The sequence below is a fragment of the Micromonospora sp. LOL_014 genome, assembly GCF_048060245.1.
Taxonomy (GTDB): domain Bacteria; phylum Actinomycetota; class Actinomycetes; order Mycobacteriales; family Micromonosporaceae; genus Micromonospora_E.
Genome location: NZ_JBHMIP010000011.1, coordinates 111,911 through 168,762, shown reverse-complemented (window position 1 = coordinate 168,762; position 56,852 = coordinate 111,911). Strand labels below are relative to the sequence as shown.

Here is a 56,852-nt window from a genome sequence, read left to right as displayed (position 1 = left end):
GCCACGCTGGAACTGCGGGTGCCGGCGGAGCAGTTCGACCAGGTTGTCGAACGGCTGTCCCGCCTCGGCGAGGAGGTCAGCCGGGAGTTGACCACCCAGGACGTCACTGAGGAGGTGCTCGACCTGGACGCCCGGATCACCACCCAGCAGGCCCGGGTGCGCAGCGGGCGGGCCCTGCTGGCCGAGGCGGAGACCCTGGCCGATCTGGTGATGCTGGAGTCGGAGCTGGCTAAACGGGAGGCGGACCTGGCGTCGCTGGAGGCCCGCAAACGTGGCCTGGACGACCTGGTGACACTGTCGCGGATCACCGTCGAGCTGATCGGCCCGGACGCGACGCCACCGGTAGACGACGAGTCGGAGCTGGGTTTCCTGGCCGGACTGGGGGCCGGTTGGCGGGCGTTCGTCGGATCCATGCAGGTACTGGTCACCGTGCTCGGCGCGCTGCTGCCATGGCTGATCGCTCTCGGCGTACCCACGTTGGGGGTGTTCTGGCTGGTGCGGACAACGCGGGACCGGTCCCGGCCGGTTCCGGCCGCCACCGCGCCGGCCGGCGGCGCACCGGCGGCAGCGGCGGCCGGCGGCCCGGTGCCGGCACCGCGACGTGACGGCGACAGCCCGGACGGCAACGACGCGGACGGTGACCGCGCGGTCGGCGGCCGGGTCGGCGGCGACCCGCCGGCCGGCTGATTCGCCGGTCAGTCGGCCTCGGCCAGCTGCAGCACGGTGTGGACGAGCAGGCGGACGCCGACGGCGATCGCCCGCTCGTCCACGTCGAACGAGGCACGGTGCAGGTCGCTGCTAGCCTCGGCGCGGCCGACGCCGAGGCGGGCCAGCGCACCCGGCACGTACTCCAGGTACCAGGAGAAGTCCTCGCCGCCCATGCTCTGCGGGGTGTCGGCGACCGCGGCGGGGCCGAGGGCCGCTGCGGTGGCGGCGGTGAGTACGCCGATCGCGGCGGCGTCGTTGATCACCGGTGGTCGACCGCGCAGGTACTCGATGTCGACCGTCGCGCCGGTCGGGGCGACCACTTCCCGGATGATCTGGGTGACGATGTCCGGTGCGGCGTCCCAGGTCGGCCGGTCGAGCACCCGTAGGGTGCCGGCGGCGCTGGCCTCGTTGGGGATCACGTTGTACTGGGTGCCGGCGGACGCCTGACCGAAGACCAGCAGCAGGCCGGCGTTGGCCGGCACCCGCCGGTTGACCAGCGCGGGCACCTCGGTGACCAGCCGACCAAGGGCGTTGACCAGGTCGACGGTCAGGTGCGGGCGGGCGGTGTGACCGCCCGGGCCGGTCAGCCGCACGCTGATGTTGTCCGCCGCCGCGGTGATCGGGCCGACCCGCAGCCCGACCCGGCCGACCGGCAGGTTCGGGTCGCAGTGCAGCGCGAAGATCTGGGTGACGTCCTCCAGCCCGCCGGCGGCGATGACCTCCAGCGAGCCGCAGGGCAGGATCTCCTCCGCCGGTTGGAAGATCAACCGGACCCGCTGGCCCAGCTCGCCGCGGTCGGCGAGCTGGGCGAGCAGCATCGCCACGCCGAGCAGTACGGTCGTGTGCACGTCGTGCCCGCAGGCGTGGCAGGCGCCCGGCACGGTCGACCGGTACGGCACGTCCTTGACGTCGGCCAGCGGCAGCGCGTCGATGTCGGCACGCAGCGCGACCACCGGGCCGTCGGCGGGGCCGGCGTCGATGTCGCAGATGACGCCGTTGCCCTTGGGTAGCAGCCGGGCGGTGAGCCCCATCCTGGTGAGCTGGTTGGCGATGAACGCGGCGGTCTCGAACTCGTGGCCGGACAGCTCCGGGTGGGCGTGCAGGTGCCGCCGGATCGCGGTCAACTGCCGCCCGCGGACATCGAGCAACTGGTCCAGCCCGGCCGGCAGGGGTTGGGCACCTGGCAGTGGATCGGGCCAGGACGACGCCATCTCGCTGCCGGTGGGCAACGTCAACGCACTCGTCACGTCAGATTCTCGATCACTGTGGATGGGATGGGACTCCGACAGCCTAGACCGGAGACGGTAACGCTGCGCAACGTCATTCGGGTAGTGACCGCATCGCGTATTGTCATGGAATGCCTGGTAGAGGCGGTCGGACCGCTGCGGTCCGCCCCGAATGTCACCATCGTAGGCAGCCACGGGTCCCACACCTCCTACACCGAGTAACGAGCCACGCAGCGACCCGGCTGCCGGTTCGACCGAAAACTGACAGATATCTGACTGTCGCGACATCCCCCGGTCCGGGCATGCCGTCTGATAACGACACCGTGACGGGTTGCGCACCTAGAGTCCGATATGATGTACATTGAGCTACCACACGACGACACAGAGTCGACTTCTCACCAACCTCGGCGCGTAGCTTTCGTTCCGCCGAGCGACCCAGCAAGATAGAGGGGTTGGTTCCCCGGCCCCTCAATTTCTCTCGGCGGCATTTCCTGTGACTCAGATTCCGACGTGGAGTGGCGGACCAGTCAGCTCTACCAGCGCACGGGCGGCACCCGGCACCACCATCGGTGGCCGGTACTCGCTGCGTGCCGCGGTCGGGCACGGTGGCATGGGCACCGTCTGGCGCGCCACCGACACCCTGCTCCGACGCGACGTGGCGGTCAAGGAGGTCGTCCTCCCTCCAGGGCTGGCCCCCAGCGACCGCGACGCGATGTACGAACGCACCCTGCGGGAGGCCCGCGCGGCGGCCGCACTGCAGCACCCGGCCGTGGTCCAGGTCTACGACGTGGTCACCGAGGGTGGCCGACCGTGGATCGTGATGGAGCTGCTGGACGCCCGCAGCCTGGCCGACATGGTGATCGAGGACGGCCCGGTCGCCCAGCGCGCGGTCGCCAAGATCGGCATCGCGCTGCTCGGCGCGTTGGAGGTCGCCCACGCCATCGGCGTCCTGCACCGCGACGTCAAGCCGGCGAACGTGCTGATCTGCACCGACGGTCGCTGCGTACTCACCGACTTCGGTGTCGCCCGGATGCCCACCGATGTCCAGCTCACCACGCCCGGGATGGTGCTCGGCTCGCCGCACTTCATCTCCCCGGAGCGGGCCATGGGCCAGGACTTCGGGCCGCCGAGTGATTTGTTCTCCCTCGGCGTCACCCTCTACACGGCCGTCGAAGGACGCCCGCCCTTCGACAAGGGCGACCCGATCGAGACCATGCACGCCGTCGTTGAGGATCCGCCCGCCGTCCCAGTCCGGTCCGGCCCGCTCACCGAGGTGCTCTTCGGCCTGCTGGAGAAGGACCCGGCCCGACGCTTCGACGTGCCGACCGCCCGGAGCATGCTGCGCGAGCTGCTCGCCGGGCCGCTGGCCAGCAAGGCCCCGGCCAACCTGGTCACCGACCCGTACGCGGTGGTCTCGGTGCAGCGGCCGCCCAGCTGGCAGCAACAGGCTCCACCAGCACCGCCGGCGCAGCCCCAGCCGAGTGGCAAGATCGGCGGCCGGGCGATGATCGGCCCGGACGAGTCGCTCACCGACCGCCTCGCCGAGCTGCGCAAGGCCGGCCGGCAGATGCCGAGCGCGGCGCAGTGGTCCGCCGCTGGGCTGGACAACGCCAACCCGACCTCGCCAGCGGCCGGGGCGACCGCCGCGATGCCGATCAGCCAGACCGGCGTACCCGGTCCGCGTGGGCAGCAGCCGGGTCGACACGGCCACGGCCAGCAGGGCGACAACGGCCGGCAGAGCGGCCAGGGCGGTGCGCTACTCAGCCCGACCGGGGCGATGCCGGCGCCGAGCTGGGGCGACGGGCCGCCGGGCTGGGATCAACCACCGGCCGGTCGGCCGGCACCGGGAGGCGCCACCACCGCCGGAGCGATGCTGGACAAGGCGATAGCCGGGCTCCGGCAGGGCACCGGCAGCGCCGTCGAGAAGGTGAAGAGCTGGGACCGGAAGGTGCAGATCGGCGCGGCGGCCGGTGCCACGCTGCTGATCCTGCTGCTGTCCGTGACGCTGTTTAGTGGCGACGACGACGCGCCGCAGACCCCGTCTATCGTTGCGCCTGTCAACACTGAACCGCCAGGCCCATCATTCGAGACGCAAATCTACGTTGAGCGCGGCATTTCGGTTGCGGTACCCGACGGCTGGGCCAGGACAGAAGCTGGGGTCTGGGTCGATTACACCGACCCAGAGGAGAGTGGGCGTCGCGTTCGACTCCTTGTCGAGAACGCAGGTCCCTCCACTCAGCCGTTGTCTTTCCTCAGAGCCGCAGGCGACCGGTTGTCGAACAATCGCGGCAGTTGCCAGGAGCCGTATCAGGAGGTCAGACTGGATGAGTCCACGATTGCAGACCAGCCATCAGCTGAACTGGAGTACACCTGCGGCGAGGGACAGGAACGACGACACGGAATCTGGCACGCCGTGGTCGCCAACGGAAAGGCGTACTCGTTCTTCCTGACCACTCCAGACGCCCAGTTCGAGGAAAGTAAGCCGATCTTCGAAGAAATGGTACGAACTTTCTCTTTGACGAACAGCTAAAGCATGGACCTCCTGCCCGAGGACCGGCACCCCTTCCCCAGGGCGTACCGGTCCTCGGGCAGCGCAATTTACAAGAGCTCCACCTGACCACTCACCAGGCAGTCTCCAGAGTTCCGCAAGCAGTAGGCGCTTGACGTCGGCGACGAGGTCGAATGCAGAAGACGACCTGCCCCTGATCGTGGTAGTTGCATGCCGGGATACCACCGCCCCTGGGCAACGGCAGTTCGCAAGGGCACGCTGGGACACAAAGTCGCCCGACACGGTCATCCAACACCAACTCGCAGCGATCAGCATCCGGGAAGCCCTGAAACCTGCAACTCTTCGAGACTTGACAAAACTCCCTACTAAGATGATCCCGCTGGCGACACCAGACGAGGAAGTGCCATCAAGAAGACAGGACAGCACGCCAGAAATTCGACCACGATAAATATCCAGTATTATCAACAACTACTCAAGTATCATGCCGGATACACTAGCTCGGAAGTGGTTCATGTCACAGCCCGCAACCTCGCCAATTGACGGCAGCTCATCCGACTACGACGATCCAGGTCTCCAGACTCTGCGTATCCGGGTGGCGGCCTGGCTCGACGACGAGCCGGACCCGGCCGCCCGCGCCGAACTGCAGACGCTGCTGGACCAGCTGCCGGGCAGCGCCGCCGAGCTGGCCGACCGGTTCGCCGGGCCGTTGACGTTCGGCACCGCCGGGCTGCGCGGCCCGCTGCGGGCCGGCCCGAACGGCATGAACCTGCAGGTCGTCACCAGGGCCGCCGCCGGGCTGGTGAGCTGGTTGGCCGAGCAGGGCGGCACCGGACCGGTGGTGATCGGCTACGACGCGCGGCACGGGTCACGGGCCTTCGCGGTGCGCACCGCCGAGGTCGTCACCGCTGCCGGGCGGGACGCCTACCTGCTGCCCCGCCCGTTGCCCACCCCGGTGCTGGCGTACGCGATCCGCGCGCTCGACGCGGTGGCGGCGGTGATGGTCACCGCCAGCCACAACCCGCCACAGGACAACGGCTACAAGGTCTACCTCGGTGCCCAGCTCGGCGGACCGGCCGGTGCCGGCGCACAGATCGCGCCGCCCGCCGACCAACAAATCGAGGCGGCGATCCGGGCGGTCGGAAAGCTGGTCGACGTGCCGCTCGGCAGCCCCGGCAAGACGCTGGACGACGAGATCGTCGCCGGCTACCTGCGGACCGCCGTGGCGGTGGTGGACCCGGCCACCCCCCGGGCGCTGACCGTGGCGTACACGCCGCTGCACGGGGTCGGCGGGGCGGTGCTGCGGGAGGCGTTCGTCGGTGCCGGATTCCCGGCACCGCTGGTCGTCGCCGAGCAGGCCGAGCCGGATCCGCAGTTCCCCACCGTGGCGTTTCCCAACCCGGAGGAGCCGGGCGCGATGGACCGGGTCGTCGCGCTGGCCCGGGCACACGAAGCCGACCTGGCGATCGCCAACGACCCGGACGCCGACCGGTGTGCGGTCGCGGTGCCGCACGGCGGCGACGGGTGGCGGATGCTGCGCGGCGACGAGCTGGGGGTGCTGCTCGCCGATCAGCTGATCCGGCGGGGCCGGCACGGCCGCTACGCCACCACCATCGTCTCGTCGTCGCTGCTCGGCGCGCTGTGCACGGCGCGCGGCGAGCCGTACGCCGAGACCCTCACCGGCTTCAAGTGGATCGTCCGGGCCGGCAGCGACCTCGCGGACACCGCCGAGGTGCCGCTGGTCTACGGCTACGAGGAGGCACTCGGCTACTGTGTGGCGCCCGACCAGGTACGCGACAAGGACGGCATCACCGCCGCGCTGCTGCTCGCCGAGCTGGCCGCCGAGCTCAAGGCGGCCGGTCGGAGCCTGGCCGACCGGCTCGACGAACTGGCCTGCGAGTTCGGGGTGTACCAGACCGACCAGCTCGCCGTGCGGGTCGACGAGCTGAGTGAGATCGCCGCCGCGATGGCGTACCTGCGGGCGAACCTGCCGACGACGCTGCTCGGCGAGCCGGTCACCGCGACGCAGGATCTGCTGCCCGACGCCGACGTGGTGATCCTGCGTACCGGCACGGCCCGGGTCGTGGTCCGTCCTTCCGGGACGGAGCCGAAGCTGAAGGCGTACCTGGAGGTGGTCCAGCCGGTACGCGACGGCGACCCGGCCGCGGCCCGCGAACGGGCCGACCGGGCGTTGGCACGGCTGCGGACGGAGACATCGGCCGCCCTCAACATCAAATAATGTCCGGTTAGCCCTTTAGGCGCGACCAATTCATATTGCTGCTCGTTTAGCTGGTTATGCTGGCTAGCCGCTGCTTCGCCTACCTGACCGCCGCGACGCACCGGCGGTACGCGCTGCTTCCCTTCCACCGGCAGACCGCCCTGTTCCGGCTGGCCCGGCGGCCCGGCCAGGTCGCCCGATGCTGGCTGGCCCGACGCCTGCGGCCGGCCAGACCAACCGCCGCCGGGCTCCCCCGGCGATGGTCCGTACTGGACGGGCGCCCCGTCCTGGCCGTCGTCGACGATACGATCAGCCCGCTCAACGCCCACCGGCGCAACCTGCACCTCGTCACCGACGCACTGGCCCGGGCCGGGGTGGACCACTTCGTCATCCCGGCCGCATCCGGGCTCCGCAGCCGGGTCGGGGTGCCGGCCGGCGAGCGTACCGCCGCGCTGCGGGCGCTCGGCCGCGTCGGCGGCCTGGCCGTGGCGCGCGTCGGCCACCGGCACCGGCGACTGCCGGCCCGGCCCGGCTGGCGACTGCGCCGAAGCCCGGTGATCCGGGTCTTCCAGCCGGTGACCAGCGTCGACGGCGAGCTGACATACGGCGGGCAGGCCGCCTGCGAGATCGAGTTCTGGGCGGTCGACGGTGACCGGCTGCACGCGCCCCGCAGCAACGACGTCACCGCTGTGGTCCCGGCCCGGTCGGCCCCGGTACGGCTGACCGAGGCAGAGGCCTGCTGCTTCGCGCCGGAGGACCGGATCGCCCGGCACCTCACTCGTACCCCGTTCACCCGTCGGCCGGCGACCTGGCCCGACTTCCCGGTCGACCTGGTCTGCTGCTGGACCGACCCGACCGACCCGCGGTGGCGGTCCCGCCGGCAGCGGGCCATAGCCCGCACCGCCGGGCCGGTGCCACGAGCCCGGCGCGCCGACCGGCACCGCCGCAGCGGCGGTGCCCGCCCGATGGGCCACGCCGGCGACGGATGGGTCGGCTGGGACGGCACCGAAGAACTGCGTCACCTGCTCCGCTCGGTGCACCTGCACGCGCCCTGGATCCGGCGGATCTTCCTGATCACCGCAGACCAGGTGCCGGGCTGGCTCGACGTGGACGATCCACGGTTGACCATGGTCGACCACCGCGACCTGCTCGGTGGCCACACCGTGCTGCCCACCTTCAACCCGTACGCCGTCGAATCCGCGGTGCACGAAATCGACGGCCTGGCGGAACGGTTCCTCTACCTGCCCGGCAACGTCTTTCTCGGCCGGCCGGTCGACCGGACCACGTTCTTCGAGGCCAACGGGATCCCGAAGGTGCTGCTCGACCGGCCGCCCGGGCCGGGCCGGGGAGCCAGCCAACCGGCCGGCTCAGGAGACACCCCGGCGGTGGCCGCCGCGCGGCGTGTCTTCGCCGACCAGTTCGACCGCCTCGTCGACCCGGGCGCCCCGCTCGGCGTGCCGTTGCCGGTGCGCCGCTCCACACTGGCCGAGATCTGCGCCAGCAGTCCCGAGATGGTCGCCCGGATTCGTGGCCACCAGATCAGGCAACCGGACGACGTGTCACTGATCCGCTCGCTGCACCAGCACTGGTCGTACCTGCGGGGCACCGCGATCCCCGGGTCGCTGCGCCTGCACCGCGTCGACCCGGCCGCCCCCGAGGCCGCGCCGCGGCTACACCGACTACTCGACCGGCGTGACGTGGACACGTTCGGGCTGGACACCGAACTCACCGACGCGGTCGACTCCGTCGCCCGCCGGCTACGGGTCGAGTTCCTCAACCGCTACTTCCCGACCCCGTCACCGTTCGAGGTCGACGCGGAGACCGCAGCGGCCCGCGCTCCGTTCACCGCGACCGAGCTGGCGCAGCGCCTGCTGCGCCCGCCGGTCGGTCGGTTCCCGGCCGGACCGCAGCTACAGCTGGCCGACGCGCCGCGGCAGGCCCGCCACCGCGACACCGGGTATCCCGCACAGCCGGGCCCGCTGTCGGCGGCCGACCCGGTCCCGGTCACCGAGGTGCTGGTGGGACACCGCTGCGGCTGACCGGCCACCGGGTACCTATGGTGACCAGGTGCAGGCGATCATCGCGACCCTAGGCTACGTACTCTCCCCCGACGGACATCAGGTGCTGATGCTGCGCCGCGACACCCGGCCGGACGACATCCACTACGGCTACTACAACGGGTTGGGCGGCAAGCTGGAGCCGGGCGAAGATGTCATCGCCGGCATGCGCCGGGAGATCCGGGAGGAGGCCGGGTTGGAGTGCGGGCGGGTCGAGCTGGCCGGGACCATCTCCTGGCCAGGCTTCGGCCGGCACAGCGAGAACTGGTTCGGGTTCCTGTTCCGGGTGCCGACCTGGTCCGGCGAGCCCCGGCCAGACTGCCCGGAAGGCACCCTGGTCTGGACCGACCTGGCCGACGTCCTCGCCGGCCGGGTGCCGATGTGGCCCAGCGACCGGCACTTCCTGCCGCTGGTCTTCGCCGAGCAGCCGACCGTCTTCCACGGCGTGATGCCGTTCACCGACGGCGTGGCGACCAGCTGGAGCTGGACCGCCGCCAGCTGACCGGTACCGTCAGAAGCGCGGCATCCCGCCGAACTGGCGGTCACCGGCGTCACCGAGCCCCGGCACGATGAACATCTTTTCGTTGAGCCGTTCGTCGATCGACGCGGTCACCAGTCGCAACGGCAGCCCGGAGCGGTCCAGCCGGTCGATTCCGGCCGGCGCGGCGAGCACGCACAGCACGGTGATCTCGGTGGCGCCCCGGTCGGCGAGCAGCCGGCAGCAGTGCTCCAGCGAGCCGCCGGTGGCCAGCATCGGGTCGAGCACCAGCACCGGGATGCCGGCCAGGTCGACCGGCAGCGACTCCAGATAGGCCCGGGGCTCGTAGGTTTCCTCGTCGCGGGCCAGCCCGACGAAGCCCATCGACGACTCCGGCAGCAGCGCCAACGCCGAGTCGGCCATCCCGAGCCCGGCGCGCAGCACCGGCACCAGCAGCGGCGGGTTGGCCAGCCGGGTCCCGTCGGTCGGTGCCACCGGGGTGGTCACCGGGAAGGACTCCACCGGGAAGGATCGGGCCGCCTCGTACACCAGCATGGTGGTGAGTTCGTGCAGCGCGGCGCGGAACGCCGCCGAGTCGGTCCGGGCGTCGCGCATCGCGGTCAGCCGGGACTGGGCGAGAGGGTGATCAACGACGAGTACGTCCACGGTCGTTGAACCTACTCGCCAGCCCGGCGGCCGACGCATACACCTCACGGATCGCCTCGGCGTAGCGGGCCGGGGTGTGTTCGGCGCAGCGGGCGGCCGCCGCGGCCGCCCGCCGGCGGGCCGTGTCCGGGTCGAGCAGCAGCCGCAGCACCCCGCTGGCCAGCGCACCCGGCTGCGGCTGGGTGCGCAGCGCGGCACCGGCAAGCGCGCCGTGCGCGTGCAACGCCCGGTCGACCAGTACCACCGGCACCCCGGCCAGGCCGGCTTCCTGCAGGACCAATGCCTGGGTGTCGGTCTGCGAGGCGAACGCGAACACCTCGGCGGCCCCGTACGCCGCAGCCACCACGTCCGGGCCCTGCTGACCGGTGAGAGTGATCCGGGCGGCCACCCGAGGGTCGATGGTCCGCAGCAGCGCGGCCAGCCAGCGCGGCTCGTACAGGGCACCGACCAGCACCAGCCGGGCGGTCGGGCAGCCGACCAGCACCCGCTCGAACGCGGTGATCAGCAGGTCGATGCCCTTTTCCCGGTTGATCCGACCCACGTAGAGGACCACCCGGTCGCTGGGCGTGATGCCGTGGCCGTACCGGAAGGCGTTGATTTCGTCGGCGGTGGTGCGGCGGGCCGCGACCCCGGTCGGCACCAGGTGCACCCGGTTGGCGGGCACTGGAAGGTGGATCCGGTCCAGCACCGCCCGGGTCGGCACCACCACCGCGTCGGCGCCGCCGAGCAGCAGGGTGTTGGTGGCGTCCATCGCGGCCCGGCGACGGGCGACCGCACCGCTGGCCATCGGCCGATGGTCGCGGGCGTGGCCGGCCGGTGCCGCCGCCGGGCGGGGCACGCCGAGCCGGCGGGCGTACAGCCGGACGCCGGCGCTGAGCGCACGGGCCGGCACCCGGTACGCGTCGGCGTACGCGTGCAGGTCGGTGTGGTAGGTCTGGACCAGCGGCAGACCGAGCCGGCGGGCGGTGAGGACGCCGAGCAGCCCGACCGGTCCGGGGGTGTGCACGTGCACCACGTCCGGGGCGTGGGCGGCGATCTCGGCGATGGTGCCGGTGGCGGCGGCGCCGCGCAGCAGCCACGGCGACAACCGCAGGTCGGCGACTCCGCAGGGCAGCGCACGTAGCCGCAGCACGTCCGCCTCGGTCGGCTGGTCCGGATGCCGGGGCACCACGATCAGGCCGGGATGCCCGGCGGCGGCCGACGCCGCCGCGAGAGTCCGCAGCGAGGTGACCACCCCGTCGCGGCGGGGCAGGTACGTGTCGGTGAAGTGCACTGCTCGCACGTCAGGCACGGTGGGTCACCGGGGCCAACATGATGTAACGGTAGGCCAACGGCGCCGTTAAGTCTGCTCGTCCGATCGACCGACGGCCAAGATCGTGAACCCGCTGGCGACGTAGACTCGCGGGCATGACAGGACTCGCGGCATGACAGCGGTGAACACCCCGGCACCCGCGCGCCACGATCTAACCGAGGTGGGGCGGAACGCGGCAACCCTGCGTAGCTTCCTGCACGGGCTGCCCGGTGTCGACGAGGTCGGGGCGCGGCAGCGGGCCGCGACGCTCGGCACCCGGTCGATCAAGACGACCGCCAAGGCGTGGGCGATCGACCTGGCCGTCCGGATGGTCGATCTGACGACTCTGGAGGGCGCCGACACGCCAGGCAAGGTACGCGCGTTGTGCGCCAAGGCCCGCCGCCCCGACCCGACCGACCCCGGTTGCCCGCCGGTCGCCGCCGTCTGCGTCTACCCGTCGATGGTGCCGACCGCCGCCGCAGCGCTCACCGGTTCCGGCGTGCACCTGGCCAGCGTGGCCACCGCCTTCCCGTCCGGGCAGGCGCCGCTGGAGGTGAAGCTGGCCGACACCCGGGCGGCGGTCGCCGCCGGCGCCGACGAGATCGACATGGTGATCAACCGGGGGGCGTTCCTCGCCGGCCGCTACGAGCAGGTGTACGCCGAGATCCTTGCGGTCAAGCAGGCCTGCGGCGACGCCCATCTCAAGGTCATCCTGGAGACCGGGGAGCTGGCCACCTACGACAACGTGCGCCGCGCCTCCTGGCTGGCAATGCTGGCCGGCGGCGACTTCATCAAGACCTCCACCGGCAAGGTGCCGGTCGCCGCGACCCTGCCCGTCACCCTGATCATGCTGGAGGCGGTACGGGACTTCTACGCCGCCACCGGGCGCCGGATCGGCGTCAAACCGGCCGGCGGCATCCGCACCACCAAGGACGCGATCAAGTACCTGGTGCTGGTCAACGAGACCGCCGGCGACGAGTGGCTCACCCCCGACCTGTTCCGGTTCGGCGCTTCCACCCTGCTCAACGACCTACTGATGCAGCGGTCGAAGCTGCACACCGGGGTCTACTCCGGTCCCGACTACGTCACCCTGGACTGATCAGCGTGTTCGACTACGCACCGGCACCCGAGTCCCACTCGGTCGTCACCATCCGCGACTCGTACGGCCTGTTCATCGACGGCGAGTTCGTCGACCCGACCGACGGCGGGGCCCGCAAGACCGTCAACCCGGCCACCGAGGAGGTCCTCGCCGAAGTCGCCGAGGCCGGCCCCGGCGACGTGGACCGGGCGGTGGCCGCCGCGCGGTCCGCGTACCAGCGGGTCTGGGGTCCGATGCCCGGCCGCGACCGGGCCAAGTACCTGTTCCGGATCGCCCGGGCGCTCGCCGAACGCAGCCGCGAGTTGGCCGTGCTCGAGTCGCTCGACAACGGCAAACCGATCCGCGAGTCCCGCGACGTCGACCTGCCGTTGGCGTCGGCGCACTTCTTCTACTACGCCGGCTGGGCCGACAAGCTGCCGTACGCCGGTTTCGGCCCGGACCCGCGCCCGCTCGGCGTCGCCGGGCAGGTCATCCCGTGGAACTTCCCGCTGCTGATGCTGGCCTGGAAGATCGCCCCTGCGCTGGCCGCCGGCAACACGGTCGTGCTCAAACCGGCCGAGACGACCCCGCTGACCGCGCTGCTGTTCGCCGAGATCTGCCAACAGGCCGACCTGCCGCCGGGCGTGGTCAACATCGTCACCGGTGCCGGCGCCACCGGGCAGGCCGTCGTCGCCCACCCGGATGTCGACAAAATCGCCTTCACCGGCTCCACCGAGGTCGGTCGGCAGATCGCCCGCGCGGTCGCCGGCAGCCGCAAGAAGCTCACCCTGGAGCTGGGCGGCAAGGCCGCCAACATCGTCTTCGACGACGCCCCGATCGACCAGGCCGTCGAAGGCATCGTCAACGGCATCTTCTTCAACCAGGGCCACGTCTGCTGCGCCGGTTCCCGGCTACTGGTCCAGGAGTCGATCGCCGAGCCGCTACTGGAGTCGCTGAAGCGGCGGATGGCCCGGCTGCGCGTCGGCGACCCGCTGGACAAGAACACCGACGTCGGGGCGATCAACTCGGCCGCCCAGCTGGACCGGATCCGTACCCTGGCGGCCGCCGGCACCGACGAGGGCGCGCAGGCCTGGTCGCCGCCGTGTGACCTGCCGCAGCAGGGCTTCTGGTTCGCGCCGACCCTGTTCACCGGGGTCAGCCAGGCGCACCGGATCGCCCGCGAGGAGATCTTCGGCCCGGTGCTGTCCGTGCTGACCTTCCGCACCCCGGACGAGGCCATCGCCAAGGCCAACAACACACCGTACGGGCTGTCCGCCGGCATCTGGTCGGAGAAGGGTTCCCGGATCCTGTGGGCCGCCGACCGGCTGCGCGCCGGGGTGGTGTGGGCGAACACGTTCAACAAGTTCGACCCGACGTCGCCGTTCGGCGGCTACCAGGAGTCGGGCTACGGCCGCGAAGGCGGCCGGCACGGGCTGGAGGCGTACCTCGATGTCTGACAGTAGCGGCATCACTACCCGGGTGGCCGTACGCAAGACGTACAAGCTGTTCATCGGCGGGAAGTTTCCGCGCAGCGAGTCGGGACGGACGTACCAGGTGCAGGACTCCAACGTGGCGCTCGCCTCCCGCAAGGACCTCCGCGACGCCGTCGTCGCCGCCCGGGCGGCGGTTAAAGGCTGGTCGGGCGCAACCGCGTACAACCGGGGTCAGATCCTCTACCGGGTCGCCGAGATGCTGGAGGGCCGACGCGAGCAGTTCGTCGCGCTCGGCGAGCCGGCCGCCGAGGTCGACGCGGCGATCGACCGCTGGGTCTGGTACGCCGGCTGGTCCGACAAGCTCCCCCAGGTGTACGGCGGCGTCAACCCGGTCGCCGGCCCGTACTTCAACCTGTCGACACCGGAGCCGACCGGAGTGGTCGGGGTCGTCGCGCCGGCCGAGCCGTCGCTGCTCGGCCTGGTCAGCGTCGTCGCCCCGGTGATCGTCAGCGGCAACACGGCGGTGGCGCTGGCCTCGCCGACCCGCCCGCTGGCGGCGGTCACCCTGGCCGAGGTGCTGGCCACTAGTGACCTGCCCGCCGGAGTGGTCAACGTGCTGACCGGCAGGATCGCCGAGACGGCGCCGTGGTTGGCGTCGCATCTGGACGTCGACGCGCTCGACCTGACCGGGGTGGCCGATCCGCAGTTGGCCGTCGAGTTGGAGCAGTCCGCCGCCGGCAACCTCAAGCGGGTGCTGCGCCCGGCCGTCGGGTCGGTCGACTGGCTGGCCGACCCGGGCACCCGACGGATGACCACCTTCCTGGAGACCAAGACCGTCTGGCATCCCAAGGGCAGCTGACCGGGCCGGCCGGCACCGGCTCGGTCGGATCCATCGGCTGGTACGTCTCAGGAGCCGCAGGCTGCATCATGCTGTTGCCTTGCCCGATTCCGCCCATTGGTAATCGCCCTGCCTGGGGCGGACTGTCGGGCCGGTTGCGCGCCCTTGTCGCGTCGGCCGCCCCGCCCGGGCTCGAAGCTCCGCTCGATCGAGCGGAGCTTCGACCGGTCAGCAGAGGCTCAGAGGCAGGTCACTCCAGGGCGAAGGTGCCGGTCGCGATCTCGCCGACCGGTTCGTAGGTGCTCAGCACCACGCCGGTGGTGGAGACCGAGTTGGCGACCAGCTTCAGCGCGGTGGGCGTGATGCCATTGCCGAACAGCCGCTTGCCGCCCCCGACCAGCACCGGGAAGGTCCAGGTCCGGAACTGGTCGACCAGTCCGTGCCGCAGCAGGGTCTGCAGGAGATCGCTGCTGCCGTGCACCTGCAGTTCGGGGCCGTCGGCGCGCTTGAGCGCGGCGACACCCTCAGCCGCGTCGCCGTCGATCAGCACCGAGTTGCGCCAGCTCAACGTCGGCCGACTGCGGGAGGCCACGTACTTGGTCGCGTCGTTGAGCGGCTTGGCCTCCTCCTCCGGGGCGTTCGGCCAGTGAGCGGCGAAGATGTCGTACGTACGCCGGCCGAGCACCAGGTCGAACGGGACGCCCATGGTCTGGCCCATGGCCTGGCCCATCAGCTCGTCCCAGTAGTTCACCGACCAGCCGCCGTGGGCGAAGTCGCCGGTCTCGTCCTCACCCGGTCCGCCGGGGGCCTGCATGACCCCGTCTAGGGTGAGGAATGTGTTGACGATCAATTTGCGCATCTGGTGACAGCCTTTCGGATAGCTAGTTGCGGTCAGGAGATTGGCAGCTGGTCCAGCCACTGCTGCCAGGACGGCTCGGTGTCGACCGGTTCGGCGACGCTGTCGAAGATGTGGTGGCTGAGGAACAGCACGTTGTCCCGCTCCGCGCCGGAATGACTGAAACGGTAGAGCCCGCCGGCGGTGCGTACGCCGAGGAAAGCCGACGGCGTACTGAGGTCGACGACGCCGTCGATCGGCGCGGCGCCGGGCACGGTGAGCCGCACCGGCGCGCCCTCGGCTATCGGGTGGGTCACGCCGAGGGCCGCAGCGACCGCCGGCCAGATCTGCTCCGGGTCGCCGGCACCCGGTCGGACGACCGTGACCGGGGTCGCGGTCCGCCCCGGGAAGTGCCGCAGGTACGCGGCGAGCGTGCGCAGGTAGAGGTCCCAACCGACCTTCATCGCCTCGTACTCGGTCTCCCAGTTGTCGCCGAGCACGCCGCTCTGCACCATGCGCAGCACCGTGCTGCCATGGTCGCGGCCTTCGATGAGGTACTCGATCGCCATGAAGGATCCGTCGTCCGCAGTCGGGGTCCGGTCGGCGAAGCGCTTGCCCGGCTCCCAGCCGACGATGGTCGCCTCGTCGGTGTGCCCGGCGAGGGTGAGTCGCGTGGTGCCGCCCTCGCGTGGCTCGATCTCGCTGCGGCCCATGAACCAGGAGTCGAGTCCGGGGCCGGTGGCGATGGCGTCCCAGACCTGCTCCGGCGTTGCCGGCAGCTCGATCTCCTTGCATACCTCGAACTCGTGTCCCATCGCGGGTCAGCCTTCCTGCGGTTCGTCGGTGCTGGTGCTGGTGCTGGTGCTGGGGTGCAGAGCGACGACCAGCCGGTGCGGCCGGCCGCCGGGGGTCGTCTCATCGTGGTATCTGCCGACGAGCGCGGTGACCGTGTTGGCCAACTCCTCGGCGAACGCGGCCCGGTCGGCAGCCGAGGCGAAGCGGATCTCGCCGTCGATCGCGAAGGTGGCGACCCGCTTGTCCACCCGGTCCGCGCCGGTGATCAGGGATCCGACGTCGCGGACCAGGCGGGCGGCGACGGCGAGCAGCCAGCGGGCGGAGAGCCGGTCCGGTGCGCGGGCCGGATCCGGTGCGACGGTGGCGAGGGCGGCCGGTGAGATCACGTACGAACCGGCGGTGGCCTGCATGACCCGCTCGGTGACGTTGCCCTTGCGCCGCTGCTCGACGAGCTCGATGAGGCCGTGCTGCTCCAACGCCTTCAGGTGGTAGTTGACCTTCTGCCGGGCCAGCCCGACCCGGCCGGCGAGCATGGTCGCCGAGGCGGGTTCGGCCAGCTCGGCGAGGAGCCGTGCCCGGATCGGGTCGAGTGAGGCCTCGGCGGCGGCCGGGTCTTCGATCACCGCTACGTCCAACATGCCGATCAACATCTCACCGACGATTATTTTTGTCAAGACAGATCTTATGTTCGGGTGGCTGCCGGACGACCTGGCAGCGTTGGGCCCTTCCGAGCCCGACGATCCGCGCTCGCCGGTTACGCCGGGAGCTACGTCGGCTCCGCGACTCGGCCGGTCTGACCGCCGAGGAGGTCGCCCGCCGCTTGGGCTGGCACCGCACCAAGGTCATCCGGCTCGAACACGGCCACTCACGGATAACGCTCAAGGACACCGAGCAAATGCTGGGCCTTTACGAGGCGTCCGACGAGGACCGCGAGTCGTTGACCGCGCTCGCCAAGCAGGCCCGGCAGAAGGGCTGGTGGAGCGCGTACGGCGACGTACTGCCCGACGACTACGTCGGCTTCGAGGCGGAGGCCACCGCGATCAGCAGCTTCCAGAGCCTGTACGTGCCGGGACTGTTGCAGACCGAGGAGTACGCCCGCGCCATCATCCACGCCGGCCGCAGCACCGCCGACGCGGACGAGATCGACCGGCGGGTCGCCGCCCGGCTCGCCCGCAAGTCGCTGCTGTCGCGGGACGTGCCGCCGAGACTCTGGATCGTCCTCGACGAGGCGGCGATCCGCCGGGTCGTCGGTGGCCCGAAGGTGATGCGCACTCAGCTCACCCGGCTCATTGATGCCTGCGCCCAGCCGTCGATCGAGCTGCAGATCGTGCCGTTCGGGGCAGGCGCGCACGCCGCCATGGCCGGCCCGTTCACCATCCTCGGCTACGCCGACCCGATCCTCGACCCGCCCATCGTCTACATCGAGAACGATGCGAACACCCTGCTGCTGGAGGAGGACACCCACGTGGCGCGATATAAACTCATGTTCGATCATCTGTGCGCCAAGGCCATGGACCCGGACGAGTCCGGCAGGTTCCTGGCTCGGGCGGCAGAGGAGCTTCCCGACTGACCCCGACCGGCCAGAGGAGACGCGGGATGACCGCACCAGAACTGTCCCACGCTCACTGGCGCAAAAGCAGCCGCAGCAGCGCCAGCGGGTCAGACTGCGTCGAGGTGGCCACGCTGGCCGGCGGCACGATCGGCGTACGCGACTCCAAGGACCCACACGGCCCGGCGCTGCTCTTCCCGGCCGACGCATGGACGGCGTTCCTCACCACGGTGTCCAGCCGCTGACTCGGCCGGTCCGCCTTCCGCTACGACGCCCGTGCCCGCCGACCGCTCGTACGTCTTCCTCGACGTCGACGGAGTGCTGATTCCCTTCGCCGCCCGTGCCACTGGCCGGTCACCTTCGTCCCACCGTGCGGCTCATCTTGACGCCATCGGCAATCCGCTGCTGGAGCGGGTCGATCCGCAGGACGGACGCCGGCTGCTGGCACTCGACTGCCAACTGGTCTGGGCGACCACCTGGATGGCCGAGGCAAACGACGTCGTCGCGCCGCTGCTCGGCCTGCCGGAGCTGCCGGTCGTCCCATGGCCGGACTCCGACGACGAGCCCCCGCGCGGCGTGCACTGGAAGACGCCGTTCCTGACCGGGTGGGCGGCCGGACGCACCTTCGTCTGGCTCGACGACGAGATCACCGACCTGGACCGACACTGGGTGTCCGCGCACCACCCAGGCAAGGCCCTGTTGCACCGCGTCGACCCGCATCTCGGCCTCACCGACGCCGACTTCTCCACCGTCGGCCAGTGGCTCGCAGTCGACGGCGGCAAAGCCGCGTCGATGTGAGGCTGAGATACCTTACGACCGCGTCGTAAGGTATCTGAGCCTCACATCGCTGGGCAGCGGAACAAGGATGCCGGGAACGTCTCCGTCGGCGCGATCGTGGATCAACACGATCACCGGGTAGGCACGGCTGCAGGCGCTGGCGCTGGCGCTGACCACCCGAACACGAACTCGTCGGCTACTTAGGGTGTAGTCGACAACATCGCCGCGTGCAGGCGATCCTGCTGCAGCTACCGCGTGGCGTTGAACTCGGCGTACGCCGCAGCGTCCTCGCCGGCGAGGGTGGCGTGCCAGGCAGCAGCAGCATCGACGGCGCGCCGATCCAGGTACTCACGGATCGCCCATGCGATCGGAGCGAACCGGTTGCCCCCGGCAACAGCAGCGACCGGTCTCTCGCCGAGGTCATCGTCGGGCGTGATCGGAATGCTCACGGTCATGCCGCCGCCGCTATCAACGACCAAGGCCCGAGCACGGCCACACCGGCTACCGTAGGCGGATGAGCACTCGCCATCTGCCTGCCCAGATCGGTGACCTGCCGCCAATCGGACGACCCGCCAACAGTGCCCTGCTCGCGGCCGGCGTCACCACCCTCGCCCAGGTCGCCACCTACCGCCGCGACGACCTGCTGGCCATGCACGGCATCGGCCCGAAGGCCGTCGGCATCCTGGCCACCGCACTGGCCGAACGCGGCCTCACCTTCGCCGACTGACCAGAGGAGACACCGGATGACCTCGCCTGACGGTGTCGACCTTCCCCACCGCCAGCCCGCACCGGCCCACGTACGCAAGGCGACTCTCGCCGATGTCGATCAGCTGACCGAGGTGCACACGCTGGCCCGCACCGCCTACTACACGGCGGCAGGTGGGCTGGACCCGGCCGACCCGTCGCTGTCGTCGCCCGAGGCGTACGCCGAACGCCGTGCCGCCTGGGCGAACGCGGTCACCTCGCCGCAGCGGTTCACCGTCGCCGCTGTCCTCGATGGCCGGATCGTCGGCTGCGCCGCGATGGGACCCGCCGCCGCCGGTCACGTCAACCCGGCCCACATTGGCCAACTGCACCAGATCCACGTGCTCCCCGACTGCTGGAGCCGAGGAATCGGCGGGCTGCTGCACGACGCCTTCGTCACGTACCTGCGGCGGACCGGTCGGTCCGGCGGGGTGCTGGAGGCGTGGGAACGTAACGATCGTGGCCAGCGCTTCTACGCCGCTCGGGGCTGGCAGGCCGACGGCCACAGCCGCCCCGGCCCGGGCGACACCCGATACCGCTATTTTCAGCTCACGCTGTGACGGTTGACGATGAACTCGGCCCAGTACTCCGGCGTCTCGTGGTAGACGATGTCGGAGCCGACGATCCACACCCGTGGTGAACGCTCCCCGGGTTCGGCCTCGGACCACTGCCGGTTGACCACTGCCACCGCCGCGTCCCGCGTCGACCCGTACCGGGAAACGATCAGGTCCGCGATCTCCTCGCAGAAGGCAAGAGCCTGCGTGTCGCCGGCACACGGGTATTCCCCTTGCGGACGCAACACCGAATCGTGCACCAGATACTCGTCGTCGAATGTCTCGCCGTCGATCCAGGACCGCGCCGGACGAGTACGGAGCCGATCGCCCAGGCCTGCCTCAGTCAGCCCGTACTCGCGCAGGAAACGGTCGAGATCCGGCCGAGGGCCGACCGCCGCCCAGGACGAATCCACCACCGCCCCATCCTCGCCCGGTCGAGCAACCCGGGTCCGCCGGGACATCACACGGCCAGGAGTAACGTGCCCGGCGTGAACGAGCTCGTCGAGCGGCACACCGTCCTCGCCGTCGTCGTCGGCTCCCGGGCGTACGGGCTGCACGAACCGGACTCCGACTACGACCGGCGCGGCGTCTACGTGGCCCCGACCCGAGCGTTCTGGCGGCTGGACAAGCCGCCCACCCACCTCGACGGGCCGGCGCCGGAGCAGTTCTCCTGGGAGTTCGAACGCTTCTGCGCCCTGGCGCTGCAGGGCAATCCGACCGTCCTGGAGGTGCTCTGGTCCCCGCTGGTCGAGACGCTGCGCGAAGACGGCGAGCAGTTGCTGGCCGCCCGGCAGGCGTTCCTGTCGACCCGGCTGGCCCAGACCTACGGCGGCTACGCCCGGGACCAGCTCGACCGGGTGGCGGCCCGCCGGGAACGTACCGGTGAGACCAACCACAAGCAGGCGATGCACATGATCCGGCTGCTGACCGCCGGTACGCATGTGCTGCGTACCGGGGAGATCCTGGTCGACGTGGGGCAGCTGCGGGGCCGGCTGCTCGCCCTCCGGCGCGGCGAGCTGCCGTGGGCGGTGGTCACCGCCTGGGCGGCGGACCTGCTGGCCGAGCTCGACGACGCGGCGGCCGGCACCGTACTGCCGGATCAACCTGACCGGGCCGCCGTGGACCGGCTGCTCGTCGCCGTCCGGAAAAGGAACCTGCGGTGACCGGCGCGCGGAGTCGTTGAAGTTTCGTGGAGAAACCTCGCGCCGGCATGTCGAGAACCCGGGAGCGGCTCCGTCCCAGGTGCGAACACGACCACAATGGGGCCGTACCTCACCAAGGAGACATGATGGCCAAGTACCTGCTGCTCAAGCACTACCGGGGCGCGCCGGCGGCGGTCAACGACGTACCGATGGACAAGTGGGAGCCGGCGGAGGTCACGGCTCACATCCAGTACATGAATGACTTCGCCGCCCGGCTGGAGGGCACCGGCGAGTTCGTCGATGGTCAGGCGCTCTCCCCGGAGGGCACCTTCGTCCGCTACGACGGCGAGGGCAGGCCACCGGTCACCGACGGCCCGTTCGCCGAGACCAAGGACCTGATCGCCGGCTGGATGGTGATTGACGTGGAGAACTACGAGCGCGCGATCGAGCTCGCCGGTGAACTGTCCGCGGCTCCCGGCTCGGGTGGCAAGCCGATCCACGAGTGGATCGAGGTGCGGCCGTTCTACGGCGAGCAGCCCACGGCCGCCGAGTGAACGAGTCCCTGCTGCGGGAGCTGGTGCCCGCGGTGACCGGCTTCCTCGTCCGTCGCGGAGCTGACTTCGCGGCGGCCGAGGACGCCGTGCAGGACGCCCTGGTCGAGGCGGTACGTGCGTGGCCGGACGACCCACCGCGCGATCCCAAGGGCTGGCTGGTGACGGTGGCCTGGCGCAGGTTCCTCGACGCCGTGCGCGCCGACACCTCCCGGCGGCGGCGGGAGGAACTGGCCGAAGCCGAACCCGTACCCGAGCAGGGCGCGACGGCAGCAGACGACACGTTGGCGCTGTACTTCCTGTGCGCGCATCCGGCCCTGCCCCCCGCCTCGGCGGTCGCGCTCACGCTACGCGCGGTCGGCGGCCTGACCACGCGGCAGATCGCGCAGGCATACCTGGTGCCGGAGGCGACCATGGCCCAGCGGATCAGCAGGGCCAAACGGACCGTCGCCGGCGTCCGGTTCGACCAGCCCGGTGACGTCGCCACCGTGCTTCGCGTGCTCTACCTGGTCTTCAACGAGGGCTACTCCGGCGACGTCGACCTCGCCGCCGAGGCGATCCGGCTCACCCGCCAGCTGGTGACCATGATCGACCACGAGGAGGTCGCCGGCCTGCTGGCGCTCATGCTGCTGCACCACGCCCGGCGTCCGGCACGGACCGGCCCCGACGGCCGGCTCGTGCCGCTCGCCGAGCAGGACCGCAGCCGGTGGGACAGCGGACTCATCGCTGAGGGCATCGACGTGCTCCAGACCGCCCTCACCCGCGACCGGCTGGGCGAGTTCCAGGCCCAGGCCGCCATCGCCGCGCTGCACGCCGACGCCCGGACCGTCGAGGAGACCGACTGGGTGCAGATCGTCGGGTGGTACGACGAACTGGTGCGCCGCACCGGCAGCCCGGTGGCCCGGCTCAACCGCGCCGTCGCGCTCGGCGAGGCCGACGGTGCGCGAGCTGGTCTGGCCGCCCTGGCGGACCTCGACCCGGCCCTGCCCCGGTACGCCGCCGTCGCGGCGCACCTGCACGAGCGCGACGGTGACCCGGTGACCGCAGCGCGGCTCTACGCCCAGGCTGCCCGGTCAGCGCCCAACCTGCCCGAGCGCGACCATCTCATGCGGCAGGCCGCCCGACTCAACACGCAGCTGCGAAGTTGACGATGATCCACGGTGGCTCCGACCTTCCGAACCGCCGCCGCAACTGGCAGAGTCTGCCCCGACATGACGATGCTCGACCTCTGCTACGACAGTCTTGACGGGCTTTCCGTCGGTGATGCCCTCGGCGCCCAGTTCTTCGTCCCCGGCACCAGCCTTGCCGCGTTGCTCGACGGGGATCCGCCGGCCGGGCCGTGGCCGTGGACCGACGACACCGAGATGGCCTGCTCGATCGTCGCCGAGCTGCGCGAGCGCGACGGCGTCGATCAGGACTGCCTGGCGGCCCGGTTCGCCGGGCACTTCGAGGCGTACCGTGGCTACGGTGCCGGCGCGGTGGTCCTGCTACGCCAGATCCGGCAGGGCGTTCCCTGGCGGGACGCGGCCGGTGCGGCGTTCGACGGCCAGGGGTCGATGGGCAACGGCGCCGCGATGCGGGTCGCCCCGCTCGGCGCGTTCCACGCTGGCGATAACCGTACCGCCGCGCTACAGGCCTGGCGCTCGGCGGAGGTCACCCACGCCCACCCGGAAGCCATCCTGGGCGCGGTCGCCGTCGCCGTCGCGGCGGCGGAAGCCGGCTGGTCCCGGCTGACCCGGTCCCGGCCCGAGCCTGCCGAGCTGCTCGACGTGGTGCTGGCCCACCTGATCGACGGCCGACTACACGCGGGGATCGTCCGGTCCAGACGGTTGCTGGCAGTCGGCGTCGCCGAGGCGGCGTACGAGCTGGGCAACGGCTCGCAGGTGCTGGCCTTCGACACCGTCCCGTTCGCACTGTGGGTCGCCGCGACCCGGCTCGACGACTACCCGGCGGCCATCCACGCCTGTGTCGAGGCCGGCGGCGACGTCGACACGACCGCGGCGATCGTCGGCGGCATCGTGGCCGCGTACACCGGATCCGGACCGGGCGGGATCCCGGCGCGGTGGCTGGCCCGCCGCGAACCGCTCCCCGACCGCGTACGCCGGTGACGGGCCTGCCTGTCACACGGCGAGCAGCGGATCCGGCCGCCACGGCGGTCAACGATCTCGTCCTCGTCACCGGCGAGGAGGGTGCCGGCAGATCGACGCGGCCAGGGGCCGGGTCCGTTGCCGCCGTCGCGTACAGGTTCGGGCCGTCGGCGTAGCGCTGTGGTGTACGGTCCCGTCGGGTCGAACGGGCTGATCCGGGCGGCCATGCGCACCGCAGTCGCTGGGAGGGCGTGTGTCGGGCCGGTTCGTGTACTGGATGAACGTGTCCGTGGATATGAAGATCGAGCACGCCCCGGGTGAGAACGGCGGCGGCGACTGGATGCGTATCGGGGAGTCGCTGCACCGGGAGTTCAACGCGCGGGCGCGGGCGCTGTCCCAGATGGTGCAGGGGCGGAAGGTCTACGAGATCATGGAGGCGTTCTGGCCGGGCGCGCGCGACGACGCGTCGCTGCCGGGTTTCCTGCGCGAGTACGGCGAAATCTGGACGTCGACCCCGAAGGTGCTGGTGTCGCGTACCCGCGTCGACGCCGGACACGACACCCGTATCGTCGGCCGCGACGGTGACGCCGTGGCGGCGCTCGCCGAGCTACGGGCGCGGGCCGACGGTGACATCGGCGTCGGTGGGGCCACCGTCGCCACCCAGTTGCTGCGGGCCGGCCTGCTCGACGAGGTGATGATGTTCGTCCACCCGGTGGTCCTCGGCACCGGCCGGGCTCTGTTCGACGACCAGGATGCCCCGGTCGAACTCGACCTGCTGGAGAACCGTGCCTTCGAGCAGGGCGTCACCCTGCACCGGTACGCCGTTCGAGGCGCCCGCCAACTGGCATGACCTGCGGATTTACTGTCACAGCAGGTCGGCGACACCTCCGTGCCGAAACTTGAATGATTCCAGAAAACGGCCTATCGTGGCCCGGTGACATCCGACCTCGAGGCGCAGTTGAGGGCGGCCTCGTTGCGGGTGACCCGGCCGAGGCTGGCGGTCCTCGCGGCGCTACACGACCGCCCGCACGTCGACACCGACACGGTGCTCGACCTGGTGCGCGCCGACCACCCGACCGTGTCCCATCAGGCGGTCTACGATGTGCTGCGGGTCCTCACCGACGCCGGGCTGGTGCGGCGCATCCAGCCGGCCGGCGCGACCGCCCGCTACGAGCGGCGGGTCGGGGACAACCACCACCATGTCGTCTGCCGCTCCTGCGGTGTGATCGCCGACGTCGACTGCGCCACCGGATCCGCCCCCTGTCTCACCGCCTCCGATGACCACGGGTTCATGGTCGACGAGGCGGAGGTCGTCTACTGGGGCACCTGCCCCGGCTGCACGACCGACAACGCCACTACGTTATCGACCAATCCGGAAGGGAACAGATGAGCGACATGCAGGACAACGCTCCCACCAGCGCCCAGGGTGTGGAAAAGATGTCGGCGGCCGGCTGCCCGGTCGCCCACGACTCGGTCACCTCGCACGGCAGCGAGAGCGAGAACCCGGCGATCGACTCACCGACTCCCAAAACGGGCGGTCGACCGCGTACCAACCGGGACTGGTGGCCCAACCAACTCGACCTGTCGGTGCTGCACGCCCACTCACCCAAGGGCAACCCGCTGGGCGCGGACTTCAGCTACGCCAAGGAGTTCGCCAAGCTCGACGTCGAGGCCCTCAAGCAGGACATCGTCCAGGTGCTCACCACCTCGCAGGACTGGTGGCCGGCCGACTTCGGCCACTACGGCGGGCTGATGATCCGACTGAGCTGGCACGCCGCCGGCACGTACCGGATCGAGGACGGCCGGGGCGGCGCCGGCGACGGCGGGCAGCGCTTCGCCCCGCTGAACAGCTGGCCGGACAACGCCAACCTGGACAAGGCCCGGCGGTTGCTGTGGCCGGTCAAGGCCAAGTACGGCCAGAAGGTCTCCTGGGCCGATTTGCTGGTGCTGGCCGGCAACGTCGCCCTGGAGTCGATGGGCTTCAAGACCTTCGGCTTCGCCTTCGGCCGGGAGGACGTCTGGGAGCCGGAGGAGATCTTCTGGGGCCCGGAGGACACCTGGCTGGGTGACGCCCGCTACCTCTCCGAGAAGGAGATGTCGGCTGGAGTCGGCGCGACCGAGATGGGCCTGATCTACGTCAACCCGGAGGGCCCGCGCGGCAACGCGGACCCCCTCGCGGCGGCCCACTTCATCCGGGAGACGTTCGCCCGGATGGCGATGAACGACGAGGAGACCGTCGCCCTCATCGCCGGTGGCCACACCTTCGGCAAGACCCACGGGGCCGGTGACGCAGACGCTCACGTCGGCCCGGAACCGGAGGGCGCGCCGATTGAGGCGCAGGGCCTGGGCTGGCTGAGCACGCACGGCAGCGGCAAGGGCGGCGACACCATCACCAGCGGCTTGGAGGTCACCTGGACCGACAAGCCGACGCAGTGGAGCAACCGCTTCTTCGAGATCCTGTTCGGGTACGAGTGGGAGCTGACCACTAGCCCTGGTGGGGCCAAGCAGTGGGTGGCCAAGGACGCCGAGGCGATCATCCCGGACGCGCACGACCCGGCGAAGAAGCACAAGCCGACGATGCTCACCACCGACCTGTCGCTGCGCTTCGACCCGACGTACGAGCAGATCTCCCGCCGGTTCCTGGCCAACCCGGACGAGTTCGCACTGGCCTTCGCCAAGGCCTGGTACAAGCTGCTGCACCGCGACATGGGCCCGGTCAGCCGGTTCCTCGGTCCGTGGGTGCCCGAGGCCCAGCTGTGGCAGGACCCGGTGCCGGCCGTCGACCACGAACTGGTCAGCGACGCAGACGTGGCCGCGCTCAAGGCGAAGGTCCTCGATTCCGGGCTGAGCACCGCGCAGCTGGTCAGCACCGCCTGGGCGTCGGCGGCGAGCTTCCGCTCCACCGACAAGCGTGGCGGCGCCAACGGGGCCCGGATCCGGCTCGAGCCGCAGCGCAGCTGGGAGGTCAACCAGCCGGAGCAGCTGGCGACCGTGCTGAGCACCCTGGAGGGCATCCAACAGGAGTTCAACGCGGCCGGCGGCGCGCAGATCTCGCTCGCAGACCTGATCGTGCTGGCCGGCTCGGCCGCCGTCGAGAAGGCAGCGCACGACGCCGGGGTCAAGGTGACCGTGCCGTTCCACCCGGGCCGCACCGACGCCAGCCAGGAGCAGACCGACGTCGAGTCGTTCGCGGTGATGGAGCCGCGCGCCGACGGGTTCCGTAACTACCTGCGGCCGGGCGAGAAGACCCAACCGGAGGTCCTGCTGGTCGACCGGGCGTACATGCTCGACCTGTCCGCCCCGGAGATGACCGTGCTCATCGGTGGTCTGCGGGCGCTCGGGGCGAACGTCGGCGGCGCGCAGCACGGCGTGCTCACCGACCGGCCCGGCGTACTCACCAACGACTTCTTCACCAACCTGCTCTCCCCGGGCACCCGGTGGAAGGCGGCGGAGTCAGGCGAGCACATCTACGAGATCCGCGACCTTGCCACCGACGAGGTGAAGTGGACCGCGACCGCGGTCGACCTGATCTTCGGCTCGAACTCGCAGCTGCGCGCCCTCTCCGAGGTGTACGCCAGCAGCGACGCCGGCGAGAAGTTCGTCGCCGACTTCGTCGCCGCCTGGGTCAAGGTCATGGAGCTGGACCGGTTCGACCTGTCCTGAGCCGGCATTCGACAGACGTGGCCCCGCTGGCCGGTACCGGCCAGCGGGGCCACGTCGGGTTCCGGTCCCAGGTCAGCGGGGACACCACTGGTTGGCGTAGCCGTCGACGGCGCCGCAGGACCCGATGCCCTGCGGGTAGGTGAAGAAGTCGGTCGGGTCGTACTTGCGCTTGACCTCGACCAGCCGCGGGTAGTTCCCGCCGTAGTAGGCGTGTCGCCAGTCGGCCAGGTGGGGATCCGGGAAGTTCTGGTACGCCCCCGCCGGAGGGTAGCCGGCGAACACCTCGTCGAAAAATTCGGTCAGCCAGAGTTCGTTGGCGACGGCGACCTCCGGCGGATCGTCGTCTGCCCAGGTCGCCTCGGCGGCCATGATGAAGGTGACGTCGCGGTGCACGAACGCGGTGGCGTCCGGCTGTACCTCGTTCACCTGCCCACCCAGGCAGAACAACGCGATCCCGGCCCCGTCCGGGTTGCGGCTGCCCGGCCACCGGTGCAGGCCGTCGAGCACTGCCTGCAGTTGCCGCCGGTTCAACGACTCGGGCAGCGCCGCCGACTTGACCGCGAACTGCTGCGCCGGGGTGTTCGCCGACAGCAACACGCTCGCCTCGGCCGGCGACACCGCCCGGACGCCGTCCCGGTTGGCTTCACGTTCGGCCGGCGTCCCGACGCGCAGCACCGGCTCGAGGATCTCGGTCAGCTCGTCGACGGTGCCGTAGAACTGGCCGAGCGCGTCGGCGTACACCTGCTGCTCGCCGGCGGCCAGCGTGGTGCCGGCACCGATGCGGCAGTCCAGACGCCGATCGCCGCGGTAGGCGGTCGCGACGTCCTGCAAGGCCAGCATGGCCGGGGTGACGCTGGCCGCCGACCAGCGGAACCGAAAGAACGACACCAGACCCTGCAGCTGTACGTAGCGGAAGGTAAACGAGGTGTTGACGCCGAAGTTGTTGCCGGCGCCGCCCCGGCAGGCCCAGAACAGGTCCGGGTCGTTGGTCTCGTCGCAGGCCGTCACCGTGCCGTCGGCCAGCACCACCTCGGTCGATACCAGCCGGTCACAGGTCAGGCCGAACATCTTGTCGCTGAAGCCGATCCCGCCACCGAGCACCAGCCCGGCCACACCGACCGTCGGGCACCGTCCGGCGGGGACGAAGACACCCTGGTCACGCAGGAGCGGCAGCAGGTCGGCGTTGACCACGCCGGCCTGCACGGTGATGGTGCCGGCATCGTCGGTGACCTCGACCGACCCGTACCGCCGCGGCGGTGCCGGCCAACGGTTCGGCGTGACCTTGATCCCCCGCAGCCGGCTCATCACCATCAGCAGGCCGGTCGTGGTGGAGTAGCCGGCGTAGTTGTGGCCGAGGCTGGACCGGGGCACCAGCGGCATCCCGACATCATGTGCCCAGCTGACCGCCACCGCGACGTCGTCGGGTGTGCCGGGTGTCAGGATCGCGGCTGGTTGCACGTTGGCGTACCGGTGGTTGTACGGGATGCTGAGTGCCTCGTAGCTCGCCCCGCCGGGGCGGTACAGGGTGGCATCCGCCGACAGCTGCCCCTGCAGCTCCACCCACTGCCGGTCCGGCAGATCCCGCCACGGACGATCGTCCCGGCCAGCACCGGGCCCGATGTCCGGGTCCTGGGGCCTGACCTGCGTCGGTTGTTCGGCCGGGGTCCGGGTCGGCTCGTCGGCCGGCGTCGGTACGGCCGTGGCTGGTCGCCCGATCAGTCCGACCGCTGGGACCAGCCCGGCGACCGCGCCTGCCCGCAACGCCGTACGTCTGCTCACCATCGTCCGTGCTCCCCCGCTGGCACCGTCCGGATCAGCCGGTCGATTCCGCCCCGGCCACCGCACCGACCTTGCCACTGGTCAGGCGCCGCTCAGGTCCCTCAGGCACACGTCACCCGTCCGGCGTACACCGGTTCTGGATCATCGTGTCGGCGCGGCGGGCTGAGGGTGGTGCACCCTAGCTGGCGCGATAGGGTGCACCACCTTCGACCCGCCGCGTGACACGACGTCCCCGACGGACGACGACGCGGCGTCAGGCGTCCTCGCGGAGCACGAGTACGCCGTACCGGTCCAGGCGCAGCGGCGCACCGGCGGTGACCCGTTCCCCGGTCAGCAGGTCGACCCCGGCGGCGCAGGCCGGCAGCTCGACCGGCTCCTCACCGTGGTTGAGCAGGAACCGGATCCGGGTGCCGTCCGGCGCGACCCGTACCGCCGACTCCAGGTCCGGCACGTGCGCGTACGGGCCGAGCAGTCCGTGCCGGTCCAGGATCCGGCGTACCACCCAGGTCACACCCGCCTGGTCGAGCCCGGCGGCGACGTACCACCCTTCACCGGCGCCGAACCGGTTGCGGGTGACCGCCGGGGTCCCGGCGTAGAAGTCTGCCTGGTATGTGCCGATCACCTCGGCGCCCTGTGGGATGACCAGCTCGAACAGCAGCGTGGCGGCGGAAACGACCGACCGGGCACCGTCGAGGGTCATGGTGACCGGGTTGACCACGTCGGCGTCCCGGGCGTCCCACTCGTCGATCCGGATCCCCATCAGTGGGGCCAGCGGCCCCGGCACATCGGCCAGGAACGCCTGATCGTTGTCGTCGACCCGCCCGGACAGGTACGTTGCCAGCACGGTGCCGCCCCGCTGGGCGACCCCCTCCAAACGGGCCGCGAGGTCGTCCTTGACCATGTGCAGTGCCGGCGCGAGCACCACGTCGTAGCCGGTCAGGTCGGCGGTGACCGGGACGACGTCGACGTCGATCCCGGCGTCCCACAGTGCCCGGTGATAGGCGAGCACCACCTGCTGGTAACGGACCAGCCGGGACGGGCCGTCGGAGATCTCCAGCGCCCACCAGCTCTCCCAGTCGAACAGCACCGCCACCCGGGCCGGGGTGCGGGCGCCGAGCGTTACGCCGCCGAGCCGCGCCAGCTCCGCACCCAGCTCGGCGACCTCGGTGAAGACCCGAGTGTCGGATCGGCCCGCGTGGCCGATGACCGCCCCGTGGTACTTCTCGCTGGCTCCCCGACCGGCGCGCATCTGGAAGAACAGCACCGCGTCGGCGCCGTGCGCCACCGCCTGCCAGCTCCACAGCCGCAGGACGCCGGGCCGTTTCAGCGGGTTGACATCGCGGCAGGCGGTGACGCTCGGGGTCTGCTCCATCAGCCAGAACGGGTGGCCGCCTTTCAACCCGCGGATCAGGTCGTGGGTGAGCGCCATCCGGGCCGCCGACCGGTCGTCGGGTGGGTAGTTGTCCCAGGAGGCGAAGTCAAGATGCTCGGCCCAGCGGTGGTAGTCGATCGGCCGGTACATGCCCATGAAGTTGGTGGTCACCGGAGTGTCCGGGCTGGACTCGCGGATCGCCGCCTTCTCGTCAACGAAGTTGGCCAGCATCGCGTCCGACATGAACCGCAGGTAGTCGAGGGTGATGCCCTGAAACGCGGTGTGGTCGGGCCCGCGCCAGTGTTCGGTCAAAGCCGACGGCGGCTCGATCTGCCCCCACTCGGTGAAGGTGTGCGACCAGAAGGTGGTGTACCAGGCGGCGTTGAGCGCGTCGAGGCTGCCGTACCGCTCGCGCAGCCAGAGCCGGAAGTTGGCGGCACACAGCTCGCAGTAGCAGGCGCCGCCGTACTCGTTGTTGACGTGCCAGGCGACCAGGCCAGGGGTACGCGCGTAACGTTGCGCGACGCGCCGGGCCAGCTCCGTGGCGAGTCGGCGGTACGTCGACGAGTTGGGGCAGGAGTTGTGCCGTTGGCCGAACCGGTGCCGGCGGCCGGAGAAGTCGACGCGGGTCACGTCGGGGTGGGCGCGGGCCATCCAGGCCGGATGCGCGCCGGTACCGGTGGCCAGGCAGATCTGCCGGCCCTCGACGACTGCCCGCTCGACGATGCGGTCCAGGGTGGAGAAGTCGTAGACGCCGGGACCGGGCTGGGTCAGGCCCCAGGTGAAGACGCCGACGGTGACGGTGTCGATCCGCGCCGCGTCGAACAGCCGGTAGTCGTCCTTCCAGACGTCCTCGGGCCACTGCTCCGGGTTGTAGTCCCCGCCGTACGGAATCTTCGCGACGTCGGGCAGCGTCACCTGGTGAACTCCTTCTCGATCGCCGTGATCATCGGTCGGCTGGTGCGCAGCAGCAGCAACGCCAGCACCGAGCCGGTCAGCGCCAGCACTGCCTCCGAGGTGTACGCGGTGATCCCGGCCGCCACGACCCCGAGCGCCAGCACACCGAGGGAGGTGCCGGGCGTACGGGTCAGGAAGTGCGCGGCGAGCCGGGCCACGTCGCGGGCGCGGAACGCGAACAGCGAGGTGATCACCAACGCGGTGCCGCCCCAGACAGTCGCCGCGACCGCGACGAGGACCAGCAACGCTGCCCACCAGCGCGGCACCCCGGCCGCGTCGAAGTAGGCCAGGTTGACCGCGACAAGGGTCAGCCCGGCCAGCAGCGGCAGCCAGATCCGCAGCACCCCGCCGAGGTTGGCCCGGTAGCCGCGCCGGAAGTCGACGGCCGGGGTCAGGTCGGTGATGTCGGGGCGGTGCCAGGCGACGGCGTACAAAGCGGCGGACAGCGCCGGGCCGACCGGGACGGCGCAGGCGGCGTAGAGCGGGATGTTGCTGGCGTCGCGGGCCAGCAGCAGCGCCGGCACCAGACCGGGCAGTACGCCGGCGAGCAGCAGCAGCTCGACGACGGTCAGCCGGTAGACGATCGCCGCGACCCGCGACAGCGGCCCGGTGCCGAACTGCCGTTGCGCGGCGGCGAGGTCGTTCACGATGAACCGTTTCCGCCGAGCAGTCGCCGGTCGTCGCACCACGGCGGGGTCTCGTCGACCACCTGGGTGATCTCAACCAGAGTGACCTCGTGCCGCGCCAGGGTCAGGTCGATGTCTACCCGGCCATCGACGACCGGCAGCGCGCGGTGACTGCGGGCCGGTTCGGCGGCGGTACGCAGCGCGTCGAGTTGCGCCGGCCGGGGTGATCGAGGGCGGCCGAGCTCGCACCAGGCCCGCCAGGCGTTGCCGGCTTCGTCGCTGACCGACGAGCGCAGCAGGAACGCCGAGCCGGCCGGTGCGGTGACCGGGACCGACAGCGAGACGACGTGCCGGTCCGGGGAGGCCGCGACGTCGGTGACGTCGACCGGCGCCCAGGCCAGCACGGTGACCCGGCCGGTGTCGTCGTCGCGGGTGACCAGGTGGTCGGTGCCCCGGGCGAGCACCTGACGGCCCATCCGGGCCATGAACGCGTACAGATGGTAGGTGGGTTTCCTGATCTGCCGGTGGGTGAGCAGACCGAAGCCGCCGTGGAAGATCGCGGTCGGAATCCCGACCTCCTCGAAGACGTCGCTGAACGTCCAGTAGGAGAACGAGTCGACCAGGTCGCCACCGGCCGCGACGACCGGGGCCAGGTACGCGGCGTGGAACGCGGTGTCGTGGATCGGGTTGTCCGGCCGGTAGGAGGAGTTGAACTCGGTGATGTGCACCGGCAGGTCGGCCAACGCGGTGCCGGCCAGGTTCCTGCGCGGGCTGGCGAACTGTTCCAGCAGGTGGTCCGCTGGCCGCAGGGTCTGGTGGGTACCGAACGGCACGTGCTGGGCTGGCCCCGAGGTGTACGCGTGCCGGCTGACGAAGTCGACCGGCACGTCGCGGTCGGTGACGAATTCGGCGAACGGTGCCAGCCACTCGTCGGCGCCGGGGGAGATCGCCGGTCCGCCGACCTGCAGGCTGGCGTCGACGTCCTTGACCGCGTGGGCGGCCAGTTCGTACAGCCGGTGGTAGGCGGCCCGGTCGGCGCCACGCCAGAAGGAGGTCAGGTTGGGTTCGTTCCACACCTCGATCGGCCAGTTCCGCACCTGCTCCAGGCCGTACCGGTCGACCAGGTTACGCACGGTGGCGCGGACCAAGTCGGCCCAACCGGATTCGGAGCGGGGCGGGGTGACGTTGCCCCGCCACCAAAAGACGGTCTGGTCACCAGAGGCCAGCTCGGTGGGCATGAAGCCAAGTTCGACGAAGGGCGCCAGGCCGAGTTCCAGGTACGCATCGACGACCTGGTCGGCGTACGTGAACGAGTACCGTACCTCCTCTCGGCCGGCATGGGTGTACGGTCGGTAGATGCCCGTGCCGTCGCTCAGCAGCCCGTGCCCACGGATGTACCGGAAGCCGATGTCCCGCTGAAGCAGGGAAAGCGAGTTCTGATAGTCACGGTGCAGTGCGAGGTCGAACCGCCCGGTACCGATACACGCACGCCAGGCCTCCGAGAGCGCTCTGGTGGGCTGGTCGGGTACGATGATCCGGCTCATACCGTCTCCTTTGTCGAGCGTCGGCGCAGGTGGCGCCGGTCGACGCCGGCCAGGGCAAGGTGGATTTCGGGCCGGCGCCGGCCGTTGCCAGCCGCGTTCCTGCCACGAACGCGACCGTACCCGGTAGGTCAGCCGTACTTCTCCTGGTAACGTTCGTACGCTCCATTGACCATGTCGATGTACTGCTGGGCGTTCTTAGCGTTCAGCTCCTCGACGTAGGTGTCCCACTCGGCGAGATCGCGCTGGCCGAGGATGAACTGCAGGGTCTGCTGCTGGACGTAGTCCTTCAGCGGGGTCTCCCACAGGGTGGCCTGTTCCCGTTCCTCCTCGCTGAACGGCCGCGGCGGGGACACCGGCAAGGTTTCCTTTTGCCCCTGTGCCTGCTGGAACTCCAGCTCCTCAGCGGAGAACGTCGACTGCAGCAGTTCGGTCTTGCCGCCGTACGCGAAGACCCCGTTACTGAAGCCGAAGTTCTTCTGCAGGTGCTTGCTGGCATCCGGGTTGATGCCGACGAAGTCGATGTCGGGGTCGAGCACCCACCCACCGTCGGCGTCCTTGGTGTAGGTGACCCCTTCGACGCCCCACTTGGCGAACTCCTGGCCCTCGTCGGAGTACCAGAGCCAGTCGATGAACTGCATCATCGCGACGAAGTTCTCACTCTGCCGTGCCTCAGTGGAGATCATGATGCCGTTCTCCAGCCGGGTGCCGGCCTTGACCGAACCGGCCGGACCGGACGGTACCGGGATCTTGGCGATCGTCGCGCTCGGGTTGCTCTTTGCCAACGCCGGCCGGTAGTCGTTGACCAGTGTTTGCGCGTTGGTGCTGATGACGAACGACTTGCCGTTGGCGAGCTTCTGGATCGCCCTGTCGTCGTCCTGGGTCGGGCTCTCCGGGTCGAGCAGGCCGTCCTCGACCAAGGAGTGCAAGTACTCCAGCATGGCCCGGTACCCTGGCATGCTTCCGGTAAAGACGAACTCCTCAGCGTCGCGGTCCCAGGTCGCGTTCTGGTAGCCCCAGCCAGCCGCGGTCTCGTAGGCTTGGGCGAGAATGCTAAGCAGCGAGCCGAGTGGCGTGGGGATGTTGAACCGGTCCGACAGCGGGTAGCTGTCCGGGTATGCCTGCTTCATCGCGGCCAGCATGTCGCGCACCTCGTCCCAGGTGGACGGGGTCTCCAGGCCGAGTTCGGCGAGGATGTCGGTGCGTATCGCGATGGTGTAGTCGGTCCACACGTCCTCGTGCAGGCCCGGCAGGACGTAGAAGTTGCCGTCCTCCTGCCGCAGCGAGTCGATGTCACCCTGCAGATTCCACTTGGCGACCTTGTCCTGGAAGTGCGGCATCAGGTCGAGATAGTCGCTGACCGGTAGGATGGCACCGCTGGAGACGAATGCTGACTCCTGACCGGGGTACGTCTTCGGGATGATCATAGGGGCATCACCGGCGCCGATCAGCAGACTGCGTTTTTGCTCGTAGTCACTGAGCGGCACCTCGACGGCGTCGATGGTCACCCCGGTGCGTTCGGTCAGCTCATCCCAGAACAACCAGTCCTTGTCGATCGGGTAGTTGGGGTGATTGTTGTAGAGCATCGAGAACGTCAGGGGCTCGGTTGCCTTGAACTGGTCACCGACGTCGTAGCTCTCCATCGCGCCGACCCTGTTGCCATCCAGGTTCTCTGGATCGGTGTCGTCGTCGCTGCCACAGGCGACGACACCGAACGAAAGCGCGAGAACACCGGCAGCGACCGCCGCAAAGCGGTGCCGGGATCGATGAATCATCGGGTTTCCTCTCGTGTGCGGAAGGCATTCACTTGAATGGGGCGGACCTGACCGCAGCGCTACCCCTTGACCGCACCGAGCATGATGCCGGTCACAAAGTAGCGCTGAATGAACGGGTAAACCATAACGATCGGCAGTACGGTGAGGATGATGGTCACGGCCTGAATGTTCGCGGCCGCCTGGGCGAGGTTGTCGCTGCTACTCCCGGCCGAGGTCGCGGTAGTTGCGCCAGCAATCAGGTTGCGCAGGTAGACGGTCACCGGGAAAAGCTCGGAGCGGTCCATGTAGAGAAACGCGGAAAACCAGGAATTCCAGAACGAGACCGAGTAAAATAGCACCATCGTCGCCATGATCGCCTTGGACAGTGGGATCACGATGCGCCAGAGGATGCCGTACGTGCTGAGACCGTCGACGGCGGCGGCCTCCTCCAGGTCGGTTGGCAGACTCTCAAAGAAGGCCTTCATCACCAGCAGATTGAACACACTGATGGCATTTGGCAGCACGATCGCCCAAATGCTGTTCTTGAGCCCAAGGCTGGTGATCAACACATAGTTTGGAATCAAACCACCGGAAAAGAACATGGTGAAGACCGCGATGCCGACCAGCATGCCGCGACCCTTGAGATCCTTCTTCGACAGCACATAGGCGTAGCAGGTGGTGAGCACGATCGAAATGACCGTGGCGGTGACCGTGTAGACGACGGTGTTACGGTAGTTGATCCAGAACATCGAGTCGGATATGACCAGCCGGTAGGTGTCCAAGTTGAACCCACGCGGGATGATGTTGACCTGGCCGGACCGGATGTAACCCTCGTCGCTGAGCGAACGGGCGATGATGTTGACGAACGGGTAGAGCGTAACGATCACGACGCCGGTGAGGATGATCCCGTTGGCCGCTTGGAAGATCCGGTAGCCCCGGGTGTCGTCGGGTCGGCGGGGCCGACGGCGGATCGAGTGCAACAGCTTGCGGGGGGAGTCGATGGTCACCACAGGCTCGTTCCTACTGCGCGACGGGCGATCAGGTTCGCCGACAGCACCAGGGTCAGCCCAATCAACGCCTCGAACAGGCCGATAGCGGCGGCGTAGCTGAAGTTGCTGGAGACGACACCCATCCGGTAGAGATACGTCGATATGACGTCGGCGGTCGGGTAGGTCAGCGGATTGTACAGCAGCAGGATCTTCTCGAAGCCGACCGCCATGAAGGTACCGATGTTGAGGATCAACAAGGTGATCATGGTGGGTCGGATGCCGGGCAGCGTCACGTGCCAGGTCTGTCGCCACCGGTTCGCTCCGTCGATCCGGGCGGCCTCGTAGAGGTCCTCGTCGATCGTGGTGAGGGCGGCAAGGTAGAGGATCGTCCCCCAGCCGACCGTCTGCCACACCTCGGAGGAGACGTAGATGGTGCGGAACCAGCCCGGCTGCTGCAGGAACGGGATCGCGTCACCGCCGAACGCCCGGATCATCGAGTTGACCGTGCCGTCAACCGAAAGGATCTGCATCACCATCGCCGCGACGATCACGATCGACAGAAAGTGCGGCAGGTAGGACACCGACTGGACGAACCGCTTCATCCGGCGGGCGCGGACCTCGTTGAGCAGCAGGGCGAGCACGATCGGCAGCGGAAACACCACCACCAGAGTGAGCGTGCCGAGGATCAGGGTGTTGGTAAAGACCTGCCAGAACGTCGGATCGTCGAGAAACATCCGGACGTAGCGCAGGCCGACCCAATACTCACCGAAGATGCTGCCACCGGGCTGGAACCGGCGAAACGCGATGACGTTTCCCAGCATCGGCAGGTAGCGGAAGATCAAGAAGAACAACAGCGGCAGGACGACCAGCGAGTAGAGCTGCCAGTCGCGGCGCAGCGCCCGCCGCCAGGTACGTGACCGGGGCCGGCGTCGGCCGCGCCGCGGCAGGCCGTCGACCGGCGGCAAGGGCACCTGCGCCTGCGGCGACGCATCGACCGTGCTGGGGGTACTCATCCCAGTTGCCGCCCCTCACGTCCGGCCCGCCACCGGCCCCCTGCCGGCAGCAGGGAACGCCTCGCGGGACACAGCCCTCGAAACTTTCGGAAATATGTGCGTTACCTTGCGGGAAACCTAAACTCCCCGGCAAGGTGTGTCAAGGGTCACCGAACCAGGACTCCCAACTGCATAGCGCGCACTTGAAGCCGCACCGCCGCCGCCGCCGACCCGCGCACCACCACCCCTGCCACACGCTGACCCTGGCCTACTAGCAGGTTCAGCACCGAAAGTTCCGGTAACTGAACGTGAGATGTGGATGACAGAGATACCGTCGCCGCCCCAGCCGGGCCCCGTCGCTCCATCGACTCCCACAACCACCCCGGCCACCGATCCGCCAGCCCCGACAACCATCGCCAGCATCGCCGACGACGTCGGCGTGTCGATCACCACTGTATCCAAGGTTCTCAATGGTAGAACGGACGTGGCGCCACAGACCCGGGCCCGGGTGGAGGCCAGCCTGGCCCGGCACCAGTACCGCCGCCGGGCCCGGCGCCCGCCGATCCGCAACGACCAGATCGAGCTGGTCTTCCACGAGTTCGACTCGCTCTGGGCTATGGAGATCATCCAAGGAGTGGAGACCATCGCCAGCGCCGCCGGCATCGGCCTCAACCTGACTCAGCTGGGCGGCCGGCACAGCCCACCGGCGGAGTGGCTGGACAGCACGGTGGCCCGTCGTCCCCTCGGCGTTCTCTTCGTCCTGTGCCACCTCACCGAACGTCAACAGGAACTGCTCGCCCGCCAGCTCATCCCCTTCGTGGTGATCGACACCGACAGCGCCACGTCGGCGTCGGTGCCGACTGTCGGGTCCAACAACTGGAACGGCGGGCTCATCGCCACCCGGCACCTGCTGCAGCTCGGACACCGGCGGATCGCCATCATCTCCGGACCACGGGACGTGCTGTGCGCTCAGGCCCGTACCGCCGGATTCCGATCGGCACACGACGAAGCCGGCCTGCCAGTCGCGGCCGACCTCGTCAGGCACGGCGACTTCTATGTCGATGCCGGCTTCGCGCACGGGATGGCGCTGCTGGACCGCCCGGACCGGCCGTCCGCGATCTTCGCCGGATCGGACATGCAGGCGCTGGGCGTGCTGCGGGCCGCCCGCCAACTCGGCCTGGACGTCCCGCACGACCTGTCGGTGATCGGGTACGACAACGTGCCGGTCGCCGCCTGGACGGTACCCGCGCTGACCACCGTCAATCAGCCGCTGCGCGACATGGCCGGCACCGCCACGCAGATGCTGCTGGATCTGACCCGCGGTGCCGAGTTGTCGACCAGCCGCATCGACCTGGTCACCGAGTTGGTGATCCGGGAGAGCACCGCCCCGCCCTCGCCCGTCTGAACAACTGTCCACCGATTTTTGTCCACCTAGGAGATCTGATGCCCTCGGTTGATCTGCCGTTGCCGCAACTTCGGACGTACACCCCAGCTGTCGCCAAACCGGCCGACTTCGCGACGTTCTGGAAATCGACCCTGGACGACGCCGCCAGCCGCGAAGTGCTGATCAATGTCCGTCCGGAGCCGACCGACCTGCGTCTGCTGGACACCTGGCAGGTGACGCTGCGCGGTTTCGGCGGGGATCCGGTCAACGCCTGGTACACCCGCCCAGCCGGGGTACACACCCCACTGCCGGCGGTCGTCGAGTATCTCGGCTACGGGCGCGGCCGGGGCCTGCCGCACGAGCGGCTGACCTGGCCGGTCGCCGGTTACGCGCATCTACTGATGGATGCCCGTGGTCAGGGCGACCAGTACGGCAACGGCGGGGACACGCCGGATCCGCACCCCGCCGCCGCCGGTGGCCCAGGGCCGGTGACCCGCGGGATACTCGAGCCCGACGGCTACTACTACCGGCGACTGATCACCGACGCGGTCCGCGCGGTGACCGCAGTGCGCGCGCTACCCGGCGTCGACCCGGCCCGGGTGATCGCGGCCGGCAACAGCCAGGGCGGCGGGCTCGCCCTGGCCGTCGCCGGCCTGGTCGACGACCTGGCCGCGCTGATCTGCAGCGCGCCGTTCGGCTGTCACTGGCAGCGGGCGATCGAGATCACTGACAACGAGCCGTACGGTGATGTGGCCCGGTATCTCGCCGTGCACCGCGACGCCGAGCCGGCGGTACGCCGGACTCTGTCCTACTTCGATGGAGTGTCATTCGCCCGGACCGCTGTGGCTCCAGCGCATTTCGGCATCGGGCTGCGCGACACCACCTGCCCACCGAGCACGGTGTTCGCCGCGTACAACCAGTACGGAGCCGAAAATGGACGCCCGCAGCCGCCAAGTCGGGAGATTCATCCGTATCCGTTCAACGGCCATGAAGGCGGCGAGGCGGAGCAGGTCCGCCGACAGTTGCGCTGGCTGCGCGAACTGTTCCACTCGGCTACCTGATCAGCTTACCCGGACGCGGCAGGTGCCACGACCGTACGACGGCCGTGGCACCTGCCGGTCGTCCCGTAAAGATGGGACCGCTACGGGTGGCTCAACTCGCGGTGCAGGACGGGGTCATCCCGGAGCCGCTGCCGGTGCCCTGGAAGCCGAACTCGGTCGACTGCCCGGCACCGACCCGGCCGTTGTAACTGACGTTGCGGAACTGAACCGCACCGCTGTTGCCACTGCGGTCGGTGTTCCATGCGTTGGTGATCGTGGCACCGCCGGGCAGGGTCATCCCGACGGTCCAGCCGGTGAGTCCGGCCGAGCCGGCGGTGACCCGGACGGTCGCCACGAAACCGCCGTTCCACTGGTTGAGCGAGACAGTGGCGGTGCAGCCACCAACCGGTGGCGGAGTGGTCGCCGGGGGCGGGGTGGTCGGCGGGGGCGGGGTGGTCGGCGGCGGCGGGGTGGTCGCCGGGGGCGGAGTGGTCGGGCTCGGGCTCGGTCCGATGCCGGGGTTCAGGCTTCCAGGTACGGAGAGCAGTGCCTCGTACCATTTGGTAGCCATCTTGCTGTAACCGGTGGCGTTCGGATGCACGCCGTCGGCCAGATCGGCCGTGGTGAGCGCTGGATACATGTCGACGAGGTGCACTCGACGGCCAGCGTTCGCCCGACTCTGCACGATCTGCGGAATCGCCGCGTTGTATGCGCTGACCTGGGCGGCTTTGAAGCTGACCGGTACGATGGTGGCCACGAACAGGTGGGCGTCCGGTGCGGTACTGGTGATCTTGTCGATCAGCGCGGCGAGCCGGTTCGGCGCGTTTGGCAGGTCCCGGTTCTGCAGGACGTCGTTGGTGCCGATGTGCAGCAGGATCGTCTGCGGGTCGGAGGCGTTCAACCAGTTGACGATGTTGGCGTCGATCTGGTCGATCCGCCAGCCCGAGTGGCCCTGGTGGTTCCGGTCCGGCAGGCTGGCCGGCCCGTTGGACTTGGATCCGACGAAGTCCACGGTGTACCCGCCGCTCTGGAACTTCTGCCACAGGTCGATGCGGTAGCCGCCGGGGATGTTGTAGCCGTCGGTGATCGAGTCCCCGAGCGGCATGATCCGCACCGCGGCCGACGGCTGGGCGTTGGCGCCGTTGCCGACCGCAAGCACGACGGCGACCAGCAATGCCGCCGCCAGCGCCGCCGTACATCGACGGATGGTCGAGGTCATGAACGAACTCCCTCCGAAAGACATTTACGTACATCAATCTATACGCCGGTCGGAGGACCAGGCCGGGACCCGCCGGAGCCCCGGCGGCGAACGGACAGCGGCCTGCGCCGAGCGGTACGGTGGCGCAGGCCGTGCAGTCAGTCGCTCAGGGCTTCGTCGAGGCTGGTCTCGGGTGGGCCGGGCAGCGCCGGATCCCGGCCCACCAGCACGTCGTACGCGGCCTTGACCGCGGCGAACCGCTCCCGGAACGCGCCCCAGCGCCAGGCGCGCTCGAAGCGGCGCACCGAATCGTCGCCGACGCCGACCGCGTCTACCCCGACCCGCCGGCAGACCGTGACCGCCCGCTCGATGTGGAAGCTCTGCGTCACCACGATTGCCCGCTCCACGCCGAAGACACGGTGCGCCCGCAGACACGAGTCGTAGGTGTCCAGTCCGGCATGGTCCTGCACGATCCGATCCGCCGGCACGCCCCGGTCGATCAGCCAACGCCGCATCGCGCCCGGCTCGTCGTAGTCCCACTCCCGGTGGTCGCCGGAGACCAGCACCGCCCGGACCAGGTCGGCTTCGACCAGCCGCCGGGCCACCTCCAGCCGACCGGCCAGGAACTCCGACGGCGTACCGTCCGGCCGGACCTGCGCCCCGAGGACCAAGGCGACCGGCGCGGCCGGCACGCTGGCCAGCTCGTAGACGTGCTCGGCCGCCGACGCCCGGACCCAGTATCCGCTGCCGGTGACCAGCAGCGCGACCGCGACCGCCGCAACGACGCAGAGGGTCAGTTTGCGGCGCAGCCACCGGGTTCGACGGGACGGATGAGCCAGGGCGTCGTCCATGCCGTAATTATGGTCGACGGGCACATCGCGCCCGGCTACTGGACACCGGCCGCGACAGGAAAGAGTGTGGAGCGCATGGTCATCGAGCTGGGCCTGGCCCGCCACCCCGAATCACCACCGTCGCCGCCGGCCGGCCGGCGGTGGTGGCGGTCGCCGCAGCGGACACGGCTGGCCGCCGGCCGGGCGCGTCCGCTCGCCGCCGTCGTCGGCCTGGCGCTGCTGGCCGGCCTGGCCGGCGCGGCCCCGCCGAGCGGCCCACTGCTCGTCCAGGTCGCCAGTCATCAGGTAAAGGCCCGCGACATCGTGCTCGCCGGGGACCGGCTGCTGGTCACCTCGGCCGCCGCGCAGGGCTCGGCGACCACCTGGCAGCTGTCCGCGTACGGCGTACCGGACGGCGCGCTGCAGTGGACGGTGCCGTTCGACGCGGCGAGTTGGCGGCTACGCCAGGTACGGCGGATCGGTGACGTGGTGCTGGTCGACCCGAGGTCCGGCCCTGGCACCGGGTCCACGGTGGTCCTGGACGCGCAGACCGGGCAGACCCGGTGGGTGGCACCGGACGGGCTGGTGCTGACCGACGACGGGCGTACCGCGTTGATTGACGAGCCGGACGACGCCGGCGCCACCTCGTCGACGCTGCGGGCGGTCGACGTGGCGACCGGCGACGAGCTGTGGCGGGCCGACCTGGCCGTGCCGACCGAGGTGCTGGCCGGGTCCGCCGGGCAGGCGCTGCTGGTCGGCACCGACGGCTGGGCGCAGGTACGCGACGGGCGCGACGGCACGGTGCTGCGTACCGCCGATCTGGGTGAGGTGTCCCGGCCGGACAGCATGGCCGGCGCGCTGCTGCTGCGCCAGTGGCGCGGCGGTGAGCTGGGGGTCACCGGCTTCGACCCGACGACGTTGCGGCAGCTGTGGCACCGGCCGGTGCGTTACGGACCGGGCCGGATCACCGGTTGCGGCGAGCTGATCTGCTTCCCGGACGACACCCGGATCGAGGCGGTCGACCCGCGGACCGGCCGCACGGTCTGGCGGGTGCCGGCCGACCTGGTGGTCGACTTCGGCAGCTACCTGGTGGCGTACAGCGTGTCGGCCGACGGCGGGTCCGGCGCCGCAGCAGACGGCGATGGTCGTGGATATCCCGCGGCGGCGGCGGCGGACGCCAGCGCCGACGCGGGTTCGGGCAGCGGGCGGATCATCGACCCGGGGACCGGGCGGACCCTGCTGCCGTTGAGCGCCTGGGAGACCGAGTTGGAGGGGCGCGGCGACGCCACGTTCGTCGGCTACCGGCAGCCGACCGAGACCGGACCGGCCTGGCTCGCGGTGCTGTCGCCGGCCGGCCCGGAGACGGTGCGCATGATCGGTAGCGTTCCCGGACCGGTCGGCGGCTGTGTCGGCGACCGCGGCACGATCGTCTGCCGGCTGGGTGCCGACGCAATCAGCATCTGGCACTACGAGTTCTGACCCGACCCGACCCGGCTCGGTCGGGCCGGGCCGGGCCGGATGGTCGTTCAGGAAGCGGCGTCGACCTTGTCGGCGGCTTCGGCGAGTGCGGCGACGTACTCGTCGAGGCCCCAGGTGACCGACAACGCGGTGGGCGGCGACACCGAGGCGATGAACTCGGCACCGACCAGCGAGGCGACCGCCCCGGACTGGATCTGCGGCATGGTCTGCGCGGCCTGCGAGGACAGGAACGCGTCCTGTTCCTCCTGGCTGGTGGCGAATGACACCAGCACATCCGAGGTGAGCTGGTCGAGCTGCTCGTAGCTCATGGTGAAGTAGAATGTCGACTCGTCGGTGCCGAGGTCGTTGACGCTGGGCGCGCCGGTCATCCCAAGGTCGAGGGCGAACTCGACCCGCGGGTCGGCCTCCTTGTAGACGTAGAAGGTGCCGGCGGAGTCCCAGACCATGGCGACGCTCTTGCCGGCCAACTGCGGGTTCTCCGCAGCTTTGGCGGCGATCTGCGCGTCGATGTCGTCCAGCAGCGTCTGCGCCTCGTCGCTCTTGCCGAGCGCGGTGCCCACGGTGGTGATCAGGTCACGCCACGGGGTGGCCCACGCCTCACCCGGGTAGGCGACCGTCGGCGCGATCTGGCTGAGCAGGTCGTACTGTTCCTGATCGATACCGGAGTAGACGGCGAGGATCAGGTCCGGGTCGGCGGCGGCGATCTCGTCGAAGGGCGGCTCCTGGGCGTCCGGCAGTACGGCGGGCACCTCGGCGCCGGTCTCGTCGAGCTTCTCGGCGATCCACGGCAGTACGCCGTTGGCGTCACCGCCGTAGCTCTGGAACGGGATGGCCACCGGCACCACGTCGAGCGCGATAGCGGCGTCGGCGCTGCCCCAGCCCCAGGCGACCACCCGGGTCGGGGTGTCTTCGATGGTGGTCTCGCCGAGGGCGTGCTCGATGGTCACCGGGAAGCCGGCCGAGCTGCCACCACCGGTCGCTGCGTCGTCGGTGCTGGAATCGTCACCGGAACCGCACGCGGCCAGGCCGATGGTGAGGGCGAGTGGGGTGGCGAAAAGGACGCGGCTGAGTCTTTTGCTGATCACTGTCTCTCCTACGAGCGCGGGTCGTCCGCGAAGGTCAGCACATGCAACCACGGTTTAGTTAGGTTTGGCTAGCCTATGTAATTCTGGTTACCGAGCCGTGATTCCGGCCAGCGGTGGCGAGCAACCACAGCAGGTACGGCCCGCCGATCACCGCGGTGACGATGCCGACCGGGGTCTTGATGTTGCCGGGCAGCAGGTGCTGGGCGACCAGGTCCGCCCCGGTCACCACGAGTACGCCGATCAGGGCCGCCGGTAGCAGCACCGGGGCCCCGGAGCGCATCATCCGCCGGGCGATCGGCATGGCGACGAACGCCACGAACGCGATCGGCCCGGTCACTGCGGTCGCCACCGCGGCGAGGGCCACCGCGATCGCCAGCAGACTGATCCGGCTGCGTTCCAGCCGCACCCCCAGGCCGGTCGCGGTGTCGTCGCCGAACTGCAGCAGCCCGAGTGCCGGACGCAACGCCAGCAGCACCGGGGTCAACACGCCGAGCAGCGTCGCCAGGACGGCGATCTCCGGCCAGCGGGCGCTGCCCAGGCTGCCGACCATCCACGACAACGCCGTCTGCGCCTCGCGTACCTCTCCCCGGGTCAGCAGGTAGCCGAGGACACCGTGCGCCATGAACGCGGCGGCGATGCCGACCAGCACGAAGCGGTACCCGGTCAGCCCGTCTCGCCAGGAGAGCAGGTACACGGCGGTCGCCGTTCCGGCCGCGCCGACGAACGCGGCGACCGACACGCCGAGGCTGCCGGCACCGAGCGTGACTAGTGCGAACACCGCGGCGGCGCTGGCCCCGCCGGTGACGCCGATGATGTCCGGGCTGGCCAGCGGGTTGCGCAACAGGGTCTGGAAGATGCCGCCGGCCAGGCCGAACGCGGCGCCGGCCAAAATCCCGGCGACCAGTCGGGGCAGCCGCAGACTGAGGATGATGAAGTCGTCGCGGCCGCTGCCCTGCCCGATCAAGGTGCGGAGCACCCCGTCCAACGAGATCTGGTAGGCGCCGAGACTGAGGCTGAGCAGGGCAAAGATCGCGACGACCCCGGCCAACCCGGCCAGCACGACGGTGGCCCGGCGGCGGCGGCGACGCCGCAACCGGCTCAGCGCGGGAAGCCCGAGATCGGCGGTACGGTCGGCGGCGTACCGGTCGGCGTTGCTCCGGTCGGGATCGCGGGTATCGGTGCCGGTCATACGCTGGCCAATCGAGAGCGGCGGACCAGGGCGATCAGCACCGGTGCGCCGAGGAACGCCACGACCAGGCCGGCCTCGACCTCGCCGGGCGGCGCGATCAGCCGACCGAGCACGTCGGACGCGACCAGCAGGGCGGCACCGAGCACCGCGCTGTAGGCGAGAATCCACCGGTAGTCCGGCCCGGTCACCCAACGGGCGGCGTGCGGCACGACCAGCCCGACGAAGACGATCGGTCCGGTGAGCGCCGTCGCCGAGCCGCAGAGCAGCACGGTCGCGGTCATGATGACCGCCCGGTCCCGAACCACGTGCTGGCCGAGCCCGTGGGCGACGTCGTCGCCGAGGCTGAGCGCGTTGAGCACCCGGCCGGAGACCAGCGCCAGCAGGGTGCCGACTGCGATGAACAGCAGCACCGTACGGGCGGTGTCGAGGTCCCGCCCGACCAGCGAGCCGACCTGCCAGAACCGGTAGCGTTCCAGGGTCTGCAGGTTGGTCAGCAGCACCAGGGTGATCAGCGAGGTGAGCACGGCGGTGAGCGCCGAGCCGGCGATGGCGAGTTTCACCGGGGTCGCGCCGTCGCCGCCCATCGACCCGATGCCGTAGACGAGCAGCGCGGCGAGGGTCGCCCCGCCGAACGCAAACCAGATGTAGCCGGCGGTGGTGCCGATGCCGAGCCAGGTGATCGCGACGACGACGGCAAGTGACGCGCCAGCATTGATGCCGAGCAGGCCGGGGTCGGCGATCGGGTTTCGGGTCAATCCCTGCATGAGCCCGCCGGACAAGCCGAGCGCGAGACCGGCGAGCAGCCCGATCACGGTCCGGGGCAGCCGCAGGTCCCAGATGACGACGTGGTCGTTGACCGCCGGGTCGCGGTCGACCAGCGCCTCGACCACCACCGGCAGCGCGATGTCACGGGATCCGAGGGCGAGGCTGGCGAAGACGGTCAGGGCCAGCAGCAGTACGGCGACGAGCAGCCCACCAAGCCGCCGACCTATCGTGAACGTCCGACCACCCTGGGTCACATTTCGTCCGGCACGCTCACCCCGACCGGCCCGGAGTGAGGTAAGCATCGCCTAAGTATGCAGGGAAAGCTCCACCGGCTCATCGGCGGGCAGGTCCACCACCCTCGCACCGTACGGGCTGCGGACCGTCACCTGTTGGCTGACCGCCGAGCGGAGCCGGACCCCTAGCGTCGTGGCGTCCCAGGTCAGCTCCTCGACAGTGACCCGGCCCCGGCAGGTCACCCCGCGCAGCGTGCCGCCGGGCAGCTCGCCCGGCCACGCCGGCAGCAGGTGCAGCGACCCCGGGCACGAATCGACCAGCATCTCGATCAGGACGCCGGGCAACGTGTGCACGGCGTCGGCGTTGTAGGTCTGCAGACCCGGGTTGTGGGCGCTCATCAACGACCGGAAGAACATGTCCGCGCAGAGAATTTTCCGCAGGTTGGCGACGGCCAGGTCGGCGTCGCGCAACCGGGCGGCGACCAACGCCCGGTGCAGGCTGCCGTGGGCGGACCGGTTCTCGTCGCCGCGCACCGCCAAGGCCCGGCGGGCCGCGCGGGCCAGTTCCGGGGTGCGGTCCAGGGTGATCTCGCGCAGCGGCCAGACCGGGTAGAGGTGGCTGATATGCCGGTGGTCGTCATCGGCGCGGTAACCGGGCCAGGCCCACTCGGCCAGCGCGCCCCGCTCGTCCACCAGATACCCGGGCAACCGCGCAATCAGGTCGGCCCACCGGGACGTACCGGTCAAGCCGCCCGCGACCCGCATCGCATGGCGGGCGACGGCGATGTCCATGGTGGCGTTCACCGCCAGGTAGACCGGCTCGCCCTGCTCGTCCAGCGGACCGGTCTCGGCGGAGAACGACGGCACGATGACGTACCGGCCGTCGTCGCCTACCCGGGTCAGAAAATCCTCGAAGAACTCGGCCGCCTCAACCAGCCAGCCGGCCACCTCCCCCAACGGCTCCCCGGTGACCAGGTGGTGCTCCCAGAGCGGGTACAGCAGCCAGTGCGCGCCGGGCAGCCAGGCCGGCCAGGGCCACTCGTCACAGAAGTGGAACAGATGCCCGTGCTCGCCGTCGGTACGCCCCGGCGCGAGCAGGCCACGGCCGCCGTACACCGATCGCGCGTTGCGTCGCCAGTGGTCGACCTGGCCGGCGACCAACCGTCGGTGCGCTGCGGTCACCTCCGGCAACGCGCCGATGTTCGCCCCGGCCAACTGCAGGTTCAGGTTGGCGTCGGTGGTGAAGTCGCCAGCCCAGGCCGCGTCCCAGGAACCTAGCCAGAGCCCGGTCAGCCGGGGTGGCAGCACCCCGCTGGAGCTGATCAGCAGGTATCGGCCGGCGTGGAACAACCGTTCCAGCAGCGTGGGGAGCAGCCGCTCGTCGGCGACGCGCTGGGCGTCGAGCAGCTCACCGATCGGACGATGCCGGTCGGCCTCGTCGATCCGCAACCGCAGCTCGACCCGCTGGTACATCGGCCGGTGCAGGGCGACGTGCCGGGCCAGCAGCCGCTGGTAGTCGGCGTCCGGCTGCTGACCGGCCAGCCCGGCGAGTCGCGCGTGCAGCGCCTCGGTGCCCCAGCCGGGCGCGTCGTAGCGGTCGAGCGCGGTCAGCACCAGCGCGTCCCCGCCAATCAGGATCCGGTCGCCGGCGATCTCGGTATCGCCGGTCACCAGGGCCAGTCCTTCGAAGCCGTACGCCCCGAGGCCGGCCGGATAGCTGCCCCGGACCCGCAGGAACGCGTGCCCGTCGCGCCGGTAGGCGGTGATGTCGTAGGTGACGTCGGCCGGCCGGCCGGGCAGGTCGCCGGTCGCGCCGAGCAGGCATGGGCCGGCATCCAGCCGGACCACGGCGACCCGGTCCGCGCGGGAGACGAAGGCTTGCCGGGTGCGGTCGCCGGCCCACCGCACGGTGATCTCGCCGGTGGTGAAGTCCGTGGTACGCAGGTAGTCGGCGGGCAGCGGCGCCGGTTCGCCGACCCGACCAACCGGCGCGTCGACGGTCAGCGCGTAGCCGGGGTGGAACGACTGGGTCCACTCCAGCTGCCGGCCGTCGGCGAGCAGCCGGCCGGCCTCGGCCCGTCGGCCGGCCAGGACAAGGTCCCGGATCTGCTCGATGGCCCCGGCCAGCTCCGGTGGCCGCAGGTCGCGGGTGCCGTTGGGTAGCACGAACCGGTGATGGTCGACCACGATCCGCTCGGCGGTTGGATCGCCGTGCACCATCAGCCCGTACTCGCCGTTGCCGGTGAGGAAGGCGTCTTCCCAGCGCGCCGCGGGCGCCGTGTCGTCGATCCGGTGCATTTGATCGACCTTAGTCAAGGTCTTCAGCCGTACGCGAGGGTCAGCTTCGCGTACAGGTCCTCCAGCACGAACCGGGAGTCTATGCGGTGATAGACCCGGATTGTCCGCGAGTGATCCTGCCGTTGCTGATAACTCAGATCGGGCAGGACGATCGGCGCCGGAACCTGACGGTGATCCATCCAGTGCTCGTCCAGCAGCACCCCGACGGCGGGGGAGTCGCCGAGGACCCACGACTCCCCCGCCGGCCAGTTCGCATTGTCACCCATCGCGTCGTTGAGTTCGACGAGTTGCCGGAACAGGTACGCACCGACCGGCCCACGCGGCGCCACCCGGACCGCGAGTTCGCTGAGACCGACCCGCATCATGCCGTACGCCGCGTTGGGGATCTGCCACAGCTCCACCTCGGAGTCGAACACCTCGTTGGCGGCGTCGACGTCGTTGCCCAGGTTGAACTCGGCACCACCGTCCGGGTACGGGCCACCGCCGATCCAGACGGCGGTCAACCGCCCGGCGATCCTCGGCTCGACCCGCAGCGCGGCGGCGAGATCGGTCAGCGGCCCGAGAAAGGCCACGAACAGCGGCAGTGGATCGTCGCGCATGGCTTCGGCGACGATCAGGTCGACCCCGGGTGCTCCGCCGACCGCGTCCCGCAGCGGACGGCTGACCCCAGCGGCCACCGGCGGCGGAGCCGGCAGTCGCATCAGCTCCAGCAGGTGGTGGATCTCGGCGACGCTGGCGGCAGCGGTGTCCAGGCCGTTTCGGACGCCGAAGTGCGCGCCGACCAGCCCGCGCACGTCGAACCGGGGGGTGAGCAGTGCGTGCACGATCGCGTACTGGTCGTCGGCCTCATTGCGCGCGTCGCTGTCGACCACCAGCCGGATCCGCTTGGACCGCGGCACGGTGAGTGGATGTCGCCGAGAGTCCATCTGGACATAGTGTCAGCCGGCGGCCCAGACCGTAACCCGGTCGGGGCAGCCGTTGTGGACGGAACGGGGCAGAGGAGATCAGGTGCGTTCGAGGCGAAGTCAGCCGCTACGAGGCTTGGGGCTGGGGGCGGCGCTGACGACGGCACCGACGGAGTGTGCGGTCAGGTCGGGCTGATCACGGCCGTACCAGACCAGCGTGATCAACCACGAGATCGGCCACTTCCTGGGCTTCGATCACATGGGCTGTGCCGGCCCGGGGCAGTTGGCTCCGGTGATGGGCCTGCAGACCACTGATCTGGACGGTTGCCGGCCCAACCCGTACCCGTTCGACGAGGAGGGCCGGTTCGTCAGCAGCCCATGGCAGCCGTCCTGACCGTCACGTGTCCCGGCCATCACCGGTCGCCGACCCGCAGCGGCTCGGCCCGGTCGGTTGGCCGGTGCGGCTCACGCAGCTCGGTACGGGCCAGCGCGGGCAGGCCGTGCCGGCGGCGGGCAGCCATCCAGCCGAGTGACCCGGCGACAACGACGGCGGCGAGGGCAATCAGCAGCGGAATGTCCGGCACGCCGAGCAATTTCATCGCACTGGCCAGCAGGACCAGGGTCAACGCCCGACGGACCAGGCCGCCGGGTGCCCGCGACGACAGCTGTGCGCCGAGCCACGCTCCGGGTACCGCCCCGAGCAGCAGCGAGGTGGTCAGGTCGAGGCGGAAGTCGCCGAACAGCAGGTGCCCGACGGCGGCCGCGATCACCAGCGGCACCGCCTGCACCAGGTCGGTGCCGACCAGGAAGGCGGGCCGCAGCAGCGGGTAGAGCATCAGCAACGCGATGATGATCAGCGAACCGGAGCCGACGCTGGTCATCCCGACGATCAGACCGCCGACGGCACCGATCAGCACGGTCGGCAGCGGCCGGGCCCGCAGCGGCGGCTCGGCCGGCGCGGTGTCGCTGCCGGGCAGGCCGGCGGTGCCGGTCCGGCGGCGGGCGGCGTGCTCGGCCATCCGGGTGTAGGTGCGGAAGACCAGGCCGGCGGCGGCCAGCACCAGCGCCACCCCGAGCGCCACCTTGATGCCCTGCTGCAGTCGCTCGCCGTCGCCGAGTGAGCGCAGCAGCAGGACGCCGGCGAACGCGCTCGGCACGCTGCCCAGGCAGAGCCAGCCGACCAGCGACCAGTGCACGGTCCGCCGCCGGATGTGCACCAGCCCGCCGACCGGTTTCATCACCGCGCTGACCACCAGGTCGCTGGAGACGGCGGCGAGCGGCGGTACGCCGAAGAAGATCACCAGCATCGGGGTCATCAGCGCCCCGCCGCCCATGCCGGTCAGCCCGACGATGATTCCGATGCCGCAACCGGCAAGCACCAATACCCAGTCCACCCTGTCGAGGGTGCCGGACCGGACCGGCAATGTCTAGCATGTCGATCGGATTTACCAGGTCGATAGGTGAACCGGATCCGGGCAGTTCGCGGTCAGCGGCCGGCCGGCAGCGCGTTCGCGGCCACCACCCGCCGGTACCAGTGCGCGCTCTCCTTCCAGGTGCGCCGCATCGTCTGCCGGTCGACGTGCACGATGCCGAACGTCTTGCCGTACCCGTGCGCCCACTCGAAGTTGTCCATCAGCGACCACACGAAGTACCCGCGCACGTCGGCGCCGCCGTCGATCGCCTCGGCCACCGCGGTCAGGTGCCGGTGCAGGTAGTCGACCCGGCGCGGGTCACGGACCCGGCCGTCGTCGTCGAGCACGTCGTCGAACGCCGCCCCGTTCTCGGTGATCATCATCGGCAGCCCCGGGTAGTCGCGGTGCAGCCGCAGCAGCAGCTCGGTCAGCCCGGTCTCGTCGATGTTCCAGCCCATCTGGGTGTACGGGCCGGGCTGGGTGACGAACTCGACATCGGTGACGCCGATCCACGGCGAGGCCGCCCCGTCGGCGTGCCCGTCGGCGGTCGACCGCGGCGACACCCCGTCCCACTGGCGGACCAGCACCGGGTTGTAGTAGTTCACCCCGAGCAGGTCCAGCGGGGCGTGCGCGGCCGCCTCGTCGCCGTCGCGCACGAACGACCAGTCGGTCACCGCGGCGGTGTCGTCGATCAGGTCCCGTGGGTACGCCCCGCCCAGCATCGGCCCGAGGAAAGCCCGGTTGGCCAGCGCGTCGATCCGGCGGACCGCCTCGGCGTCGCCGGGCGACTCACCCCGCACGTGGTGCAGGTTCAACGTCACGCTCACCCGGGCCGCCGGGTCGATGCTCGCCCGCAGCGCGCGTACCGCCAGACCGTGCCCGAGGTTGAGGTGGTGCACGGCGGCGAGCGCGGCGGCCGGCTCGGTACGCGCCGGGGCGTGCACCCCGGAGCCGTAGCCCAGGTACGCCGAGCACCACGGCTCGTTGAGGGTGATCCAGGTGTGCACCCGGTCGCCGAACACCTCCCCCATCCGGCCGGCGTAGTCGGCGAAGCGCTCGGCGGTGTCCCGGTGCGGCCAGCCGCCGGCGTCCTCCAGCTCCTGCGGCAGGTCCCAGTGGTAGAGGGTGGCGACCGGTGCGATCCCCCGGGCCCGCAGCCCGTCGACCAGCGCCGAGTAGAAGTCCACGCCCCGCTGGTTGAGCTGGCTGCCGCCGCCCGGCAGCACCCGGGACCAGGAGATCGAGAACCGGTAGGCGCCGACGCCGAGCTCGGCGAGGATGTCGAGGTCCTCCTCCAGTCGGTGGTAGTGGTCGCAGGCCACGTCACCGGTGTCGCCGTTGGTGACCAGACCGGGGGTGTGCGCGAAGGTGTCCCAGATGGAGGGCGTCCGGCCGTCTACCGCAGCGGCCCCCTCGACCTGGTACGACGCGGTCGCCGTACCCCAGAGGAAGTTGCCGGGGAAGACCGGGCCGGACGGTGATGATACGGGCATGTCGGGATTCTCCTTACGCGCTGAGCACGATCTCGATCTGGCTGGTGCCCGGGTCGGCGGTGACCCGGACGCCCGCCTCGGTGGCCTCCGGGGCAGGGCCCGTACCGGACGCCCACGTCGGCTACGCCGCACGATCAACAGGCTCCAGCATGCCTGCTGGTCGCCGATTCGATGCGGCCGGACCCGGCGATGGACCCGGCCGGCCGGTGAGCGCCGCAGCTAGTGGCCACCGGTAGCCTGGGCTGACCCGACACCTTTGCTTATATAAGTCATCACGGATAGGTTCGACCGGTGCACGCGTTCGACGTCCTCGGCGACCCGGTCCGCCGCCGGATCCTGGAGCTGCTCGCCGACGGCGAGCGCTCCGCCGGTGACCTCGGCGCGGTCGTCTAGGCCGAGTTCGGCATCTCCCAGCCGGCGGTGTCGCAGCATCTGCGGGTGCTGCGGGACAACGGATTCACCACCGTACGCGCCGTCGGCACCCGACGGCTGTATGCCGTGGATGTCGCACCGCTGCGGGAGATCGACGAATGGATCGGCCGCTACCGGCACTTCTGGGCCCAGCGGCTCGACGCCCTCGCCACCGAGCTGGTCCGGGGGCGCCGGGATCAGCGCCGAGAACCACAGCAGAACGGCACCGACGCCGACCATCGGCGGTAAATCACCCCGAACTTGGGTACGCCTTGCGCCGTGACCTTCGGAGCCTGGCTGGCGCACGTGCGAGGCGGTCGGCTGCTGCACCCGCGCGGCTGCTCGTTCACCGGCGCGGTCCAGCTCTGGGGACCACTCGCCGAATGGTTCCTGCCGGCGGGGCGCTGGCCGGCCGTCATCCGCTTCTCCCGGGGCACCCCGACCCCGCCCGGCTGGCCGGACATTCTCGGCCTTGCGGTCCGCGTCCACGCCCCGGACCGCCCGGTCGACCTGCTGGTGTCCAGTGCCGGCCGAGCACCGGTACTGCGTCACCTGCCACTACTCCGGCGCGATTTCGCCACCACGTACGGCAGCATCCTGTCATTGCGGCACGGTCGGCACCGGATCTACCTGGCCGTGTCTCCGGCCACCCCGGGCCGCCTCGGCGGCGCGGTCGAGCAGCTAGCCGATGCCGCCGCCCGTCGCCCGATCGTGCTGCGGCTGGCGGCGGCCACCGGCACCGGCCACTGGCGGACGTTCGGTCGGATCGACGTCGGCGAGCCACTGCCGTCCGCTGTCGACGCCGCGCTCGCCTTCGATCCGACCGGTCACCCTCCGCTGCGGCTGCGTACCGGCGGGCTGATCCAACGGCTCCGTACGGTCACCTATGCCGCCTCCCGGCGCGCCCGGGGCGCCCGCACCGACGACAATCCGATTGCCGCCACCGGTCAGCGGCCTTTAGCGTGAACGGCACCGTGACGACCGAGGAGCCACCGATGCGAGCGCTGGCGAGATTCGCCACCACCCGACGCGGCTGAGCCGCGCCCACCAGCAGTCCCGCTGACCCTCGCCGATCCTTCTGACGATCCACGCTGGTCTTCCCCGGTACCGCAGCCGGCACCGGGTCACCGTCACGCTCCCCGTACCGAACCCAGGAGTTTCCATGAGTCATACGCTGCTGCCCGGCACCCGGGCCCCGGTCAAGGTCTGGACCGATCCGGCAACCATCGAGCCGCAGGCCAGCCAGCAGCTGCGCAACATCGGCACGCTGCCGTGGGTGCACGGCGTCGCGGTGATGCCCGACGTGCACTACGGCAAGGGCGCCACCGTCGGCTCGGTGATCGCGATGCGCCAGGCGCTGGCCCCAGCCGCCGTCGGCGTCGACATCGGCTGCGGCATGTCCGCGGTGCGGACCAGCCTGACCGACGCGCAGCTGCCGGACGACCTGGGCGCGCTGCGTACCGCGATCGAGGCCGCGGTCCCGGTCGGCTTCCAGGCCCGCGACACCCCGGTCGACCCGCGCCGGGTGCACGGCCTGCCCACCGCCGGCTGGGACCGGTTCTGGTCCGGCTTTGCCGACCTGCATCCCGGGGTCGCCGCGCTGGAGTCCCGGGCGCAGCGTCAGCTCGGCACACTCGGCGGTGGCAACCACTTCATCGAGGTCTGCGTCGAGCAGGGCGGTCCGGACGCCGGCCGGGTCTGGCTAATGCTGCACTCCGGCTCCCGCAACATCGGCAAGGAGCTGGCCGAGCGACACATCGCGGCGGCCCGGAAGCTGCCGCACAACGCCGGCCTGCCCGACCGCGACCTGGCGGTCTTCCTCGCCGACACGGCGGAGATGGCGGCGTACCGGCGGGACCTGGCCTGGGCGCAGGAGTACGCGGCCCGCAACCGGGCGGTCATGCTGGCGCTGCTCTGCCGGGTGCTGCGCACGGCGGTGCCGGCGGTCCGCTTCGACGAGCCGATCTCCTGCCACCACAACTACGTGGCCGAGGAGGTCTACGACGGGGTGCCGCTGCTGGTGACCCGCAAGGGGGCGATCCGGGCCGGGCGGGGCGAGCTGGGCATCATCCCCGGGTCGATGGGGACCGGCTCCTACATCGTGCGGGGTCGGGGCAGCGAGGCGGCGTACTGCTCGGCGTCGCACGGCGCGGGTCGACGGATGTCGCGGTCGAAGGCGAAGAAGACCTACACGGTCGACGACCTGGCCGAGCAGACCGCCGGGGTGGAGTGCCGCAAGGACGCTGGTGTGGTCGACGAGATCCCGGCGGCGTACAAGAACCTGGACCAGGTGCTCGCCGAGCAGGCCGACCTGGTCGAGGTGGTGGCACACCTGCGGCAGGTGGTCTGCGTCAAGGGCTGACCCCCACCCCGCCCGCCGCCCTCGACGATCTTGCACATATCGAGAGGATGTCCGCATTGTCCGTCGATAGGTACACGATCGTCGAGTGGGCCGACCCCCAGCAGGTCGACCCACTCATGCAGGATGGTCCCGTTGCTCAGTTGGTCGGGCTCATGTTCGACAGGTGACCGTCGGCCAGGTCCAGTTTCCGTTCGCCATGATCGTCACGCCGAAAGTGTTACCGCTGCCGTTCGGCCTGGCGGTGACGGTACCGCTCGTACCGCTGACCGAGGCGTTCCAGCTGTTCTGGATCCACTGGCTGCCGTTCAGGGTGAGGGTGACGGTCCAATTGCTGACATGCTGCACTGAGACGTTGAGGTTGAACCGGTCGCCGAACTGCTGGCCGGCCGACAACACCGCAGTGCAGTTGCCCTGGCCCGGGTTGCCGGGGCTGCTGGTCGGGGAAGGTCCGGGGTTGCCGCCGCCCTCCCAGACGTTGATGTCGGAGCTGCCGCTGCTTCGGTAGCCCTCGGTCGCCATCACCTGGTAACTGTGGTTGGAGCCGAGCTGCATACCGGCCCGAGCCCAGGCGTCGAAGTGGTTCGCCGTGGTGATGGTGCCACCGGTGCGCTTCTGCTGCCGGACGCTCCAGTACTGATAAAAGGTTCGAGTGCCGTCGATCGAAGGCGCGTTGACCCGCTGACTGCGGTAGATGTCGTAGACGCTGCCGTCGGTGGTGACGGAGCCCATCCGGGTGGCACCGCTGCTCGGGTTGTAGGTGCCGAAGTTCTCCACCACGTAGTACTCGATAAGCTGGTTGCGCGTCCATCCGTACAGCGCGAGGTAGCTGTTTCCGTTCGGCTGGTAACTGCCCGAGTAGCTGACCGTTCGCCGGGTGCCGGTGGCCCAGCCCTTGCCGCCGACCCAGTTGTTGGTGCTGCCGTCCCACCGGCTGGAGTACCGGCCGTTCTCGCGCAGCGTCATGCTGGCGTTGCCGCTGTCCTTCCAGAACGAGTAGTAGTACCCGTTGTGGGTGCCGGTGCCGTTCTGGCTGAGGGTCCGGTCAGCCTCGGCGTGCGCGCTGGGGGCGACCATCATGCCGCTGACGACCAGCGCGGCGGCGCACGCGGTGCCGATCAGCAGCCGCATACGGCCGCGACTCCTCGGCTTGACGAGAGTGTCCTTCATGTAGGTGCTTCCTCCTCTTGGTGGCTGGCGGGAGCCAGCGGTGCGGTACGACCCGACAGCCAGTCGTGGACGGCGACCGCCGTCGAGGATCGGCGTCGTACCGCGTGGTGGCGGGGATCGACAACCATAGAGACATGTCGATGGAATGACGGTAGGAGGCAGTTGGTCGGCTGTCAACAAATTTCGGAAACATTGCGGAAACACAGTGCCAGCCCACGCATTCGCGGCATGGTGGCCGTTCAAGCTGGCCAGCAGCACTGCCCGGGAGATCGCAAGATCGGCGCGATCAGTGCACACTCCACACCGCATGGCGAATCGGGTGCATGGGCCGCCCAGGCGGCAACCTGAACTTCCGGAAGTATTTCGGGGTACGGCCGGAGCAGCCGAGGACTGCC

51 protein-coding genes and 1 pseudogene (1 of these 52 cut by a window edge) are annotated in these 56,852 nt (G+C 70.3%); 27 read left to right on the top strand and 25 right to left on the bottom strand.

Translation table 11 applies throughout. The features are described 5' to 3' along the window. Window positions 1-687 carry the 3' portion of a DUF4349 domain-containing protein gene (locus ACFHW1_RS12555; RefSeq protein ID WP_416555450.1) on the top strand. 459 nt of this gene lie to the left of the window's left edge, so 687 of the gene's 1,146 nt are visible here — the last part of the coding sequence; its start codon lies beyond the left edge, outside the window; its stop codon occupies window positions 685-687. 8 nt (window positions 688-695) lie between these two features. Here ACFHW1_RS12555 and ACFHW1_RS12550 read toward each other — a convergent pair whose 3' ends face one another. Then, entirely contained in the window at window positions 696-1,955 is a 1,260-nt protein-coding gene (locus ACFHW1_RS12550) for an amidohydrolase (protein WP_416555402.1), read from the bottom strand. A 472-nt stretch (window positions 1,956-2,427) separates the two neighbouring features. Here ACFHW1_RS12550 and ACFHW1_RS12545 point away from each other — a divergent pair, with 472 nt between their 5' ends. From ACFHW1_RS12545 to ACFHW1_RS12530, 4 genes are all read left to right on the top strand, one after another. Then, a complete protein-coding gene (locus ACFHW1_RS12545) occupies window positions 2,428-4,464 on the top strand; it encodes a protein kinase domain-containing protein (RefSeq protein ID WP_416555400.1) in 2,037 nt (678 codons plus the stop codon). A 490-nt stretch (window positions 4,465-4,954) separates the two neighbouring features. Further along, window positions 4,955-6,679: a phospho-sugar mutase gene (locus ACFHW1_RS12540; protein ID WP_416615454.1), complete on the top strand. Its 1,725-nt coding sequence runs from the start codon at window positions 4,955-4,957 to the stop codon at window positions 6,677-6,679. Window positions 6,680-6,735: 56 nt separating this feature from the next. Continuing rightward, window positions 6,736-8,697 (top strand): hypothetical protein, encoded by a 1,962-nt coding sequence (locus ACFHW1_RS12535; protein WP_416615452.1) that lies wholly within the window; start codon window positions 6,736-6,738, stop codon window positions 8,695-8,697. Between the two features lie 28 nt (window positions 8,698-8,725). Then, window positions 8,726-9,217, top strand: coding sequence for an NUDIX hydrolase (locus ACFHW1_RS12530; RefSeq protein WP_416555394.1), 492 nt, complete (start codon window positions 8,726-8,728; stop codon window positions 9,215-9,217). A 9-nt stretch (window positions 9,218-9,226) separates the two neighbouring features. Here the strand turns inward: ACFHW1_RS12530 and upp are convergent, their stop codons facing one another. Next, window positions 9,227-9,859: a uracil phosphoribosyltransferase gene (gene upp / locus ACFHW1_RS12525; protein WP_282233921.1), complete on the bottom strand. Its 633-nt coding sequence runs from the start codon at window positions 9,857-9,859 to the stop codon at window positions 9,227-9,229. After that, entirely contained in the window at window positions 9,840-11,141 is a 1,302-nt protein-coding gene (locus ACFHW1_RS12520; RefSeq protein WP_416555392.1) for a glycosyltransferase, read from the bottom strand. Before ACFHW1_RS12520 ends, upp begins: the two co-directional genes overlap by 20 nt. A gap of 142 nt (window positions 11,142-11,283) precedes the next feature. On the opposite strand from ACFHW1_RS12520, the gene deoC reads away from it, so the two are divergent. From deoC to ACFHW1_RS12505, 3 genes are read left to right on the top strand one after another with little or no spacing between them, the layout of a single operon-like run. Next, the gene (deoC, locus tag ACFHW1_RS12515) at window positions 11,284-12,249 is read left to right on the top strand and encodes a deoxyribose-phosphate aldolase (protein ID WP_416555390.1); all 966 of its coding nucleotides are present in this window, start codon (window positions 11,284-11,286) and stop codon (window positions 12,247-12,249) included. Window positions 12,250-12,254: 5 nt separating this feature from the next. Beyond that, entirely contained in the window at window positions 12,255-13,685 is a 1,431-nt protein-coding gene (locus ACFHW1_RS12510) for an aldehyde dehydrogenase family protein (RefSeq protein WP_416555388.1), read from the top strand. Between the two features lie 10 nt (window positions 13,686-13,695). Next, window positions 13,696-14,520, top strand: a complete 825-nt coding sequence (locus ACFHW1_RS12505) for an aldehyde dehydrogenase family protein (RefSeq protein WP_416615460.1) — start codon at window positions 13,696-13,698, stop codon at window positions 14,518-14,520. A gap of 229 nt (window positions 14,521-14,749) precedes the next feature. Here the strand turns inward: ACFHW1_RS12505 and ACFHW1_RS12500 are convergent, their stop codons facing one another. From ACFHW1_RS12500 to ACFHW1_RS12490, 3 genes are read right to left on the bottom strand one after another with little or no spacing between them, the layout of a single operon-like run. Next, window positions 14,750-15,358, bottom strand: coding sequence for a dihydrofolate reductase family protein (locus ACFHW1_RS12500; protein WP_416555386.1), 609 nt, complete (start codon window positions 15,356-15,358; stop codon window positions 14,750-14,752). A 32-nt stretch (window positions 15,359-15,390) separates the two neighbouring features. Continuing rightward, window positions 15,391-16,149 (bottom strand): SRPBCC family protein, encoded by a 759-nt coding sequence (locus tag ACFHW1_RS12495; protein ID WP_416615450.1) that lies wholly within the window; start codon window positions 16,147-16,149, stop codon window positions 15,391-15,393. A gap of 6 nt (window positions 16,150-16,155) precedes the next feature. Beyond that, window positions 16,156-16,767 (bottom strand): ArsR/SmtB family transcription factor, encoded by a 612-nt coding sequence (locus tag ACFHW1_RS12490; RefSeq protein ID WP_416615449.1) that lies wholly within the window; start codon window positions 16,765-16,767, stop codon window positions 16,156-16,158. Between ACFHW1_RS12490 and ACFHW1_RS12485 the strand changes: the two genes are divergently transcribed. From ACFHW1_RS12485 to ACFHW1_RS12475, 3 genes are read left to right on the top strand one after another with little or no spacing between them, the layout of a single operon-like run. Then, window positions 16,701-17,699 (top strand): helix-turn-helix domain-containing protein, encoded by a 999-nt coding sequence (locus ACFHW1_RS12485; RefSeq protein ID WP_416615448.1) that lies wholly within the window; start codon window positions 16,701-16,703, stop codon window positions 17,697-17,699. The genes ACFHW1_RS12490 and ACFHW1_RS12485 overlap by 67 nt on opposite strands. Window positions 17,700-17,725: 26 nt before the next feature. Continuing rightward, window positions 17,726-17,923, top strand: coding sequence for a DUF397 domain-containing protein (locus tag ACFHW1_RS12480; protein WP_416568213.1), 198 nt, complete (start codon window positions 17,726-17,728; stop codon window positions 17,921-17,923). A 31-nt stretch (window positions 17,924-17,954) separates the two neighbouring features. Beyond that, window positions 17,955-18,476 carry an HAD domain-containing protein gene (locus tag ACFHW1_RS12475; protein WP_416615446.1) on the top strand — a complete coding sequence of 174 codons (522 nt, stop codon included), beginning with the start codon at window positions 17,955-17,957 and terminating at the stop codon, window positions 18,474-18,476. A 227-nt stretch (window positions 18,477-18,703) separates the two neighbouring features. Here ACFHW1_RS12475 and ACFHW1_RS12470 read toward each other — a convergent pair whose 3' ends face one another. Beyond that, window positions 18,704-18,910 (bottom strand): hypothetical protein, encoded by a 207-nt coding sequence (locus ACFHW1_RS12470; protein WP_416555380.1) that lies wholly within the window; start codon window positions 18,908-18,910, stop codon window positions 18,704-18,706. 59 nt (window positions 18,911-18,969) lie between these two features. Between ACFHW1_RS12470 and ACFHW1_RS12465 the strand changes: the two genes are divergently transcribed. Both ACFHW1_RS12465 and ACFHW1_RS12460 read left to right on the top strand, forming a co-directional pair. Further along, the gene (locus ACFHW1_RS12465) at window positions 18,970-19,182 is read left to right on the top strand and encodes a DNA-binding protein (protein WP_282233911.1); all 213 of its coding nucleotides are present in this window, start codon (window positions 18,970-18,972) and stop codon (window positions 19,180-19,182) included. 16 nt (window positions 19,183-19,198) lie between these two features. Beyond that, the gene (locus tag ACFHW1_RS12460; protein WP_416615445.1) at window positions 19,199-19,759 is read left to right on the top strand and encodes a GNAT family N-acetyltransferase; all 561 of its coding nucleotides are present in this window, start codon (window positions 19,199-19,201) and stop codon (window positions 19,757-19,759) included. Here ACFHW1_RS12460 and ACFHW1_RS12455 read toward each other — a convergent pair. Next, entirely contained in the window at window positions 19,744-20,169 is a 426-nt protein-coding gene (locus ACFHW1_RS12455) for a hypothetical protein (protein WP_416615443.1), read from the bottom strand. The two genes, ACFHW1_RS12460 and ACFHW1_RS12455, sit on opposite strands and share 16 nt — an antisense overlap. Window positions 20,170-20,241: 72 nt before the next feature. Here ACFHW1_RS12455 and ACFHW1_RS12450 point away from each other — a divergent pair, with 72 nt between their 5' ends. The 7 genes from ACFHW1_RS12450 to katG all read left to right on the top strand — a co-directional run bounded on the left by ACFHW1_RS12450 (window position 20,242) and on the right by katG (window position 27,196). Continuing rightward, window positions 20,242-20,916, top strand: a complete 675-nt coding sequence (locus tag ACFHW1_RS12450; RefSeq protein WP_416555374.1) for a DNA polymerase beta superfamily protein — start codon at window positions 20,242-20,244, stop codon at window positions 20,914-20,916. 125 nt (window positions 20,917-21,041) lie between these two features. Continuing rightward, entirely contained in the window at window positions 21,042-21,449 is a 408-nt protein-coding gene (locus ACFHW1_RS12445; protein WP_416555372.1) for a YciI family protein, read from the top strand. After that, window positions 21,446-22,594, top strand: coding sequence for an RNA polymerase sigma factor (locus tag ACFHW1_RS12440; protein WP_416555371.1), 1,149 nt, complete (start codon window positions 21,446-21,448; stop codon window positions 22,592-22,594). The genes ACFHW1_RS12445 and ACFHW1_RS12440 overlap by 4 nt, the downstream gene beginning before the upstream one ends. 63 nt (window positions 22,595-22,657) lie before the next feature. Then, window positions 22,658-23,554 carry an ADP-ribosylglycohydrolase family protein gene (locus ACFHW1_RS12435; RefSeq protein WP_416555369.1) on the top strand — a complete coding sequence of 299 codons (897 nt, stop codon included), beginning with the start codon at window positions 22,658-22,660 and terminating at the stop codon, window positions 23,552-23,554. A 256-nt stretch (window positions 23,555-23,810) separates the two neighbouring features. Continuing rightward, the gene (locus ACFHW1_RS12430) at window positions 23,811-24,383 is read left to right on the top strand and encodes a dihydrofolate reductase family protein (protein ID WP_416555368.1); all 573 of its coding nucleotides are present in this window, start codon (window positions 23,811-23,813) and stop codon (window positions 24,381-24,383) included. 84 nt (window positions 24,384-24,467) lie between these two features. Further along, window positions 24,468-24,923, top strand: a complete 456-nt coding sequence (locus tag ACFHW1_RS12425) for a Fur family transcriptional regulator (protein ID WP_416555366.1) — start codon at window positions 24,468-24,470, stop codon at window positions 24,921-24,923. Further along, the gene (gene katG / locus ACFHW1_RS12420; protein WP_416555363.1) at window positions 24,920-27,196 is read left to right on the top strand and encodes a catalase/peroxidase HPI; all 2,277 of its coding nucleotides are present in this window, start codon (window positions 24,920-24,922) and stop codon (window positions 27,194-27,196) included. Before ACFHW1_RS12425 ends, katG begins: the two co-directional genes overlap by 4 nt. 72 nt (window positions 27,197-27,268) lie before the next feature. Here katG and ACFHW1_RS12415 read toward each other — a convergent pair whose 3' ends face one another. From ACFHW1_RS12415 to ACFHW1_RS12385, 7 genes are all read right to left on the bottom strand, one after another. Continuing rightward, window positions 27,269-28,975: an FAD-binding oxidoreductase gene (locus ACFHW1_RS12415; protein ID WP_416555361.1), complete on the bottom strand. Its 1,707-nt coding sequence runs from the start codon at window positions 28,973-28,975 to the stop codon at window positions 27,269-27,271. Window positions 28,976-29,228: 253 nt separating this feature from the next. Then, entirely contained in the window at window positions 29,229-31,265 is a 2,037-nt protein-coding gene (locus ACFHW1_RS12410) for a beta-galactosidase (protein WP_416555359.1), read from the bottom strand. Continuing rightward, a complete protein-coding gene (locus tag ACFHW1_RS12405) occupies window positions 31,262-31,951 on the bottom strand; it encodes a hypothetical protein (protein WP_416555357.1) in 690 nt (229 codons plus the stop codon). Before ACFHW1_RS12405 ends, ACFHW1_RS12410 begins: the two co-directional genes overlap by 4 nt. Then, window positions 31,948-33,474 (bottom strand): GH39 family glycosyl hydrolase, encoded by a 1,527-nt coding sequence (locus ACFHW1_RS12400; RefSeq protein ID WP_416568210.1) that lies wholly within the window; start codon window positions 33,472-33,474, stop codon window positions 31,948-31,950. The genes ACFHW1_RS12405 and ACFHW1_RS12400 overlap by 4 nt, the downstream gene beginning before the upstream one ends. Window positions 33,475-33,602: 128 nt before the next feature. After that, on the bottom strand, window positions 33,603-35,246 hold the full coding sequence (locus ACFHW1_RS12395) for an extracellular solute-binding protein (protein WP_416555353.1): 1,644 nt from the start codon (window positions 35,244-35,246) through the stop codon (window positions 33,603-33,605). Window positions 35,247-35,305: 59 nt separating this feature from the next. Next, on the bottom strand, window positions 35,306-36,232 hold the full coding sequence (locus ACFHW1_RS12390) for a carbohydrate ABC transporter permease (RefSeq protein ID WP_416555351.1): 927 nt from the start codon (window positions 36,230-36,232) through the stop codon (window positions 35,306-35,308). Beyond that, the gene (locus tag ACFHW1_RS12385; RefSeq protein ID WP_416555349.1) at window positions 36,229-37,227 is read right to left on the bottom strand and encodes an ABC transporter permease; all 999 of its coding nucleotides are present in this window, start codon (window positions 37,225-37,227) and stop codon (window positions 36,229-36,231) included. Before ACFHW1_RS12385 ends, ACFHW1_RS12390 begins: the two co-directional genes overlap by 4 nt. Before the next feature lie 391 nt (window positions 37,228-37,618). Between ACFHW1_RS12385 and ACFHW1_RS12380 the strand changes: the two genes are divergently transcribed. Continuing rightward, window positions 37,619-38,611, top strand: coding sequence for a LacI family DNA-binding transcriptional regulator (locus ACFHW1_RS12380; protein ID WP_416555446.1), 993 nt, complete (start codon window positions 37,619-37,621; stop codon window positions 38,609-38,611). A gap of 38 nt (window positions 38,612-38,649) precedes the next feature. Then, window positions 38,650-39,651 (top strand): acetylxylan esterase, encoded by a 1,002-nt coding sequence (locus ACFHW1_RS12375; RefSeq protein WP_416555347.1) that lies wholly within the window; start codon window positions 38,650-38,652, stop codon window positions 39,649-39,651. 91 nt (window positions 39,652-39,742) lie between these two features. On the opposite strand, the gene ACFHW1_RS12370 is transcribed toward ACFHW1_RS12375, so the two are convergent. After that, entirely contained in the window at window positions 39,743-40,849 is a 1,107-nt protein-coding gene (locus tag ACFHW1_RS12370) for a GDSL-type esterase/lipase family protein (protein ID WP_416555345.1), read from the bottom strand. A 137-nt stretch (window positions 40,850-40,986) separates the two neighbouring features. Then, complete coding sequence (locus ACFHW1_RS12365; RefSeq protein WP_416555343.1) at window positions 40,987-41,679, bottom strand: SanA/YdcF family protein; 693 nt, start codon at window positions 41,677-41,679, stop codon at window positions 40,987-40,989. On the opposite strand from ACFHW1_RS12365, the gene ACFHW1_RS12360 reads away from it, so the two are divergent. After that, window positions 41,659-43,137, top strand: a complete 1,479-nt coding sequence (locus ACFHW1_RS12360; RefSeq protein WP_416615441.1) for a PQQ-binding-like beta-propeller repeat protein — start codon at window positions 41,659-41,661, stop codon at window positions 43,135-43,137. The two genes, ACFHW1_RS12365 and ACFHW1_RS12360, sit on opposite strands and share 21 nt — an antisense overlap. A 47-nt stretch (window positions 43,138-43,184) precedes the next feature. Here the strand turns inward: ACFHW1_RS12360 and ACFHW1_RS12355 are convergent, their stop codons facing one another. From ACFHW1_RS12355 to ACFHW1_RS12335, 5 genes are all read right to left on the bottom strand, one after another. Then, a complete protein-coding gene (locus ACFHW1_RS12355) occupies window positions 43,185-44,222 on the bottom strand; it encodes an iron-siderophore ABC transporter substrate-binding protein (protein WP_416568206.1) in 1,038 nt (345 codons plus the stop codon). A gap of 73 nt (window positions 44,223-44,295) precedes the next feature. After that, complete coding sequence (locus ACFHW1_RS12350) at window positions 44,296-45,411, bottom strand: FecCD family ABC transporter permease (RefSeq protein WP_416555339.1); 1,116 nt, start codon at window positions 45,409-45,411, stop codon at window positions 44,296-44,298. Then, complete coding sequence (locus ACFHW1_RS12345) at window positions 45,408-46,478, bottom strand: FecCD family ABC transporter permease (protein ID WP_416555337.1); 1,071 nt, start codon at window positions 46,476-46,478, stop codon at window positions 45,408-45,410. The genes ACFHW1_RS12350 and ACFHW1_RS12345 overlap by 4 nt, the downstream gene beginning before the upstream one ends. 3 nt (window positions 46,479-46,481) lie before the next feature. Continuing rightward, window positions 46,482-48,707 (bottom strand): glycosyl hydrolase family 95 catalytic domain-containing protein, encoded by a 2,226-nt coding sequence (locus ACFHW1_RS12340; RefSeq protein WP_416555335.1) that lies wholly within the window; start codon window positions 48,705-48,707, stop codon window positions 46,482-46,484. 23 nt (window positions 48,708-48,730) lie between these two features. Beyond that, a complete protein-coding gene (locus ACFHW1_RS12335; protein ID WP_416591140.1) occupies window positions 48,731-49,633 on the bottom strand; it encodes a nucleoside hydrolase in 903 nt (300 codons plus the stop codon). Between the two features lie 196 nt (window positions 49,634-49,829). Here ACFHW1_RS12335 and ACFHW1_RS12330 point away from each other — a divergent pair, with 196 nt between their 5' ends. After that, entirely contained in the window at window positions 49,830-50,006 is a 177-nt protein-coding gene (locus ACFHW1_RS12330) for a DUF3152 domain-containing protein (RefSeq protein ID WP_416555331.1), read from the top strand. A 19-nt stretch (window positions 50,007-50,025) separates the two neighbouring features. Here the strand turns inward: ACFHW1_RS12330 and ACFHW1_RS12325 are convergent, their stop codons facing one another. Both ACFHW1_RS12325 and ACFHW1_RS12320 read right to left on the bottom strand, forming a co-directional pair. After that, window positions 50,026-51,006 carry a sulfite exporter TauE/SafE family protein gene (locus ACFHW1_RS12325; RefSeq protein ID WP_416615440.1) on the bottom strand — a complete coding sequence of 327 codons (981 nt, stop codon included), beginning with the start codon at window positions 51,004-51,006 and terminating at the stop codon, window positions 50,026-50,028. A gap of 92 nt (window positions 51,007-51,098) precedes the next feature. Then, a complete protein-coding gene (locus ACFHW1_RS12320) occupies window positions 51,099-52,517 on the bottom strand; it encodes a GH1 family beta-glucosidase (protein ID WP_416555327.1) in 1,419 nt (472 codons plus the stop codon). A gap of 291 nt (window positions 52,518-52,808) precedes the next feature. On the opposite strand from ACFHW1_RS12320, the pseudogene ACFHW1_RS12315 reads away from it, so the two are divergent. The 3 genes and pseudogenes from ACFHW1_RS12315 to ACFHW1_RS12305 all read left to right on the top strand — a co-directional run bounded on the left by ACFHW1_RS12315 (window position 52,809) and on the right by ACFHW1_RS12305 (window position 55,290). Further along, a pseudogene (locus tag ACFHW1_RS12315) lies at window positions 52,809-53,177 on the top strand (ArsR/SmtB family transcription factor). 30 nt (window positions 53,178-53,207) lie between these two features. Continuing rightward, window positions 53,208-53,894, top strand: a complete 687-nt coding sequence (locus tag ACFHW1_RS12310) for a phosphodiesterase (protein WP_416555323.1) — start codon at window positions 53,208-53,210, stop codon at window positions 53,892-53,894. A 196-nt stretch (window positions 53,895-54,090) separates the two neighbouring features. Then, a complete protein-coding gene (locus ACFHW1_RS12305; protein ID WP_416555321.1) occupies window positions 54,091-55,290 on the top strand; it encodes an RtcB family protein in 1,200 nt (399 codons plus the stop codon). 150 nt (window positions 55,291-55,440) lie between these two features. Here ACFHW1_RS12305 and ACFHW1_RS12300 read toward each other — a convergent pair whose 3' ends face one another. Beyond that, window positions 55,441-56,457, bottom strand: coding sequence for a glycoside hydrolase family 11 protein (locus ACFHW1_RS12300; protein ID WP_416555319.1), 1,017 nt, complete (start codon window positions 56,455-56,457; stop codon window positions 55,441-55,443). Window positions 56,458-56,852 lie beyond the last annotated feature (395 nt).

What these genes read in the sequence shown, in the direction of transcription:
- ACFHW1_RS12305 (WP_416555321.1), top strand. Translation starts at nt 54,091, where the DNA reads ATGAGTCATACGCTGCTGCCCGGCACCCGGGCCCCGGTCAAGGTCTGG.
- ACFHW1_RS12345 (WP_416555337.1), bottom strand. Translation starts at nt 46,478, where the DNA reads ATGCTTACCTCACTCCGGGCCGGTCGGGGTGAGCGTGCCGGACGAAAT.
- ACFHW1_RS12335 (WP_416591140.1), bottom strand. Translation starts at nt 49,633, where the DNA reads ATGGACTCTCGGCGACATCCACTCACCGTGCCGCGGTCCAAGCGGATC.
- ACFHW1_RS12535 (WP_416615452.1), top strand. Translation starts at nt 6,736, where the DNA reads ATGCTGGCTAGCCGCTGCTTCGCCTACCTGACCGCCGCGACGCACCGG.
- ACFHW1_RS12340 (WP_416555335.1), bottom strand. Translation starts at nt 48,707, where the DNA reads ATGCACCGGATCGACGACACGGCGCCCGCGGCGCGCTGGGAAGACGCC.
- ACFHW1_RS12300 (WP_416555319.1), bottom strand. Translation starts at nt 56,457, where the DNA reads ATGAAGGACACTCTCGTCAAGCCGAGGAGTCGCGGCCGTATGCGGCTG.
- ACFHW1_RS12375 (WP_416555347.1), top strand. Translation starts at nt 38,650, where the DNA reads ATGCCCTCGGTTGATCTGCCGTTGCCGCAACTTCGGACGTACACCCCA.
- ACFHW1_RS12465 (WP_282233911.1), top strand. Translation starts at nt 18,970, where the DNA reads ATGAGCACTCGCCATCTGCCTGCCCAGATCGGTGACCTGCCGCCAATC.
- ACFHW1_RS12470 (WP_416555380.1), bottom strand. Translation starts at nt 18,910, where the DNA reads ATGACCGTGAGCATTCCGATCACGCCCGACGATGACCTCGGCGAGAGA.
- ACFHW1_RS12495 (WP_416615450.1), bottom strand. Translation starts at nt 16,149, where the DNA reads ATGGGACACGAGTTCGAGGTATGCAAGGAGATCGAGCTGCCGGCAACG.
- ACFHW1_RS12490 (WP_416615449.1), bottom strand. Translation starts at nt 16,767, where the DNA reads ATGTTGGACGTAGCGGTGATCGAAGACCCGGCCGCCGCCGAGGCCTCA.
- ACFHW1_RS12365 (WP_416555343.1), bottom strand. Translation starts at nt 41,679, where the DNA reads ATGGACGACGCCCTGGCTCATCCGTCCCGTCGAACCCGGTGGCTGCGC.
- ACFHW1_RS12460 (WP_416615445.1), top strand. Translation starts at nt 19,199, where the DNA reads ATGACCTCGCCTGACGGTGTCGACCTTCCCCACCGCCAGCCCGCACCG.
- ACFHW1_RS12370 (WP_416555345.1), bottom strand. Translation starts at nt 40,849, where the DNA reads ATGACCTCGACCATCCGTCGATGTACGGCGGCGCTGGCGGCGGCATTG.
- deoC (WP_416555390.1), top strand. Translation starts at nt 11,284, where the DNA reads ATGACAGCGGTGAACACCCCGGCACCCGCGCGCCACGATCTAACCGAG.
- ACFHW1_RS12360 (WP_416615441.1), top strand. Translation starts at nt 41,659, where the DNA reads ATGAGCCAGGGCGTCGTCCATGCCGTAATTATGGTCGACGGGCACATC.
- ACFHW1_RS12395 (WP_416555353.1), bottom strand. Translation starts at nt 35,246, where the DNA reads ATGATTCATCGATCCCGGCACCGCTTTGCGGCGGTCGCTGCCGGTGTT.
- ACFHW1_RS12385 (WP_416555349.1), bottom strand. Translation starts at nt 37,227, where the DNA reads ATGAGTACCCCCAGCACGGTCGATGCGTCGCCGCAGGCGCAGGTGCCC.
- ACFHW1_RS12480 (WP_416568213.1), top strand. Translation starts at nt 17,726, where the DNA reads ATGACCGCACCAGAACTGTCCCACGCTCACTGGCGCAAAAGCAGCCGC.
- katG (WP_416555363.1), top strand. Translation starts at nt 24,920, where the DNA reads ATGAGCGACATGCAGGACAACGCTCCCACCAGCGCCCAGGGTGTGGAA.
- ACFHW1_RS12435 (WP_416555369.1), top strand. Translation starts at nt 22,658, where the DNA reads ATGACGATGCTCGACCTCTGCTACGACAGTCTTGACGGGCTTTCCGTC.
- ACFHW1_RS12445 (WP_416555372.1), top strand. Translation starts at nt 21,042, where the DNA reads ATGGCCAAGTACCTGCTGCTCAAGCACTACCGGGGCGCGCCGGCGGCG.
- ACFHW1_RS12430 (WP_416555368.1), top strand. Translation starts at nt 23,811, where the DNA reads ATGAACGTGTCCGTGGATATGAAGATCGAGCACGCCCCGGGTGAGAAC.
- ACFHW1_RS12540 (WP_416615454.1), top strand. Translation starts at nt 4,955, where the DNA reads ATGTCACAGCCCGCAACCTCGCCAATTGACGGCAGCTCATCCGACTAC.
- ACFHW1_RS12500 (WP_416555386.1), bottom strand. Translation starts at nt 15,358, where the DNA reads ATGCGCAAATTGATCGTCAACACATTCCTCACCCTAGACGGGGTCATG.
- ACFHW1_RS12350 (WP_416555339.1), bottom strand. Translation starts at nt 45,411, where the DNA reads ATGACCGGCACCGATACCCGCGATCCCGACCGGAGCAACGCCGACCGG.
- ACFHW1_RS12400 (WP_416568210.1), bottom strand. Translation starts at nt 33,474, where the DNA reads ATGAGCCGGATCATCGTACCCGACCAGCCCACCAGAGCGCTCTCGGAG.
- ACFHW1_RS12320 (WP_416555327.1), bottom strand. Translation starts at nt 52,517, where the DNA reads ATGCCCGTATCATCACCGTCCGGCCCGGTCTTCCCCGGCAACTTCCTC.